Annotated in this window: 56 protein-coding genes (1 of these 56 cut by a window edge); 21 read left to right on the forward strand and 35 right to left on the reverse strand. The window is 66.0% G+C overall.

Features of this window, described 5'->3' with window-relative positions:
- The 3 genes from M2334_RS03195 to M2334_RS03205 all read left to right on the forward strand — a co-directional run.
- Positions 1 to 431, forward strand: partial view of a hypothetical protein gene (locus M2334_RS03195; RefSeq protein ID WP_264604759.1) — the 3' portion only. 400 nt of this gene lie to the left of the window's left edge; only the last 431 of its 831 coding nucleotides appear in the window; its start codon lies beyond the left edge, outside the window; its stop codon occupies positions 429 to 431.
- A 48-nt stretch (positions 432 to 479) separates the two neighbouring features.
- Complete coding sequence (locus M2334_RS03200; protein WP_264604760.1) at positions 480 to 1,133, forward strand: YceI family protein; 654 nt, start codon at positions 480 to 482, stop codon at positions 1,131 to 1,133.
- 119 nt (positions 1,134 to 1,252) lie between these two features.
- Complete coding sequence (locus M2334_RS03205; RefSeq protein WP_264604761.1) at positions 1,253 to 3,340, forward strand: AsmA family protein; 2,088 nt, start codon at positions 1,253 to 1,255, stop codon at positions 3,338 to 3,340.
- On the opposite strand, the gene M2334_RS03210 is transcribed toward M2334_RS03205, so the two are convergent.
- Positions 3,337 to 3,801, reverse strand: coding sequence for a hypothetical protein (locus M2334_RS03210; protein ID WP_264593845.1), 465 nt, complete (start codon positions 3,799 to 3,801; stop codon positions 3,337 to 3,339). The two genes, M2334_RS03205 and M2334_RS03210, sit on opposite strands and share 4 nt — an antisense overlap.
- A gap of 98 nt (positions 3,802 to 3,899) precedes the next feature.
- On the opposite strand from M2334_RS03210, the gene M2334_RS03215 reads away from it, so the two are divergent.
- Positions 3,900 to 4,430, forward strand: a complete 531-nt coding sequence (locus tag M2334_RS03215; protein ID WP_264593846.1) for a nuclear transport factor 2 family protein — start codon at positions 3,900 to 3,902, stop codon at positions 4,428 to 4,430.
- Positions 4,431 to 4,451: 21 nt separating this feature from the next.
- On the opposite strand, the gene M2334_RS03220 is transcribed toward M2334_RS03215, so the two are convergent.
- From M2334_RS03220 to M2334_RS03250, 7 genes are all read right to left on the reverse strand, one after another.
- The gene (locus M2334_RS03220) at positions 4,452 to 5,336 is read right to left on the reverse strand and encodes an FAD:protein FMN transferase (protein ID WP_264595351.1); all 885 of its coding nucleotides are present in this window, start codon (positions 5,334 to 5,336) and stop codon (positions 4,452 to 4,454) included.
- 104 nt (positions 5,337 to 5,440) lie between these two features.
- Positions 5,441 to 6,289, reverse strand: coding sequence for a DUF4198 domain-containing protein (locus tag M2334_RS03225; RefSeq protein WP_264573630.1), 849 nt, complete (start codon positions 6,287 to 6,289; stop codon positions 5,441 to 5,443).
- A gap of 30 nt (positions 6,290 to 6,319) precedes the next feature.
- Entirely contained in the window at positions 6,320 to 6,796 is a 477-nt protein-coding gene (locus M2334_RS03230) for a DUF2271 domain-containing protein (RefSeq protein WP_264577339.1), read from the reverse strand.
- A 14-nt stretch (positions 6,797 to 6,810) separates the two neighbouring features.
- Positions 6,811 to 7,473, reverse strand: coding sequence for a PepSY-associated TM helix domain-containing protein (locus M2334_RS03235; RefSeq protein WP_264586058.1), 663 nt, complete (start codon positions 7,471 to 7,473; stop codon positions 6,811 to 6,813).
- 250 nt (positions 7,474 to 7,723) lie between these two features.
- On the reverse strand, positions 7,724 to 9,667 hold the full coding sequence (locus M2334_RS03240; protein WP_319801334.1) for a glycoside hydrolase family 127 protein: 1,944 nt from the start codon (positions 9,665 to 9,667) through the stop codon (positions 7,724 to 7,726).
- Positions 9,668 to 9,867: 200 nt separating this feature from the next.
- Positions 9,868 to 10,155, reverse strand: coding sequence for a DUF3297 family protein (locus M2334_RS03245; protein ID WP_264604762.1), 288 nt, complete (start codon positions 10,153 to 10,155; stop codon positions 9,868 to 9,870).
- Between the two features lie 118 nt (positions 10,156 to 10,273).
- A complete protein-coding gene (locus M2334_RS03250; RefSeq protein ID WP_264604763.1) occupies positions 10,274 to 10,594 on the reverse strand; it encodes a hypothetical protein in 321 nt (106 codons plus the stop codon).
- Positions 10,595 to 10,812: 218 nt separating this feature from the next.
- Here M2334_RS03250 and M2334_RS03255 point away from each other — a divergent pair, with 218 nt between their 5' ends.
- Positions 10,813 to 11,436 (forward strand): DUF4157 domain-containing protein, encoded by a 624-nt coding sequence (locus M2334_RS03255; RefSeq protein ID WP_264571313.1) that lies wholly within the window; start codon positions 10,813 to 10,815, stop codon positions 11,434 to 11,436.
- Between the two features lie 338 nt (positions 11,437 to 11,774).
- On the opposite strand, the gene typA is transcribed toward M2334_RS03255, so the two are convergent.
- Positions 11,775 to 13,607 carry a translational GTPase TypA gene (gene typA / locus M2334_RS03260; protein WP_264571312.1) on the reverse strand — a complete coding sequence of 611 codons (1,833 nt, stop codon included), beginning with the start codon at positions 13,605 to 13,607 and terminating at the stop codon, positions 11,775 to 11,777.
- Positions 13,608 to 13,914: 307 nt separating this feature from the next.
- On the opposite strand from typA, the gene ybaL reads away from it, so the two are divergent.
- The gene (gene ybaL / locus M2334_RS03265) at positions 13,915 to 15,567 is read left to right on the forward strand and encodes a YbaL family putative K(+) efflux transporter (protein ID WP_264604764.1); all 1,653 of its coding nucleotides are present in this window, start codon (positions 13,915 to 13,917) and stop codon (positions 15,565 to 15,567) included.
- A gap of 113 nt (positions 15,568 to 15,680) precedes the next feature.
- Entirely contained in the window at positions 15,681 to 16,547 is an 867-nt protein-coding gene (locus tag M2334_RS03270; protein WP_264604765.1) for a class I SAM-dependent methyltransferase, read from the forward strand.
- 92 nt (positions 16,548 to 16,639) lie between these two features.
- Here the strand turns inward: M2334_RS03270 and M2334_RS03275 are convergent, their stop codons facing one another.
- The 7 genes from M2334_RS03275 to mbhE all read right to left on the reverse strand — a co-directional run bounded on the left by M2334_RS03275 (position 16,640) and on the right by mbhE (position 22,977).
- Positions 16,640 to 17,248, reverse strand: a complete 609-nt coding sequence (locus M2334_RS03275) for an outer membrane protein (RefSeq protein WP_264604766.1) — start codon at positions 17,246 to 17,248, stop codon at positions 16,640 to 16,642.
- Positions 17,249 to 17,433: 185 nt separating this feature from the next.
- Positions 17,434 to 17,793 (reverse strand): monovalent cation/H(+) antiporter subunit G, encoded by a 360-nt coding sequence (gene mnhG, locus M2334_RS03280; protein ID WP_264604767.1) that lies wholly within the window; start codon positions 17,791 to 17,793, stop codon positions 17,434 to 17,436.
- Positions 17,790 to 18,065, reverse strand: a complete 276-nt coding sequence (locus tag M2334_RS03285) for a monovalent cation/H+ antiporter complex subunit F (protein ID WP_181560637.1) — start codon at positions 18,063 to 18,065, stop codon at positions 17,790 to 17,792. Before M2334_RS03285 ends, mnhG begins: the two co-directional genes overlap by 4 nt.
- Entirely contained in the window at positions 18,062 to 18,397 is a 336-nt protein-coding gene (locus M2334_RS03290; protein ID WP_264604768.1) for a Na+/H+ antiporter subunit E, read from the reverse strand. Before M2334_RS03290 ends, M2334_RS03285 begins: the two co-directional genes overlap by 4 nt.
- Positions 18,394 to 19,878 carry a complex I subunit 5 family protein gene (locus M2334_RS03295; RefSeq protein WP_264604769.1) on the reverse strand — a complete coding sequence of 495 codons (1,485 nt, stop codon included), beginning with the start codon at positions 19,876 to 19,878 and terminating at the stop codon, positions 18,394 to 18,396. The genes M2334_RS03290 and M2334_RS03295 overlap by 4 nt, the downstream gene beginning before the upstream one ends.
- Positions 19,871 to 20,251 (reverse strand): sodium:proton antiporter, encoded by a 381-nt coding sequence (locus M2334_RS03300; RefSeq protein ID WP_264604770.1) that lies wholly within the window; start codon positions 20,249 to 20,251, stop codon positions 19,871 to 19,873. The genes M2334_RS03295 and M2334_RS03300 overlap by 8 nt, the downstream gene beginning before the upstream one ends.
- The gene (gene mbhE, locus M2334_RS03305; RefSeq protein WP_264585769.1) at positions 20,248 to 22,977 is read right to left on the reverse strand and encodes a hydrogen gas-evolving membrane-bound hydrogenase subunit E; all 2,730 of its coding nucleotides are present in this window, start codon (positions 22,975 to 22,977) and stop codon (positions 20,248 to 20,250) included. Before mbhE ends, M2334_RS03300 begins: the two co-directional genes overlap by 4 nt.
- A 145-nt stretch (positions 22,978 to 23,122) precedes the next feature.
- On the opposite strand from mbhE, the gene bla reads away from it, so the two are divergent.
- The gene (bla, locus tag M2334_RS03310; RefSeq protein ID WP_264571304.1) at positions 23,123 to 24,019 is read left to right on the forward strand and encodes a class A beta-lactamase; all 897 of its coding nucleotides are present in this window, start codon (positions 23,123 to 23,125) and stop codon (positions 24,017 to 24,019) included.
- 151 nt (positions 24,020 to 24,170) lie between these two features.
- On the opposite strand, the gene M2334_RS03315 is transcribed toward bla, so the two are convergent.
- On the reverse strand, positions 24,171 to 24,986 hold the full coding sequence (locus M2334_RS03315; RefSeq protein ID WP_264593854.1) for a ferredoxin--NADP reductase: 816 nt from the start codon (positions 24,984 to 24,986) through the stop codon (positions 24,171 to 24,173).
- Positions 24,979 to 25,437 carry a hypothetical protein gene (locus M2334_RS03320; RefSeq protein ID WP_264571302.1) on the reverse strand — a complete coding sequence of 153 codons (459 nt, stop codon included), beginning with the start codon at positions 25,435 to 25,437 and terminating at the stop codon, positions 24,979 to 24,981. The genes M2334_RS03315 and M2334_RS03320 overlap by 8 nt, the downstream gene beginning before the upstream one ends.
- A 410-nt stretch (positions 25,438 to 25,847) precedes the next feature.
- On the opposite strand from M2334_RS03320, the gene M2334_RS03325 reads away from it, so the two are divergent.
- Entirely contained in the window at positions 25,848 to 26,978 is a 1,131-nt protein-coding gene (locus M2334_RS03325) for an aminotransferase class V-fold PLP-dependent enzyme (protein ID WP_264604771.1), read from the forward strand.
- A gap of 93 nt (positions 26,979 to 27,071) precedes the next feature.
- Here the strand turns inward: M2334_RS03325 and M2334_RS03330 are convergent, their stop codons facing one another.
- The 4 genes from M2334_RS03330 to M2334_RS03345 form a co-directional block, all read right to left on the reverse strand.
- Positions 27,072 to 27,413 (reverse strand): hypothetical protein, encoded by a 342-nt coding sequence (locus M2334_RS03330; RefSeq protein ID WP_264604772.1) that lies wholly within the window; start codon positions 27,411 to 27,413, stop codon positions 27,072 to 27,074.
- A 142-nt stretch (positions 27,414 to 27,555) separates the two neighbouring features.
- Entirely contained in the window at positions 27,556 to 28,146 is a 591-nt protein-coding gene (locus tag M2334_RS03335; RefSeq protein ID WP_264604773.1) for a JAB domain-containing protein, read from the reverse strand.
- A gap of 140 nt (positions 28,147 to 28,286) precedes the next feature.
- Positions 28,287 to 30,809 (reverse strand): ABC transporter permease, encoded by a 2,523-nt coding sequence (locus M2334_RS03340; protein ID WP_264606026.1) that lies wholly within the window; start codon positions 30,807 to 30,809, stop codon positions 28,287 to 28,289.
- 8 nt (positions 30,810 to 30,817) lie between these two features.
- Positions 30,818 to 31,519, reverse strand: a complete 702-nt coding sequence (locus M2334_RS03345; protein ID WP_264604774.1) for an ABC transporter ATP-binding protein — start codon at positions 31,517 to 31,519, stop codon at positions 30,818 to 30,820.
- Between M2334_RS03345 and M2334_RS03350 the strand changes: the two genes are divergently transcribed.
- Complete coding sequence (locus M2334_RS03350) at positions 31,518 to 32,276, forward strand: arylesterase (RefSeq protein WP_264577359.1); 759 nt, start codon at positions 31,518 to 31,520, stop codon at positions 32,274 to 32,276. The two genes, M2334_RS03345 and M2334_RS03350, sit on opposite strands and share 2 nt — an antisense overlap.
- A gap of 664 nt (positions 32,277 to 32,940) precedes the next feature.
- Here the strand turns inward: M2334_RS03350 and M2334_RS03355 are convergent.
- The gene (locus tag M2334_RS03355) at positions 32,941 to 33,837 is read right to left on the reverse strand and encodes a hypothetical protein (RefSeq protein WP_264593860.1); all 897 of its coding nucleotides are present in this window, start codon (positions 33,835 to 33,837) and stop codon (positions 32,941 to 32,943) included.
- Between the two features lie 144 nt (positions 33,838 to 33,981).
- Between M2334_RS03355 and M2334_RS03360 the strand changes: the two genes are divergently transcribed.
- Positions 33,982 to 35,607, forward strand: a complete 1,626-nt coding sequence (locus tag M2334_RS03360; protein WP_264604775.1) for an NAD(P)/FAD-dependent oxidoreductase — start codon at positions 33,982 to 33,984, stop codon at positions 35,605 to 35,607.
- 176 nt (positions 35,608 to 35,783) lie between these two features.
- On the opposite strand, the gene M2334_RS03365 is transcribed toward M2334_RS03360, so the two are convergent.
- Positions 35,784 to 36,224 (reverse strand): aconitase X swivel domain-containing protein, encoded by a 441-nt coding sequence (locus tag M2334_RS03365; RefSeq protein WP_264604776.1) that lies wholly within the window; start codon positions 36,222 to 36,224, stop codon positions 35,784 to 35,786.
- Positions 36,221 to 37,510: an aconitase X catalytic domain-containing protein gene (locus tag M2334_RS03370; RefSeq protein WP_264604777.1), complete on the reverse strand. Its 1,290-nt coding sequence runs from the start codon at positions 37,508 to 37,510 to the stop codon at positions 36,221 to 36,223. Before M2334_RS03370 ends, M2334_RS03365 begins: the two co-directional genes overlap by 4 nt.
- Positions 37,511 to 37,711: 201 nt before the next feature.
- Here M2334_RS03370 and M2334_RS03375 point away from each other — a divergent pair, with 201 nt between their 5' ends.
- Entirely contained in the window at positions 37,712 to 38,527 is an 816-nt protein-coding gene (locus tag M2334_RS03375; protein ID WP_264585756.1) for an arginyltransferase, read from the forward strand.
- Between the two features lie 545 nt (positions 38,528 to 39,072).
- Here the strand turns inward: M2334_RS03375 and M2334_RS03380 are convergent.
- Positions 39,073 to 39,561: a GAF domain-containing protein gene (locus tag M2334_RS03380; RefSeq protein WP_264595354.1), complete on the reverse strand. Its 489-nt coding sequence runs from the start codon at positions 39,559 to 39,561 to the stop codon at positions 39,073 to 39,075.
- A 118-nt stretch (positions 39,562 to 39,679) separates the two neighbouring features.
- On the opposite strand from M2334_RS03380, the gene M2334_RS03385 reads away from it, so the two are divergent.
- Both M2334_RS03385 and arfB read left to right on the forward strand, forming a co-directional pair.
- Complete coding sequence (locus tag M2334_RS03385) at positions 39,680 to 40,561, forward strand: hypothetical protein (protein ID WP_264593864.1); 882 nt, start codon at positions 39,680 to 39,682, stop codon at positions 40,559 to 40,561.
- Between the two features lie 61 nt (positions 40,562 to 40,622).
- Entirely contained in the window at positions 40,623 to 41,045 is a 423-nt protein-coding gene (gene arfB / locus M2334_RS03390; protein WP_264604778.1) for an alternative ribosome rescue aminoacyl-tRNA hydrolase ArfB, read from the forward strand.
- Positions 41,046 to 41,075: 30 nt separating this feature from the next.
- On the opposite strand, the gene M2334_RS03395 is transcribed toward arfB, so the two are convergent.
- Entirely contained in the window at positions 41,076 to 42,407 is a 1,332-nt protein-coding gene (locus tag M2334_RS03395; RefSeq protein ID WP_264604779.1) for a hypothetical protein, read from the reverse strand.
- A gap of 125 nt (positions 42,408 to 42,532) precedes the next feature.
- Positions 42,533 to 43,684: a radical SAM family heme chaperone HemW gene (hemW, locus tag M2334_RS03400; RefSeq protein WP_264606027.1), complete on the reverse strand. Its 1,152-nt coding sequence runs from the start codon at positions 43,682 to 43,684 to the stop codon at positions 42,533 to 42,535.
- 178 nt (positions 43,685 to 43,862) lie between these two features.
- On the opposite strand from hemW, the gene M2334_RS03405 reads away from it, so the two are divergent.
- Positions 43,863 to 44,459, forward strand: a complete 597-nt coding sequence (locus M2334_RS03405) for a CAP domain-containing protein (protein ID WP_264604780.1) — start codon at positions 43,863 to 43,865, stop codon at positions 44,457 to 44,459.
- Positions 44,460 to 44,474: 15 nt separating this feature from the next.
- Here the strand turns inward: M2334_RS03405 and rdgB are convergent, their stop codons facing one another.
- Positions 44,475 to 45,098, reverse strand: coding sequence for an RdgB/HAM1 family non-canonical purine NTP pyrophosphatase (gene rdgB, locus M2334_RS03410; RefSeq protein WP_264593869.1), 624 nt, complete (start codon positions 45,096 to 45,098; stop codon positions 44,475 to 44,477).
- A 96-nt stretch (positions 45,099 to 45,194) separates the two neighbouring features.
- Positions 45,195 to 45,911, reverse strand: a complete 717-nt coding sequence (gene rph / locus M2334_RS03415; RefSeq protein ID WP_264593870.1) for a ribonuclease PH — start codon at positions 45,909 to 45,911, stop codon at positions 45,195 to 45,197.
- 92 nt (positions 45,912 to 46,003) lie between these two features.
- Between rph and hrcA the strand changes: the two genes are divergently transcribed.
- From hrcA to M2334_RS03430, 3 genes are read left to right on the forward strand one after another with little or no spacing between them, the layout of a single operon-like run.
- Complete coding sequence (gene hrcA / locus M2334_RS03420; RefSeq protein ID WP_264572305.1) at positions 46,004 to 47,047, forward strand: heat-inducible transcriptional repressor HrcA; 1,044 nt, start codon at positions 46,004 to 46,006, stop codon at positions 47,045 to 47,047.
- An 8-nt stretch (positions 47,048 to 47,055) separates the two neighbouring features.
- The gene (gene grpE / locus M2334_RS03425) at positions 47,056 to 47,616 is read left to right on the forward strand and encodes a nucleotide exchange factor GrpE (RefSeq protein ID WP_413715579.1); all 561 of its coding nucleotides are present in this window, start codon (positions 47,056 to 47,058) and stop codon (positions 47,614 to 47,616) included.
- Between the two features lie 23 nt (positions 47,617 to 47,639).
- Entirely contained in the window at positions 47,640 to 47,993 is a 354-nt protein-coding gene (locus M2334_RS03430) for a hypothetical protein (protein WP_264593871.1), read from the forward strand.
- A gap of 26 nt (positions 47,994 to 48,019) precedes the next feature.
- Here the strand turns inward: M2334_RS03430 and M2334_RS03435 are convergent, their stop codons facing one another.
- Both M2334_RS03435 and M2334_RS03440 read right to left on the reverse strand, forming a co-directional pair.
- Positions 48,020 to 48,349: a heavy metal-binding domain-containing protein gene (locus tag M2334_RS03435; protein WP_264595355.1), complete on the reverse strand. Its 330-nt coding sequence runs from the start codon at positions 48,347 to 48,349 to the stop codon at positions 48,020 to 48,022.
- Between the two features lie 65 nt (positions 48,350 to 48,414).
- A complete protein-coding gene (locus M2334_RS03440; protein ID WP_181560613.1) occupies positions 48,415 to 48,654 on the reverse strand; it encodes a DUF2312 domain-containing protein in 240 nt (79 codons plus the stop codon).
- 198 nt (positions 48,655 to 48,852) lie between these two features.
- Between M2334_RS03440 and M2334_RS03445 the strand changes: the two genes are divergently transcribed.
- A complete protein-coding gene (locus M2334_RS03445) occupies positions 48,853 to 49,317 on the forward strand; it encodes a carboxymuconolactone decarboxylase family protein (protein WP_264577375.1) in 465 nt (154 codons plus the stop codon).
- Between the two features lie 17 nt (positions 49,318 to 49,334).
- Positions 49,335 to 50,195: a sigma-70 family RNA polymerase sigma factor gene (locus M2334_RS03450; protein WP_264604781.1), complete on the forward strand. Its 861-nt coding sequence runs from the start codon at positions 49,335 to 49,337 to the stop codon at positions 50,193 to 50,195.
- Positions 50,196 to 50,262: 67 nt separating this feature from the next.
- Here M2334_RS03450 and M2334_RS03455 read toward each other — a convergent pair whose 3' ends face one another.
- Entirely contained in the window at positions 50,263 to 52,080 is a 1,818-nt protein-coding gene (locus tag M2334_RS03455) for a DEAD/DEAH box helicase (protein WP_264593873.1), read from the reverse strand.
- 325 nt (positions 52,081 to 52,405) lie between these two features.
- Between M2334_RS03455 and M2334_RS03460 the strand changes: the two genes are divergently transcribed.
- Entirely contained in the window at positions 52,406 to 52,825 is a 420-nt protein-coding gene (locus M2334_RS03460) for a GNAT family N-acetyltransferase (RefSeq protein ID WP_264595356.1), read from the forward strand.
- Between the two features lie 54 nt (positions 52,826 to 52,879).
- Here the strand turns inward: M2334_RS03460 and M2334_RS03465 are convergent, their stop codons facing one another.
- Together M2334_RS03465 and M2334_RS03470 are read right to left on the reverse strand one after the other, a co-directional pair.
- Positions 52,880 to 53,923 (reverse strand): aspartate-semialdehyde dehydrogenase, encoded by a 1,044-nt coding sequence (locus M2334_RS03465; RefSeq protein WP_181560608.1) that lies wholly within the window; start codon positions 53,921 to 53,923, stop codon positions 52,880 to 52,882.
- A 282-nt stretch (positions 53,924 to 54,205) separates the two neighbouring features.
- Positions 54,206 to 54,553, reverse strand: coding sequence for a glycine zipper 2TM domain-containing protein (locus tag M2334_RS03470; protein WP_181560607.1), 348 nt, complete (start codon positions 54,551 to 54,553; stop codon positions 54,206 to 54,208).
- Between the last annotated feature and the right edge of the window lie 35 nt (positions 54,554 to 54,588).

Here is a 54,588-nt window from a genome sequence, read left to right on the forward strand (position 1 = left end):
TCCATGACCTGTCGATGGCGATGATGCGCGCGAATCATGGCTTCTGGAGTGCGCAACTCTTCGAGCCCTATGTCTCCGAGAAGGTCGCCTTCGCCATCCGGCACCATGCCGCGCTGCGCTTCTTCCCAGATGAGGAGACGGGCTACACCTATCCCGATATCTACCGCGAGATGTTCGGCGAGGATTATGTCCCGCCGCCGCATGTGCAGCGGGAGTTCGCGATGGTCCGCAAGCACCGCTGGTACATGGCGGCCCGCCTTGTGACCGTGAACGATCTCTACGCCTTCGATCCCAGTGCGCAGGTCTCGCTCGATCCGTTCGAGGATGTGATCGGCCGCCACTTCCGTCAGCCCGCGGAGGGCCTCGGATTCGATAGCAGCCCGAGCGCCCATATGTGGCGGACCTTGTTCAATCCGGATTCGCCGCTCTGAGCGCCCGATATCCGCACGCCTTTTCTTGACTGGTTGGAGGACCGTGGAATGATGAAAAGAACGAAGATCGCTCTGGCGACCGCATTGGTGGCCCTGCCGGCCATTCTCGTGGTGGCGCCGCTGGCCGCGCAGAATGAGGCGCAACTGCCCGGGCAGAAGGATGTCAGCCGGGTCGCGGCCGGCACCTACAAGGCCGATGCGGGCCATACGCTCGTCGGCTGGCGCGCCAACCATTTCGGCTTCAACGACTATTTCGGCATTTTCGGGGACATCACCGGCACGCTGGAGATCGATCCGGCCAAGCTCTCAGCCGCGAAGGTGGATGTGTCCATTCCGGTCGCGCGCGTGGTGACGGCCAGCGCCGGCCTCAACGGCCATTTGCTGCGCGCCGGCAAGGATGGCGGCAAGCCCGACTTTTTTGGCCCCGATCCGGCGCCGGCCCGCTTCGTCTCCACCAGCGTTGTCGCGACGAGCGCCACGGCCGCGAAGATCACCGGCGACTTGACGCTCAACGGCTTGACCAAGCCGGTGGTGCTTGAAGCGGAGTTCACCGGGGCCGGCAAGCATCCCTATAACGGCAAGGCGACGCTCGGCTTCGAGGCGACGGCGGCGATCAAGCGGTCGGACTTCGGCATGACCTATGCGATCCCCATCGTCTCCGACGAAGTCAAGCTGACGATCAGCGCGGCCTTCGAGAAGTAAGTCGCGCCAGCGCTCAGCGGCGGTTCAGCTTGCCGGCGCTAGTGCGGCGGCATGAACTCCGGGGATGAGCGTGGGGCGGCGGCAGCGCTGACGATCCGGCGTGCCAGTACAGGCGCGCCGTGACCGTACCCCCGCACCTGCCGCCCTCTGGCGATCCTCACCCTGCCACGCCTCGGGCCGCCCGCCGTCGCCGTCCGCTGCTCTGGACGGCGCTGGCCGTGCCGCTGCTCGGCTGGGCGGGGCTGGCCGCCGGTCTTGGCACCTCGCTGCTGCGCGAACCGATCGAGCGCCGGGCGAGCGCCGCGCTGGGCCGTGCCGTCGCGATTGAGGGCGATGTCCGCCTGCTGGTGACGCCTTTCTCCCTGCAACTGGCTGCGGACGATGTGCGCATCGCCAATGCCGGCTGGGCGCAGGCGCCCGATCTGCTCAATGTCCGCGCTCTCACCGCGCGCTTCTCCACATTCGATCTGCTGATCGGGCGCTCTGGCCCGCGTGCGCTCGGGTTGCGCGGCGGCACGCTTGATCTGGAGCGGCAGGCGAGCACGGGCGCGGCCAACTGGAAACTCGGTGGCAGGGACGGTCCGTTTGCCGTCGCCGGAGTGCAGAGGGTGGACGCGGACGATGTCGTGCTGCGTTACCGGGACGAGCGTGACGGGATCGAGAGCTGGCTCAAGCTGGTCGGCAGCGGTCCGGGCGCGGTGCGTTTCGCCGGGCGAGCCAGCCTTGCCGGCGATGCCTTCCGCATGAGTGGCTCCAGCAACTCGGCCGAAGGGCAACCGTTCCGCTTTGCCCTGCGTGCGGGCGCAGAGACACTGGACCTGCGGCTGGAAGGGGAAAGCGACAGCCCGTTCCGGCTGGCCGGGGCGGACCTGCGTGTGGCAGCGCGCGGCCCCGACCTTGCGGCGCTGGCGGCACTGGCGCGCATCGATCTTCCGGCGGGGCCCTCCTTTTCGCTGACGGCCCGGCTCGCGCAACGGCGTGGCGGCTGGCATTTCAGCCGCATCGCAGGGCAGATTGGCGAGACCGATCTCAGCGGCAGCCTCACGCTCGATCAACGCGGCGCCCGTCCGCGCGTGGTGGCGTCTCTGGCGTCCGAGGCCCTGCATCTGGCGGACGGCATGGCTGTGCTGGGGTTGCGCACTGCGACGTCCCCATCCGATGGCGAAGGTCCTCAACCCGTCGCCTCATTGCTGCCGGATGCCACCCTGTCTCCCGGGGCGCTGCGCAGTTTCGATGCTGTGGTCGACTACAAGGCCGAGCAGATCGAGGGCGTCGGGGACGCGGGCTCCGCGCTCAAGGCCGCGCATCTCGCCATGCGGCTCGCGCTGATCGATGGGCGGTTCATGCTGTCGCCGGCCAGTGTCGATCTGGCGGGCGGCTTCGTCTCATCGGATATCTACATCGATGCGCGGCAAGGCCCGGCGCTTGCCCGCTACGATATCCGCCTCTCGCCGACGCCGATGGGGCCGCTGCTGGCCGGCTGGGGCCTCGCCCCGCGCGAGACAACGGCGCTGGCGCGCGGGCGCATCCAGCTGAGCGGGCGCGGCGAGACCCTGCGCGAGACGCTCGGTCATGCCGATGGCCGCATCGCCCTGGTGCTGCCGGCCGGGCGCGTGGGCATGGCGCGGGCAAGCGCCTCGGAGCTGGATATGACCAATCTGCGTGCTGCGATGTTCGGCACGCGCAGCGGCAACGGGGTGGATTCGGCGGGAGGCATATTCTGGCGCCTCGGCCAGCGCCTAGGGATCGGCGGCGATGGCGAGGCTGCCGACAATGCGACCCGCCTCAATTGCGGGCTGATCGCCTTTTCGGTCCGCGACGGGCTGGCGACGGCAGACCCGATCCTGATCGATACCGATGGTCATGTCCTCACCGGGCGCGGCGAGTTCGATCTGCGCGGCGAACGGCTCGATCTGCGCTTGCAGGCGCAGGGCAAGAGCCGCGAATGGTTCGGTCGTCCCTCGCCGATCCTGATCGGCGGCACGCTGGCCGCGCCGACCGTGCTGCGCGAGCCGGTCGATCTGTTCCGGCCCCAGCGCCTGTTTGGCTTGTCCATGATGCTGCCGGATGTGCGGGCCATCTTCGGCTTTGTCGACCCGGACGAAGCGCAGGCGCCGGCTTGCGGGACGCTGCTGCGCGGCGGGGCGACGGCCGACGCGGCGGCGGCTGGCCCGGCGCCGAAGCCTGCGGAACTGGCCTTGCGCTAAGCGGGCGGGGCGGCTGCGGCGTGGCGCCGGTCTGCCAGCCAGAGCGACAGGCCGGTCAGGCCATGGAGCAGCACGATCATCGTGAGCAGGAAGAAGGTGGCGCTGACAAAGCGCGGGAGGAGCAAGAACTCGACCGCGCATAAAAGGAACACCGCCATGGTTAGCAGCAGATTGGCGATGGAGGATGGCCCGCGCCGCGTCGATCGCACCACCTCGACCAGCAGGAAGACGATGGTGAGCAGCAACAACATGTCACCCCAGCTCAGCATCAGCACTACGCCTGAGAGCATGGGCAGCGTGAAGGCCTCGCCCCGCATCACGGCGGCCAGCGCCGGCTCGGTCTGATCCGGCTGCGGCGCGCCGGCGAACAGCGCGACCAGATTGTAGATCAGCACCGGAATGAGCAGCAACGGGAAGCTGTTGAGCAGGTCTACGGCCCGGCGATTGTTGCGGTCGTCCATGCGGTCTCTCCCTCAGGCTCGCCAGCATGAGACTTTTGCGGCACAAAGGCCAGAGCCGCTGGCACTGATGGACGGGCGGAACGGAGAGGGGAGAGAGCATGAGGATTTTTGCGCGTATTCCGGCCATCGCGGCGCTGTTGGTTGCCATGACCATGGTCACCAGCTTGGGGCATGCGCAGGTCGCGGCCTCGGCCGAGGCGCAGCAGGCGATGCTCGCCAGCCCGGACCCAAAGCTCGCCGCCAACAAGAAGCTCGTTTACGACATGTATCGCCATATCGTGCAGGGCGGCCATGCCGATCTGGTCGAGCGCTTCTTCACGCCGGAATATATCCAGCACAATCCCAATGTCGCCTCGGGCCGGGATGCGCTGGCGGCCTTCCTGCGCGGCTCGCGCCCCGCCCGCCCGATTTTGCCGATCATCACGCTGCCGATCATCAGGATCGTGGCGGAGGGCGATTATGTGCTGGTGATGAGCGAGCGCCCGATGAAGGACGAGGCGGGCAAGCCCTATGTCACCAGCTGGTTCGATGTGTACCGGATCGAAAACGGCCTGATCGCCGAACATTGGGACCCGGCGCTCAAAAGTGCGGCGATGCTGAAATTTGACCCGAATGAAATGGGGAAATGAAGGCGAAGTAACTGGCGGGGCTCAATTGCCCAGCATCTCTGCCAGCGCAGGGCTGATCCACTCGCGGGTCGTCGCGCCGTCCTGGGCGAGCATGTGGACGGCCAGTCCCTCGCGGATCGCCAGTGCGGCGCCGGCGTGCAGTCCGAGCACGGTGAGCGCGCTGGCCCAGGCGTCGGCATCCATGGCGCGGGCGTGGAGGACGCTGACCGAGGCGACGCCGTTCTCCACCCGCCGCCCGGTGCGCGGATCGAGCGTGTGGGCGCCGCGCACATAATTGCCGGAGGTCGCAACGGCCAGTTGATGCAGGGCGATGCGGATCGGCCGGGCGCGCATGGACGGCGGAATTTCAAGGTCGACCCACCACGGGTCGCCATCCGGGCGCATCCCGCGGCCCACCAATTCGCCGCCCACCTCGACAAGGCAATGCGCCACGCCGCGCTCGGCCAGCAGGTCCGCCACGGCATCGACGGCATAGCCCTTGGCGATGCCGGAGAGGTCCAGCCAGAGGCCGCCCGGCTGACGCAACCGGCGGGTCGTTGGCTCGAACGCGAGGCGTCGCCAGCCCGATTGCGTCAGCGCCTGCGCAAGCGCTTCCTCCGTCGGCTCGCTTTGCATGGGGTTGGGGCCCAGCCCATAGAGATCCGTCAAACGCCCGATGGCCGGATCGAACGCGCCATCGGTGCGCTCGGCAAGAGCGAGGCCGGTCTCCATCACGGCGGCAAAGTCGGCGGACAAGGTGGTCCAGTGCCCAGCCGGCGCCGCGCCGAAGCGGCTGAGGGCGGAATCCGGCGCCCAATGGCTCATATCCGCCACGATGGCATCGAGCCGTGCCTGCACATCCTGCTTGAGCCCTTCGGCATCCACATCCGGCGGGGCGCAGAAGCGCGCCCGCCAGATGGTGCCCATGGTTTCACCGCCAATCTCCCGCACCGGCGCGCCCGGGTCGATCCCGGCGAGGGCGCCGGACTGGATCGGGGGCACGACGATGCGCGGGACGGCGCCGAACACGCTCAGGGTGCCATCACTTCCAGCGTGGCGGTGTAGCTCATCCGCCGGGCCGTGACGCGCGGGGTTGCCGGCTTGTCGTCGCTCAGCGAGGCGTTGAGCCAGATCATGCCCGCCATCGGCCAGTTCACCGTGGCCACGCCGTCGGCATCGGTCGTTACCTCGAACACGCCCTCATTGTCGCGATAGCGCTTGCCGCCCGGCACCAGCGTGACCTTGAGGCCGGCCGCCGGTTGACCATCGACCAGGAAGCGCAGCTTGGCCGGCTCGTCCTGCACCAGCTCGGCCGGATGAGTGATCGGCACCATTTCGAGGCCCTTGCCCAGCGGCTTGATGGCGCTCGGCTCGCCCTTGGTGGCGAAGAACTCGTTGCGGCCGCTGGTTTCGGTCAGCTTGAGGTCAGTCGCATTGGCCGGAATCTCTGCGACGCTGCTCACCTGATTGGCGGGCGCCTGTGCGCCCGGTGCCGGCGGCGGTCCGCGCCGTCCACCCAGGCGCCACTCCACGCCATCGACCTTGAACGTGCCCATCACGCCCGATTGCGCGCTGCCGATGCGCCAGGTGCCCGGCTGGTCGAGCTGCACGTCGAACACGGAGCGATAGCGCCCGGTTGCGGCATTCTTGATCTCCGCCTCGCTGCCGTCCGGCCGCCAGGCTTTCACGCTGTCGAGCCGCATGGCATTATGATCGGCATAAAAGAGGTCGTTGGAGCTGGCCGCATCCACCGTCACCCACGGGTCTTCGCCCGAGAAGATGGTGCCGGAGGGGAGCAGCCACTGGCGGTGAGCATTGGCGGGCATCGCCGTGGCAGCGATCAACGCGGCGGCGGCAAGCAGAGCGGTCTTGATGCGCATGGGGTCGTGGCCTTTCGGGTCTTGGAAAGCTCAGCGAGCGGAAATGGTGATGGCGCCCAATTCGGACTTGCCGGTGGCGGAACCGCCCTTGGCGGGCACCTGCAGCGGAATGGAGACGATCTCGCGGCCGCCGGTCTCGCGCGCGGCTTCCACGTAGAGCGTATACTGGCCCGGCTTGAGCGTGGCGGGCAGGGCGATCCTGTGCGTGCCCGGTGCGCGGGTGGCGCTGCTCACGCCATCGGCGGGCAGCTTGAGGCTGCGGCCGCCCTTGCGCCACCAGGTGCGCAGATCGGAGAGCCACTTGGTGCCGGGCTCGCGGCCCTGCAGCTTGACGTCATACCAGACGAAGATGGTCTGCGCCGCGCCGCCGCCGGTCGGCTCCACCCATGCCGCGACATAGGGGCGGTGATATTCGGCGACATTGAGGCGGGGAATGGTCACGCTGATCGTGCCGGCCGTGGCAGGCGTGGCGACGAGACCGGCAAGGACGAGGGAAGTCTTCTTCATGGGAGAGCGGGTCCTCAGTGAATGAACAGCAGGGCGATGACGAGCGGGATGAGCAGCCCCAGCCCGACCAGCGGCCAGGTGGAGGGGCGATGCCGGGCGTGAAGCTGGAGCAGCAGCAGGCCGGTGAGGGTGAAGACGATGCAGGCGACAGCGAAGATGTCGATGAACCAGCTCCACGTGCCGCCAGTGTTGCGGCCCTTGTGCAGATCGTTGAAGTAGGAAATCCAGCCGCGATCGGTGCGCTCGGCCGTCACGGCGCCGGTCGCGCGATCGATGGTGATCCACGCATCGCTGCCTGGGCCGGGCAGGGCGACATAGACCTCCTCGTCCGACCATTCCGCCGCGCGCCCGGTTGCGTCGAGTGAGACTGCCTGACGCAGATGCGCGGCGACCGGGGCGGGCAGCGGCGCATCGGCTGAAGCAGGCGCCGCCTCGATCTGGGCGAGCAGGGCGGACGGCAGGGTCGCGGTTCGCTCCTCGACCTTCGGCGCGGCACCGATGGAATCGGCGTGGTTGAGCGTGATGCCGGTGATCGCGAACAACATCATGCCGATCAGCGAGATCGCCGCGCTGATCCAGTGCCAGCTGTGCAATTGCTTGAGCCAGAAGGCGCGTGCCTTGCGCTTGCCCGGGGCCTTCTGCGCGGGCCGAGCGGCACTGGAGGGAGATGCCGACACGGACGCCCCGCGCGCGATGGCTGCCGCGCCGCCGCTTGCCGCTACCGGCTCATCCGCCCGCTGCCTGTCCACCCGCTGTCCGTCCACATGCCCCCCGACGATGATTGGCGACGCGCAGCGATCAGCCTGCGCGAATCATGTTCGAGCGCCTCCATTGCATATATTGAGAAGCATTCGCAAGACGAGATGGCGGTACGGGACCGCTAAGCCGCATCGAAAGAGCGGGCCGACCAGGGAGGGGGGCTGGCCCTCAATTGCTGGCAGGATGCAGCGGCCAGTAGGTCGCGTAGCGTTCGTGACGGATCTGATAATAAGGGATCAGCCGCACGGGGCGGCCCTCCCGGTCGGGGATCATGAACTCCAGCGGGGCGGTGCCGGGGCGGAGCTGCCCCGCAATCGTCTCGGCATCGCCCGCCAGTTGGGGCGGGGAGAAGGGCGTATCGTTATATTGGCCATAAAGGCGCTCGTTGACGACCACATCCGATCCCGGTGCCAGCCCCTCCGTCCCGAGTGCGCCAGCGAGCACGACCGGCCCATAAGTGAATGCCACGATTCCCGGCGCCGCGGGCGATGCCTCGACGCGCACCTGCATGTCCAGTTGGAGCGTCAGTATGTCGCCATCCCGCCAGCTGCGGTCCAGCTCCAGATAGCTGCCCGGCTTCGTCGATTGCGCCAGCGGCGCGCCATTCAGGCTGACGCGCGCTGTCCGGCTCCAGCGCGCGTGGCGCAGGCGCAGGGTCGCGCGGATGGGGCGGGCCAGAGACCAGCGCAGGGTGGTGGACGGTTCTTCGGGGAAGCGCGTGGTTTGGGTCAGTACCGCGCCCTTATCCCGCCAGCGCACCGATGAGGGGATGAACAGGTTGACGACCAGCGCCTCGGCGTCATGAAAATAGATCGAATCCCGATACTTCGCATGGTTCTCCATGCCGGATCCGGCGCAGCACCAGAAGGAATCGATCGGGGTGCAATAGAGCTTCATGTAGCCCGGCCGCGCGCCCTGAAAATAGGTGACGAGGCCGGTCTCCGGGTCCTGTGACGCCAGAATGCCATTGTAGAGCGCGCGCTCGTAAAAGTCGGCCAGCTCCACCTGCGGATCGTGCAGGAACAGCGCGCGGGTGAGCTTGAGCATATTATGCTGGCCGCAGGTTTCAGAGCCCTTGGCCGAGAAGACATGCGCGGCGAAGTCGGCGGGCGGATAGAAGAACTCGGCATCGCCATGGCCGCCCGTCGCATAGGAGCGGGTGCGGGCGACTGTGCGCCAGAAGAAGGCTGCGGCATCGCCATAGGCCTTCTCACCATTCACCTCGTAGACGCGCTGGAAGCCGACGAACTTGGGCACCTGCGTATTAGCGTGCATGCCATCCAGCAAGTCCCGCCCCTTAGCGGCCGGCTCCATTACCGCCTTCTGGGAGAATCGCTCGGCCAAGGTGCGGTAATCGGCCTTTCCGGTCAGTACATAGAGATCGGCGATCACCTCGTTCATGCCACCATGCTCGGTGGCGAGCATCGCCTCGAAGGCGGCGGCGTCGAGCGGCCGGGTGGCGACCACCGCCCAATCGGCCATGCGCAGCAGCACAAGGCGAGCAGTGTCACTGCCGGCAAGCTGCCACGCATCGCGCAAACCGGCAAAAATCTTGTGCAGTGTGTACCAGGGGACGCCGGTGATCGGCTCGCCCCGGATATGCGCGGCGACGAGCGCGGCGCCTTCAGGAAAGGCGCAGACCAGCCCCACGCCGGATGCGCGCTGGCAGGCATCCAACTCGTCGGCGATATAATCGATGCGCTGCTTGAATCGCCCATCGCCGGTGGACCGGAACATCAGTGCGCAGGCGGAGAGATAATGGCCGAGCGTGTGGCCGTGGCAGTGGATGTCTGCCCAGGTCGCCTCGGATTCCCAACCGCCATAGACCGGTGCCTTGGGAGCGAGCCCGGCATTTGTGCGGAAATTGGCCAGCATCCGGTCCGGCTCGAGCGAAAGCAGATAGGCTTCCGTGCCTCGTTGCGCGGCGAGAAACGGACTTTCCAGTAGCGTCACATCCGCCATGTCGAAGGGCTGAAGGCGCGGCGCCACGCTGAGCGCGCCCTTAGACTGAGCTGATGGCAAGGCTGCACGCGCGGTAACTGGCGCGAGAATCCCGCTCACCAGCGTGGCCGAGGCGACGGAAGCCAGCAACTCACGGCGAGACGCCGACACGCCTCTCGCATGCGTATGACAGGACATAGCCGCCATCTAATCCTCCCCAATCGCGTTCAACTTCGCGTCTTGATAACGCTACCATAAACGAGGTGGGCGGGAAGGCAATTCTTTCGATCGGATGGCGATCATCCGCCACTATCGGCGCGGCCATCAACGCAGATGGTTTGGCCCGCGCGCCTGTCGCGGGCCATCAGGGCTCAGTCCTGCTTGGCGTCCTCGAACCAGGCCTCGACCGGGCCGGAGAGCTTGATGGTCAGCGGCTGGCCATGGCGGTCGCGGGTCTTGCCGGCGGCGACGCGGATCCAGCCTTCGGAGATGCAATATTCTTCCACATCGGTGCGCACCCGGTCCTTGAAGCGGATGCCGATGCCCCGCTGCAGCGTCTCCACGTCGAAATGCGGGCTGCGCGGATTGGTGGAGAGGCGGTCGGGCGGCGTCTCGCTCTGCGGTGCGGCGGGCGTGTCGGATGCGTGAGTATCAACCATGGCTCGTCCTTGCCGAAGAGCTTTCGGCCAGTCAACGCTTCTCAGGAGCGCGCATGGGGCAGTCCGCGAGGGCGGCCGGGCCGGAGACTGTCCGGCCCCGGTCGTGCGGTTGGCATGATCAGCGGCAGATGCGCACGCGATACCGCTCGCCGCGCCAGCGGTCCCAGCGGGTTTCGGTCCAGCAGCGGCGACGGTCGTTATAGCCGTAGCCGCTACGATAGCCGCGGTCGTGACGTCGCCAGTCCCGGCGGTCGCTGCGATAAGACCGTTCGCGATAATGGCGGTCGCGGCGGACGTCGCGGTAGCCATCACGATCATAATCCCGATAGCTGATCGACAGGCTGCTCTGGGCCTGAGCCGGTGTCGCGGCGAGCGGCATGAGGCCGAATGTGGCCGCAACGGCGAAGGCGACCGAAGCGAGGCGGGGGGTAAGAGGCATGTCATTCTCCTGTGTCCAATGTCGGCGTTGCGCGCGGCCTTCGCTCGTCCGATCCATCCTCTCTGCCAGACCGGCCTGAACGCCCGCGAAACAGGCCGTTCATCTGCCCATGGGGCGTGCCCTGGATGCGGTGATATGTGGAAGGACGGTCGCGGATCGCGTGGGACACGTAAGGCGTTAAAAGCCGGTTCAGCCGCGACGACCTAGAGGTCTGCTCTATGCCCCGTTTCTCCTTTCCCTCCTTGCTGGTCGTGCCGCTTGCTGCGGTGGGGCTTCTGATTCCCGCTTCCGGTTTCACCGTTCCCGCGCGGGCTCAGGACGCCGCCCGCCAGGTCGTACCGGCATTTGACGAGGCCGGCCGGCGCTTGCTGACTGATCTGCAGGGTGCGGGGCAATTGTTCGCGGCGCAGGCGCTGGCGAGCTGGATCACCGCCTCGCGGAACGATGCGGTGGCCGCCGGCGTCGAGCCGATCCCGCCCGCCATTCGCGCCCGGCTGCGCGGCCATATGCCGGACGCCCTGCTGGACCGCGTGCGCTATCGCGTTGGCCAAGGTCACGAGTTCAGCCTGCAGACCAATACCTTCAACCGCAGCAACGCCGCGGCGATCACGCTGGACGATGTGGTGCTCTTCCGCTCCGCCGAGGATGCCGCCTCGGATGTCGGCCTCTGGGCGCATGAGCTGCATCATGTGCACCAGTATCGCCAATGGGGCGTCCAGGGCTTCGCCCAGCGCTACACGCGCGATTATCAGGGTGTCGAGGCGGAGGCCCATGCCGAGGCGGACCGGGTGGTCGCCGCGATGCGAACGACTGGGACAGCAACGCCCACGCCTGCGCGCTAGGTTGCAGGGACGAAGTGGCGCGGGTCAAATTCAACCTTCTCCCCTTGAGGGAGGAGGATACGGCGCCTTGTCGCCATCTGGCGGTTAGGCGGAGTTGGATGAGGGGTGGCGGATCTTTGATCCGCGCGATCCTTTGGATCGCTTACCCCTCTCCCAGCTTCGACTAAGGCCGCAGGCTGCCAAGTCTGCGCAACCCTCTCCCTCAAGGGGAGAGGGTTGGGAGCTTGTCCCTCGCGCGCAACGCCCTTGAGCGGGACTGGGAATGGGGTCGTTCGGCGCACGCCGCCTCTTCCCCAAAAGAAAAGGGCGCTCGTCCGGTTGGACAAGCGCCCCTTGGCTCAAGCGGCCTTGGACCGCGAGGCGCGCTTGCGCTCGTTGGGGTCGAGGTAGCGCTTGCGCAGGCGGATGGTCTTGGGTGTCACCTCGACCAGCTCGTCATCGTCAATATAGGCGATGGCCTGCTCCAGCGTCAGCTTCCACGGCGGCGTAAGGCGGACGGCGTCGTCCTTGCCGCTGGCGCGGAAGTTGGTGAGCGCCTTGGACTTCATCGGGTTGACCTCAAGGTCTTCCGGCTTGGCGTTCTCGCCGATGATCATGCCTTCGTAGAGCGCTTCGCCCACGCCGACCATCAACACACCGCGCTCCTCAAGGGGCCCGAGCGCATAGGCATTGGCCTCGCCGGCGCCGTTGGAGATCAGCACGCCGTTCTTGCGGCCTTCGATCTTGCCCTTGTGGGGACCGTATTTCTCGAACAGCCGGTTCATGATGCCGGTCCCGCGCGTGTCGGAGAGGAACTCGCCATGATAGCCGATGAGGCCGCGCGAAGGCGCCGAGAAGGTGATGCGGGTCTTGCCGCCACCCGAGGGCCGCATGTCGGTCATCTCGGCCTTGCGCTGGTTCATCTTGTCGACAACCGTGCCCGAGAATTCATCGTCCACGTCGATGACGACCGTCTCATAAGGTTCGGTGCGGTTGCCGTTCTCGTCCTCGCCGAACAGCACGCGCGGGCGCGAAATGCCGAGCTCGAAGCCTTCACGGCGCATCGTCTCGATCAGCACGCCCAGCTGAAGCTCGCCGCGACCGGCGACCTCGAAGCTGTCCTTGTCGGCACTCTCGGTGACCTTGATCGCGACATTGCTCTCGGCTTCGCGGAACAGGCGGTCGCGGATCATGCGGCTGGTCACCTTGTCGCCCTCGCGGCCCGCCATCGGCGAATCGTTGACCGCAAAGCGCATGGAGAGCGTCGGCGGATCGATCGGCTGCGCCTTGATCGGCTCGGAGACCGAGGTGTCGGCAATGGTGTTGGCCACCGTGGCGACGGTCAGGCCGGCGAGGCTGATGATGTCGCCAGCGCGCGCTTCATCGACCGGCACGCGGTCGAGGCCCTGGAACGTCATGATCTTGGAGGCGCGGCCGGTCTCGATGATCTTGCCGTCCATGTCCAGCGCATGGATGGGCTGATTGATCTTCACGGTGCCGGAGGTCACGCGGCCGGTGAGGATACGACCGAGGAAGTTGTCGCGGTCCAGCAGCGTCACCAGGAAGGTGAACGGCGCGTCGATGTCCAGCGCCGGCGGCGGCACATGGTTGACGATCGTCTCGAACAGCGGCGTCAGCGTGCCTTCGCGCTTGGTCGGGTCGGTGCTGGCATAGCCGTTGCGGCCGGAAGCATAGAGCACGGGGAAGTCGAGCTGCTCGTCGGTCGCGTCGAGGCTCACGAACAGGTCGAACACCTCGTCCAGCACTTCCTGGATGCGCTGGTCGGGCCGATCGACCTTGTTGACGACGACGATGGGACGCAGGCCGAGGGCCAGCGCCTTGCCGGTCACGAACTTGGTCTGCGGCATCGCGCCTTCGGAGCTGTCCACCAGCAGCACCACGCCATCGACCATCGAGAGGATGCGCTCCACCTCGCCGCCGAAGTCGGCGTGGCCGGGCGTGTCGACGATGTTGATGCGCGTGCCTTCCCACTCGATGGAGGTGGGCTTGGCGAGAATCGTGATCCCCCGCTCCTTCTCCAGATCGTTGGAGTCCATCGCCCGCTCATCGACGCGCTGATTGTCTCGAAAAGTGCCGGACTGGCGGAAAAGCTGGTCGACGAGGGTGGTCTTGCCATGATCGACGTGCGCGATGATGGCAACGTTCCGCAGAGCGTTGGGACGGGGGCTCATGATAATCTCTCTGGGCTTGTGGACGGCCGACACGGGTCATCCGGCCGGAATTTCTCGCGGCCCTTAGCGGAAAGCGGCGCTCGGCGCAACGGCCAGCAACGCGGATGGTCCGCGGCCTCGTCATAGTCGGTGCGGCCAGCCTAAGTGCTTGAAGGCAATGACCATCGTTGCGCATGGCCGTCAAGCCATTAAAGTCCTTGCGACGAAGCGATGGTTGCGGCGTCGTGCGATGCCTTTCTGGCAGAGACGCTGCAACATTCGCGTTCCGCACCATAGGATTTCGCCTCAACAGGAGCTGCCATACAGGATGCCGCATTACACGCCGCTTATTGCCACGGTCGTTGCCGGCCTCGTCGCTGCCTTTTTCATGGGCGCGCTGGCGATGCGGCTGCGGGTCTCGCCCATCGCCGGCTATCTCGTCGCCGGCGTGATGGTGGGACCGTTCACACCGGGCTTCGTCGCTGACCCCAACCTCGCCAATGAACTTGCCGAAATCGGCGTCATCCTCCTGATGTTCGGCGTCGGCCTTCATTTTTCGGTGAAGGATCTGATGGCGGTGCGCCGCATCGCCGTGCCCGGCGCGATTGTACAGATCGCGACGGCCACTGTGCTTGGTATGGGACTCGCCTGGCTGATGGGCTGGGGCGTGCTTTCCGGCTTCATCTTCGGCCTGGCTTTGTCGGTCGCCAGTACCGTCGTGCTGCTGCGGGCCTTGCAGGTACGCGATCTGGTCGAGACGGAGCGCGGGCGCATCGCCGTGGGCTGGCTGATCGTCGAGGATCTGGTGATGGTCCTGGCGCTGGTGCTGCTGCCGGTGCTGGCCGGCATCGCGCTCGATCCGCAGAGCGAGGGCCTCTCGGCGATGGGTTGGCCGGTGCTGATGACCATCATCAAGGTGAGCGGCTTTGTCGCGGTGATGTTGCTGGTCGGGCGCCGGATCATTCCCTGGGCGCTACACTGGGTGGTGCATACCGGCTCACGCGAGCTGTTCCGCCTCGCGGTGCTGGCGATTGCGCTGGGCGTGGCAGCGGGATCGGCCTTCATCTTCGATGTGTCCTTCGCGCTCGGGGCCTTCTTTGCGGGCATGATCCTCGGCGAAACCCCGCTCAGCCGGCGCGCGGCTGAAGAGACGTTGCCGTTGCGCGATGCGTTCGCGGTGCTGTTCTTCGTCTCGGTCGGCATGCTGTTCGATCCGATGGTCATCCTTCGCCAGCCCTTGCCGCTGCTCGCCACGGTGCTGATCATTACGGTCGGCAAATCGCTCGCTGCCTATGCCATCGTCCGCGTCTCCGGCTATCCGCGCGAGACGGCGATGACGGTTGCAGCCAGCCTCGCGCAGATCGGCGAATTCTCGTTCATTCTCGTCACGCTGGGTTTTGGCCTCGGCGTGCTTCCGTCCGAAGCGCGCGATCTGATCCTGGCCGGCGCGATCATCTCGATCTTCCTGCATCCGTTTCTGTTTTCCTACATCACCCATCGCGCGAGCGAGGCGGCCAAGGTCGATGCGCCGCCGGTGGCAGCCCCGTCCGCCACGCTCGTGCATGTCGTGCTGGTCGGTTATGGCCGCGTCGGGCGGCTGATCGCCAAGGCGCTGCGCGAGCGGAACAAGCCGCTGGTGGTCATTGAGAGCAATGCCGAACTGACCGATGCCGCGCGGCGCGACGGTCATGAGGCCGTGACCGGCAACGCGCTGGACCGGCGGGTGCTGGAGGCGGCCGGCATCGACCGCGCGACCAGCCTGCTCATTGCGATTCCCGAGGGGTTCGACGCCGGGGCCATCGCCCAGAAGGCGCGCGCGCTGCGCCCCGGGATCGGCATTGTCGCGCGGGCCCATTCGGACGGCGAGGTGGATCATCTGATCAAGCTGGGGATCGGTGACGTCGTGATGGGCGAGCGCGAACTGGCGGCGCGGATGCTGGAGCTTGCGCTGCGTGGAAACATGCAAGCGCAAAGCATTTGATGTCGCGCGCATCACCGCTCGACAGAGGGACGGGACATTGTCATCTATTGAGCAAGCGGCCTGCCGGACAGTCATGACGGCAGGGGCCGCATCATGGGTCGGGAGACAAAGGCATGGGTGCCGATAACAGCGGGGTGGGGATCAGCAAAACTGCTGAAGGCTGGGCAGGCGACATGGGGCGCAACTGGCTCGCCAATCTGGATCGGCTCGAGGGGATGATTGACCCGATCGGCGTGGTGGCGCTGGCTCGGGCGGACTTCCAGCCGGGCGAGCGCGTGATCGATGTCGGCTGCGGCGGTGGTGGCACCAGCCTTGCGATTGCCCGGGCAGTGGCGCCGGAGGGGCATGTCACCGGCGTCGACATCTCGTCCGACCTCATCCTGTCCTGCGGCGCGCGTGCAACGCTCAGTGGCCTGCAGAATGTCAGCTTCGTCTGTGCCGACGCCGGTGCCGCGCCGATCAACGGCGCGCCATTCGACCGGCTGTTTTCGCGCTTCGGGTCGATGTTCTTTGCCGAGCCCAAGGCGGCGTTTCGCAATCTGCGCAGGCAGGTCCGCGACGGCAGCCGTATCGATCTCGCGGTCTGGGCGGCGCCACCGGAAAATCCCTGGATGCAGCTGATGCAGCAGGCGCTGAAGGATCTGCTGCCGGCGCCGGATGGACGGCCGGACCCCAGAGCGCCCGGCCCGTTCGCCTTTGCCGATACGGCATGGCTGGGAGAGGTGCTGGCGCACGCAGGGTTCGCAAACATGGACGTGGCGCCGTGCCTGCGCGATCTGCCGGTCGGCGGACCCGGCGCGAGCGCGCAGGATGCCGCGACCTTCGTGCTGTCGGCCATGCACATCGGCAATCAGGTCGCGCCTGACCGGATGCCGGAGGCGCAGGCCCGCCTTGCGGCCGCCTTTGTGCCGCATCATGTGCCCGGACAGGGCGTCATGCTCGCCGGCAAGGCTTTATTGGTGAGCGCCGTCGCCGCCTAGTTCGGAACCGGCGCGCCTGGCTTGGCTATGTCGCGCACAGAAAAGAAGGGCCGGCGCAAGGCCAGCCCTTCCCGTTTAGCGAAAACGCTGGATCAGAACTTGCCGACGAGGCCGACCATGACCTGATGACGCTGCATGCTGATGCCGGTGTCGACATCGTCGAACTTCAGCTTGCCATAGTCGGAGAAGCGGTACTCGCCACGGATGCCGAAGCGGCCGAAGCTGTACTCAACGCCGGCACCGAGACGATAGCCGTCGAGGTTGTCGCCGTCGCTGATGGAGTCGACGCCGTCGGTGTAGCTCACCTTGAGGCGGGCGTTGGTGTAGCCGGCCTTCGCGTAGATCAGCGCGTTGGGGGCGAGCTTGGCGCCAGCGCGGACGCCGACGTACAGATCGCGCGCTGCTGACAGGGACAGCTCATCGCCCGTCACGAACTGGTCCGTGACCGATTCCTTGACGTCGGAGTCAGCGACTTCCGCTTCGACGCCAACCACGGCGGAACCGAGATCGGCATTGTAGCTGAGGCTCACGCCATAAGCGAAATCATCGCTGCTTCCATTGTCGACGCCGTCGCTCAGCCGCACCGAGTCATAGCCGCCGAGGACCGCGAGGCTCAGGCCGGAGAAGGTGGGGCCTTCCTGCGCAGCGGCAGGGGTGGCAACGATCACGGCGGCTGCGGAAGCCAGAACAGCAAGTTTCATTGTATTTTCCTTGTTTTAATCTCGCCTTCTGCACGGGGCGGACGGGCCGCTTATGGAGCCCGGTTAACGGGGTCAACCATCTCGTGGTTGCGATGCATCACTAGTGAGGCCGGATTGTTGCAAATAGGCAACATATCCGGACGAGCGAACTTGGGGTTTTCGTCCGTCCTCGGGGACGCTGAGGCCTAGCTGTCCCGCGTCAGCTCATCAGGCTTGCCGGGATGGCGCTCCAGCTCGTCGCTGAGCGGATCATGCGCCAGCCCTTCCAGCCGCGTACCGGAAACATAGGCAGCGCGGCCGAGCAACTGCGCGCCGATGGGCAGGGTGATGAGCAGGAACAGGATCGTCAGCCCGCTGGTCCAGTTCAGCTCCGCGATGTCGGCCGCCAGCACGACGCCGAGCAGCATCAGCGTTGCCCCCAGTGTGCCAGCCTTGGTGGCGCTGTGCATCCGCTGCAGTGGATCGCGCAGTCGTACGATGCCAATGGCGGCGATGAGCAGAAAGGCGGTACCTGTAATCAGCAGGGCCATGGCGAGGATCATCATTGCCGCCTCCGCTTGCGTTCCAGAAACACGGCGAAGGCTGCCGTGGCGACGAAGTTGATCAACGAGATGCCGAGCGCAATGTCCAGAAAGGCGCCGCGCCCGGTCGCGAGCGTGGTCAGCGCCGCGAACCCGACGGCGATGGCGGTGAGCATATCGAGCGCGACGAACCGGTCGGCAAAGCTCGGCCCGGTCACCATGCGCCAGCCGGCGAGCAGGAAGGCGAGCGCCAGCGGCACGGCGAGAACAGTGGTGAGCGTCGCCATATCGATCATCGCTCCAACTCCATAATCCAGCGCTCGTAGATCCGCTTGAACCGGGCGATGGTGGTCGCGGCATCGGCGGTGTTGAGCACATGCACGTAGAGGCTGCGCTGGTCCTCGGAGACATGCAGGCAGGTCGATCCGGGCGTGAGCGACATGAAATAGGCGAATAGGGCAACCGCCCAAGGCCGCTGCAAGTCCGTCTCCACGCGGATGATCGCCGGGGCGGTGCGGATGCGGGGTGACAGGACTATCCTGGCGACGGCCAGGGACGCGACGAGGAGATCCCACAGGAACATCGCGACCAGCGTCAGGCTGGCCCGCAGGCGGCGGGCGGGCCTCATAAGCCGCCTCCGCTGACGGCGGCCAGCGCGCGGCTGGAGAGGAGCGAGAGCGTCCACAGGCTTTGTGGCAGCAGGCCGATGGCGATGGTCGCGCCGGAGAGGATCGCCATGGCGATCAACCCCGCCAGCGGCACCTTGCGCACCGGCTTGCCGCGCGGTTCCTTCCAGCAGGCATCGGACCAGAAGATGGACATGGAGACGATCGTCATCAGCCCGCCGATCAGCGCGATAATGCCCAGCCAAGCCATGCCGGCATCGAAGCTCTCGCGAATGACGATGAACTTGGCCCAGAAGCCGGACAGGGGCGGGATGCCCGCCAGCGACAGCACCGGCACTGCGAGCACCAGCGAAAAGAGCGGGTTCGTCCGCGCCATGCCCCCAGCGCGGGTGAGATCCCAGCTGCCGCTCGCCCGGCGAATCAGGCCTGCGCCGAGGAACAGATTGGCCTGCACGATGATCGAGTGGACCATGTAGAACACCGCGCCGGCAATCCCCTCGCGTGTGGCGATCGCGAGTCCGATGGTGATGTAGCCCACCTGCGCGACGATATGGTAGGCGAGGATGCGGCGCATATCGGTGTGCGCCAGCGCGCCCGCGCAGCAGATGAGGATGGTGGCCGCGGCGATCCAGCCGAACACCGGCACCATCTGCGCGGCGCCGATGCCGCCCGCGCCCACGCCGAACACCCCGGCGAAGACCAGCAGCAGCGCATAAAAGCCCATCTTAGTGAGCAGGCCGGCGAACACGGCGACCGCGGTGATCGGCCCGGTATGATAGGAAGCCGGCAGCCAGAGGTGGAAGGGAAACAGCCCAGCCTTGAGCGCGAAACCGGCCATCAACAGAGCGGTCGCAGTGGCGGAGGCGAAGCTGGGCGGGCGGCTGGCGAGCGCAGTGGCGGCCGCGCCGACGTCCAGCGTGCCTGTGATCCCGTAGATCATACCGACGCCGAGCAGGATGAAGGTCGCCGCGAGCATGGAGAAGCTGGCATAACGGATGGCGCCGTCGATCTGCGCCGGGCGGCGGTCCAGCGTTAGCAGGCCCAGCGCCGCGATCAGCGCCAGCTCGAACCAGACGTAGAGGTTGAACAGATCGCGCGTCAGGAACGCGCCGTTCACCGCGCCGGTCATCGCCAGCATCAGCGCGTCATAGCCGGCGCGGCGGCGGCGCGGACCGACGTCGACCAGCGCGTAGATCGCTGCGGCAAAGGCGATGAGCGCCGTGACGACCACCAGCACCAGCCCCGGCATCGTCGCCGAGAAGCTGATCGAGATGCCGTGCGGCCAGCCGCCGAAGACGGTGAGCGGGACGAGGTTGCCGCCATTGGCCTGCACGAACAGCAGCAGCGAGACGACCAATAGCAGGCCGTTCGTAATCAGGCCGATGGCGCGGGTGAGCGCGATGCGCGCGCGCAGGATGAGCACCAGGGCCGCACCGATGAAGGGCAGGATGACGGGCGCGGGCAGCAGCAGCGCATCAGTCATCGGTCAGCTCCCGCTCCTGCGGTGTGCCCAGTGCTTCGGCGGAATCGACGTTGCGCGCATCGATGCTGTGGCTGTGACGCCAAGCACGCAGCACCAAAACGGCGAGCATCACCGTGAGCGCGAAGCCGATGACGATGGCCGTGAGGATCAGTGCCTGCGTGATCGGATCGGCAGACTCGCCCAGCGCGTGCTGGCCTTCGCCCACAATGGGCGGCTGCCGGCTCTGAATGCGCCCGGCGAGGAAGATCAGGATGTTGACCCCCGTCGCCAGCATCGAAAAGCCGAGCAGCATCTTCACCAGATTGCGCGAGAGGATCATGTAGAGCGCGCAGGCGATGATGCCTGCGCCGACAGCGCCGTAGAGCAGGGTCATCGCGTCGCCTCCCGCTGGAGGCCGAAGTGGAAGGCCAGCACCGCGCCGAGCACCACGAGATAGACGCCCAGATCAAAGATCAACGTGGTCGAGAGGGCCGGGATGAGGCCGCCCGGCTCCCACCAGAGATGCGTCAGGAATGGCTCGCCGGTTATCAGGCCGGGCAGGCCAGCGAGCAGCACGCATAGCATGCCCAGGCCCACCAGCGTCAGGGTGCGCAGGCGCAGCACGCGCTGGGCGTGATTGACGCCATAAGCCAGTGCCAGCAGCGCAAAGCTGAGAGCCGCGACCAGCCCGCCGACGAAGCCGCCGCCTGGCTGGTTATGACCGCGGAACAGAATGACCAGCGAGGCGAGCAGCAGCAGCAGGCTGATCCAGCGCCCGGCAACCTGCAGCGAGAAGTGGACCGGCTCGGGACCGGGCACCGGCCCTTCACTGCCCCGGCTGCGCAGCAGCGAGCGCGCCATGACGGCCGCAATGGCAATCACGATTGTCTCGCCCAGCGTATCGATGGCGCGGAAATCCACGAGGATGACGTTGACGACATTATGGCCGTGCGCCGCCGCGAGGCTCATCTGACCAAAGAAGTGGCTGGCGGCGGACACATGTTCGCGCGCGGCCATGTCCATCACCGCCAGGAACAGCAGCGCGCTGATGCTGGTTGCGAGCAGGGCATCGCGCTTGCGCATGGCGCGGGTGCGGGTCGCCGGGCTGGCGAGCGGTACGGCCAGTAACAGGGCGGAGAGCAGCACGACGAGCAGCGCTTCGACGGTGAACTGGGTGAGCGCAAGATCGGGCGCGCCGTTCATCAAAAAGGTAATCGCGGCGGCAAAGCCGGCAAGGCCGGTGGCGATCATGCCGCTGAGCAACGTATTGGCGCGAGCAGCGGCAATGGCTCCGCCGAGCCCGATGAGCGCGACCAGCGCCTCGCCCGGCCGGAAATCGCCGGGGAATGGGATGTCAGGCGCGACACCGGCCTTCGCTACCGACCAGGCGATCAGCAAGCCGGCACCGCCGACCACGGCCAGCAGATAGCGCCGCAGATCGCCATGCTGGAGCGCATCCGTCAGTTTGCGGGAGGAGAGGATCAGGTTGCGCAGGCTGATTTCCCACAGCGGCTCGATCTCATAGGTGTTGAACTGCTTGGTCTGCCGCAGCCAGATGTGGATCTTGCGCCAGAAGGCCACGATCAGCGCGCCGATGGAGACCACGACAAAGCTCAGCAGCAGCATCGGCGTGAGGCCGTGCCACACCGTCAGGTCCACCTCCACGGCCCGACCGTAGACCGAGGCGACCGCCGGGCGGATGGCGACGCGCGTGATCCAGTCCGGCGCGAGGCTCATGAACAGGCCGGCGGCAGAGAGAAGCAGCGGGGGCATCACGAGCGAGAAGGTCTCGCCATGCTGCACCTTGTTCACCTTGCCGCGGCCCATGAAGAACGGCCGCAGCGTCACCACTCCGGCCACGCCGACCATGACGGCGTTGACCATCACGGCGATGGCCAGCGGGATGACTTCCCAACTGCTCTCCAACTGCGCCTGGAACAGGAATTCCTTGGAGATGAAGCCGATGAACGGCGGGATGCCAGCCATGGAGAGGCTGGCACCGAGGCAGGCCAGCGCCGTCAGCGGCAGATGTCGGGCAAGCCCGCCCATAGCGCGCAAGCTGTAGAGGCCCGTCGCGTGCAGCACAGATCCCGCGCAGAAGAACAATGCCGCCTTGTAGAGCGCGTGCGCGAACAGGAAGCCGATCATCGCCACCGATGCCGCCGGCCCGTCCAACCCGACGAGCAGCACGAGAATGCCGAGTGATGCGACCGTGGAATAAGCCAGCGCGGACTTGAAGTTCTCCGCCCGCAGGGCCTGCAACGCGGCGACGAGCATGGTGACGCAGGCCACGGTGATCAGCGCGCCCCGTCCCCAGCTTTCCGCGCCGATCACCGGCTCGAACCGCGCGAGCAGATAGATGCCCAGCTTCACCATCGTCGCCGAGTGCAGATAGGCCGAGGCGGGCGTCGGCGCCTGCATGGCGTTGGGCAGCCAGAAATGGAACGGGAATTGCGCGGACTTGGTGAAACCCGCGATCAGGATGCACACGACGATCGCCGTGCCCCACGGGCTGTCATGCAATTCGCCAACCCGCGCCACCGCCTGCGCCATGGAATAGGTGCCGAGCACATGGCCGATCATCGCGACGGCCATCAGCAATGCGAGACCGCCGAACGCCGTCACCTGCAGCGACATCAGGGCCGCCCGGCGGGCGCGGGCGCTGCGTCCCTCAAAGCCGATGAGGAGGAAGGAGAGAATGCTCGTCGCTTCCCAGAAGACGAGGAAGACGAGCAGGTTCTCGGCCAGCACCGCCCCCAGCATCGCGCTGAGAAAGAGCAGGATGTAGCAGAAGAAACGGGCGCGTTCGGCCGGCGACTTGTTGGTGAGATAGCCGCCGGCATAAATCGTCACCAACCCGCCCAGCCCGGTGATGAGCAGGCAGAGCAGGAAAGAAAAGCCATCGAGCCGAAGCGTGAAATCAAGGCCGAGCCAGGGTGCCCATTCGGCTGCTTCCCCCTTCACCCAGCCCCGTTCCACGAACTGCGCCATGTTTACGAACGCCGCGAGCAGGCCGAAGGGGAAGAGGGCGATCACCATGCCCGCACCACGCCCAATGACGTAGGCCAGCAGCGGCATCAGGCAGGCGCCGAGGAAGGAAATCAGCAATATCGTCAGCATCTGACAAACCTAATGCACAGTTTTGCCTGATGATGCAGCACCCAATGGCCGCGCGGGGGCGTTTTCTCGCTCAGAATGCAGAGGCAATGCGCGGCGCAGTCAGGAAGGGTTGGCGAAACCGGTTCGTCCCGCTTATCAAAGCCGGATGATCGATCGTCGCGATTTTGCCCTGGCTATGGGCGCGAGTGTTCTGCTGGCCGGCTGTGCCGACAAGCGGGAGGGGATGAATGACCCGGTGGCCCGCCTGCAGGCGATGGAGCGCGCGATCGGCGGCAGGCTGGGCGCGCTCGTGCTCGATACCGGCAGCGGACGCAGCTTCGGCTGGCGGACCGACGAGCGCTTCTGTCACTGCTCGACCTTCAAATTGTCCTTGGCGGCGATGGCCCTGCGCGAAAGCGACGCCGGGCGCCTCGATCTGGCGGAAGAGCTGAGCTTCAGTCAGGCGGACCTCGTCGCCTACGCGCCCGTGGTGGAAGAAAATCTCGCCAAAGGGCGCTTGCCGATCCTCAGCTTGGCCCAGGCGATCCAGATCACCAGCGACAATGCCGCCGCCAACATCCTCATGCGCCGGCTCGGCGGCCCCGAGGCGTTGACGCGCTTCTGGCGGGAGATTGGCGACAACACGAGCCGGCTGGATGGCTATGAGCCGGAGATCAATGTGATCCCGCCTAGCACAGAGCAGAACAGCACCACGCCAGAGGCGATGGCGCAAACGGTGCGCAAGATCGTGCTTGGCGATGTGCTCAGCGCGGCCAGTCGCGACCGGCTGAGGGAGTGGATGGTGCAGACCCAGAGCGGGCGCAATCGCATCAGGGCCGGCATTCCCACCGATTGGCAGGGCATGGACAAGACGGGCACCGGGATGCGCCGAGGCGTCGGCAACAAGACCAACGATCTGGCGGTGTTGGTTCCGCCGGGCGGACGCAGTCCGCTGATTGTGATCGGTTATGTCGAGACGCCGACCTTCGCCGAAGATGTCCGCCCGCAAGACGAAGCCGCGCTCAAGGCGCTGGGCGCGCTTGCAGTCAGTTGGAGCGCCTGATCGCCGTGGGCGACCAGGATTTCGTTATTCCCGCGCTCGCGGAAATCCAGTTCCACGCCTGCGCCGGGAGGTAACGTCCGAGCTGGATTCCCGCGTTCGCGGGAATGACGAAGGTGAAGCGCCTTCGCGATTAACCCTCTGCACCTAAAACCTAATCCACGAACGCCCGCTCGATCACATAATCCCCCGGCTTGGCGTTCGAGCCCTCCTCAAAGCCGAGCGCGTCGAGGCGGGCGGAAAAGTCGCGGATCATCGCCATCGATCCGCACATCATCACCCGGTCTGTTTCCGGGTCCAGGCGCGCGGGGCCGCTCAGGCCGCGGAACAGCGTGCCATCGTCGATCAGGGCATCGATCCGCCCCGTGGTGCGGAAGGGTTCGCGCGTCACCGTGGGGCAATAATGGAACTGCAGCAGGGCCTGATCCTGCACCAGCGGATCGCCGGCGAGCTGGCTTTCCAGATCGGTGCGGCATGCCAGATCGGCGACCGTGCGCACGCTGTGCGCGAGCATGACCTGGCCGAAATACTCATAGACATCCGGATCACGCACGAGGCTGAGGAAGGGCGCGAGGCCCGTGCCGGTGGAGAGCAGGAACAGGCGGCTGCCGGGCCGCAGGGCGTCCATCACCAGCGTGCCGGTGGGCTTGCGGCCAAGATAGAGACTGTCGCCGGGCTGGATCTTGCACAGGCGCGAGGTGAGCGGGCCATCCTCGACGCGGATCGAGAGAAATTCCAGTTCCTCGGCATAAGCGGGGCTGGCGATGGAATAGGCGCGCAGCAGCGGCCGCCCATTCTCACCCGGCAGGCCGAGCATCACGAACTCGCCGGAGCGGAAGCGGAAGCTCGCCGGCCGCGTGATCGCGAAGCTGAAGAGATGGTCGTTCCAGTGCTTCACCCAGCGAACGGATTCCACGCTGAGTGCGCCGGTCGGCTCGAGCTCGAAGCCGTGATGGGTCATGTCATTCATTGGGGAACCTTACAGTGGCAGGATCGAACATGGGCAGCGCGGGCCAGAGTTCAACCGTCCGTAGCGCCGCGCCGAGCGAATCCAGCGCCATACGCAGCGCCGGGGCGCCCTCGGGCTGCACGACAAGCGCGACCGTCGCGGGCGTTTGATCCGCGTGTGCCCCGCCGGGCAGGCGGATCAGGCTGAGCAGAAGCGCCTCGCCATCGCTGAGCCGGGGGCAATCGACGTCGGCAAAGGACAGCTTCTCGCGCGCGTGGCGGTTGACCACGGCCATCATCATGTGGAAATGCGGGAAGCCGGCCATGAGATCCGCCTTGTGAAAGGCCGGGCCGACATCGCCGCACGGGCAACGCCCGCAAGAGACCGCCTTTGCCCAGTGCCGCATGGCCCAGACGAGCAAACGGCCGCCACGATCGAGCAACGAAAGCGGGCAATCCAGAAACGCATACATGGGCAATCTCTCCCGTGGCAGTCAGGGGCGATGGCAGGCGGCGCTGGCGCCGGCAAGGCAAGCGCGCATATCGCCGGTGGAAGGACGTCCCCGGCCGGCTGCACCTGCAGGCCGGGAACGTCCGCGCCGCGCGAAGAGGGGTTCGCGCGGGTGAAGGCGTTGCGACTGCACTGATCTGCTAATGACAATGAATCGCATTAACAGCGTCATGCCGATCCCTGTGGACTTCGTCAAGCGCGATCTGCATCTTTCGCTTCATCCAAGCACCGAACGGTGATGCGAAGGATCAACTGGCATCCCGCACCATGCCCCGCTATGCGCGGCCAGCGGCGATTGCGTGGCATCGAGTCAGCGCCGTCGCACGAACGGGCAGCATCAGGATGCGCTGCCTGAAGCAAGGAGAACCATCTATGCCCGCCCTGCGCCCCGATATCGATCCCGATGGCCTGCTCGAATATTCGGTGGTCTTCACGGATCGCTCGCTCAATCACATGAGCCAGGCTTTCCAGGGCGTGATGCGCGATATCCACGCCACCTTGTGCGAAGTCTACAACGCCGAGCGCGCGGTGGTCGTCCCTGGCGGCGGCACCTATGCGATGGAGGCGGTCGCCCGCCAATTCGCCACCGGCGAAAAGGTGATGGTCATCCGCAATGGCTTCTTCTCCTATCGCTGGACGCAGATTTTCGAGGCGGGATCGATCCCCGCGTCGGAAACGGTCATGAAGGCCCGCCGCATCGGCAATGGCGGCGCGGACCAGCCTTTCGCGCCCGCGCCCATCGATGAGGTCGTCGCCGCCATCCGTGCCGAGCGGCCCGCCGTCGTCTTCGCCCCGCATGTCGAGACCGCCTCGGGCATGATCCTGCCGGACGATTATATTCGCGCCGTCGCGGACGCGGTGCATGAGGTCGGCGGCCTCTTCGTGCTGGACTGCATCGCCTCGGGCTGCATCTGGGTGGACATGGTCGCGACCGGTGTCGACATCCTCATTTCCGCCCCGCAAAAGGGCTGGTCCGCGCCGCCATCGGCTGGGCTGGTGATGATGAATGCCGCCGCGCTGGAGCGCTGCCGCGCCCGCCAGTCGACCAGCTTCGCGATCGATCTCGCCAAGTGGAACAGCATCATGGAAGCCTATCTGAATGGCGGCCATGCCTATCATGCCACCATGCCCACCGATGCGCTGCGCACCTTCCACAAGGCGATGATGGAGACCAAGCAGATCGGCTTCGAAACGCTGCGCGCCGCGCAGTGGGAGCAGGGCAATGCCGTGCGGGCGATGCTGGCGGAGCGCGGCGTGCGGTCGGTCGCCGCCGATGGCTTTGCCGCGCCGGGCGTGGTCGTGGTGTTCACGGAGGATGCCGCGATGCAGACCGGCAAGCCCTTCGCCGCGCTCGGCCTGCAGGTCGCCGGCGGCGTGCCACTGATGGTGGATGAAGGCCCGGATTATCGCAGCTTCCGCATCGGCCTCTTCGGCCTCGACAAGCTCAAGGACGTGCCTGCCAGCCTCAAGCGGCTGGAAACGGCGTTCGATCAGCTGTTCTGAGCTGGTCCGTCAGCCCTCTCCTGCCAGCAGGAGAGGGTTGGACTGGGCTGGAAATCAATGCTGCTCTTCAACGGAGTGAGAGCGAAAGGGGGCCTATTTGGAACCCACGCCATTGCGGACGATCAGCTTTCCATTGTCTTCCGCGATCAGAGCTCTGTCGCCGTTATAGCGAATATGGCTGCGCGCCATTTTTGCACATTCGGCGTCATGATTGATTTGGCGCGCGACCCATCGTTTCCAGGCAGGCTGCTGCAAAGCCCGGCACTCGGCTTCATAAATGCCGCAACTATGGGCGGCCCGCATTTCTTTGATTAACAGCAGCCAACGACTTCGATCTTTCGGAATGCCCTCCTCTGGAGGCTGGCGGTCATAGCCCACACGTTCTTCTGGGCTTTCCATAAGCCGATCATAGCGATCACTATGTTCACTGCCCATGCCTTTTCTGAGATATTGCTGTGGGCCACAGAGCATCAAAGTGGACTGACTGCATCCCCAGCAGGTTCTGCCAGCCGACATGGCCTGAAGCCGCTTCCTTCAGCCGTGCCAGGCCTGCGAGCCATTGCCGCAACCCCGCCCGCTACAACAGGCCGTGTCCGGCGAAGCTGAAGACGGCCTGACCGGCAAAAACCCAGTGGTCTGCGACATGAATGTCCAAGGGGCGCGCCGCTTTGCAGATTTGGTCCGTCATGATCCGGTCGGCCTTGCTGGGTTCGGCGATGCCGGAGGGGTGGTTGTGGGCAAGAATGATGTGCGCCGCCCCGAGGATGATCGCGGTCATGACGATTTCGCGGACATAGACCGGGGTGCTGTCATATCCCCCGGACCAATGAGTACGGCTCTCGATGACGTGTTTGAGCTGGCTCAGATAGACCACATGGAAGTGCTCGATCCGGCAATGCCCGATTTCCGCAGCAAGGTGACGCTTCAACTTTTCGACATCGAGGGGCTGCGTGGTCTTCAACGCTTCGGATGCCAGCACGCTGAGATGAAGGCTCCGAAAGTCCTTGATCGCGCGTATCTGCGCCTCCGAAGCGCCCCGCAATTTGAGGACGTCCGGTGGAGCGTGGACCAACTCAGCCAGCGAGGCGAATTGCCTCGAAAGCTGCTTTGCGATCGCCCATGGCCTGGGCAAGCCATAGAGCGCAAAAAGACCTGTCAAATGGCTCAAGGAATGCTTCATCGGCCGTTTGATGATCCGTTAAATGGTCATGCTTCTGAGATGCATTAACCATAATTTGGACCATAGGTGCCTGTAAAGCGGACTTGTGTCTACAAGTCTACATAAGTTGTGGACAAAATTCCGGACTCTTACAATTCCCGCAGGGCCCGCGAGGGCCGCAGCGACATCAGTGGGATCGATCCGGCCAGCCCGATGCCCAGCGTGATGATCGCGCCGCCCGCCAGTGTCGCCAGCACCACGCCCCAGTCCGGTGCCCAGCCGAATTCGAAGACCTGCACGATAACATACCAGGCCGCGCCCATGCCCAGCGCCAGCGAAACCAGCGCCAGCGTGGCGGCGAGCAGGGCATATTCCATGGCCTGCGTGCCGAGGATCTGCCAGCGCGTCGCGCCCAGCGTCTTGAGAATCACGCTGTCATAGCTGCGCGCTTGCCGCGAGGCAGCGATGGCGCCGATCAGCACCGCAACGCCCGCGAAGATGGCGATGGAGGCCGCCGCCACGATGGCGCCGGACATCTGCTCCAGCAGCCCGCTGATCTGCTCGACCACTTCGGCCACCGCGATCACCGAGACGCCCGGGAAGGCGGCGAGCAGCGCGCGCGTCACGCCCGCGCCTTGCGCCTCGTCCATGGTAATGGTGGCGGTGAGGCTGTGCGGCGCGCTTGCCAGAGCGCTGGGCGAGAAGACCATGACATAGTTGAACCCCATGCTGTCCCAGTTCACCTTGCGCAGCGAGGCGATTTTGGCTTCGATCTCGCGGCCGAGCACGCTCACCGTCATGCTGTCGCCGATCTTGAGGTTGAGCGTCTTCGCCGCTTCCTCGTCCAGCGAGATGAGCGGCGGACCGGCATAATCGGGCGTCCACCACTGGCCCGCGACCAGATCGCTTCCCTCCGGCAGCGTCGCGCTATAGGTCACGCCGCGCTCGCCGCGCAGGAACCAGGCGCCTTCGGGCAGCGTCTCCATGTCGGCGACGCGCTGCCCGGCATAAGCGACGATGCGCCCGCGCAGCGCCGGGACGACGTTCAGCTCCGCCGCCGGCGCCTCTTGCGCCACGATCTGCCGGAAGCGCGCTTCCTGATCGGACGGGATATCGAGCACGAACTGGTTGGGCGCCTTCTTGGGCACCGTCCGGTCGATCTCGGCGGTGAGGCTGGTCTGCACGCCCGCCAGCGTGACGAACAAGGTGAGCGCAAGGCCGAGGGCGATCACCAGCGCGCTGGTCTGCGCGCCGGGGCGATAGAGATTGGCGATGGCGAGGCGCCACAGCGGCCGACGCGGGCGCGGCACGCGGCGGGCAATCGCGCTGATGCCCCAGCCGAGCAGCAGCAGCAGGCCGAGCACCGCCGCCGTCGCCCCCAGCACTGCAGCCGAGAACAAGGGCTCGCGCGCCGTGCCGAGCGCTATCGCCAGCACCGCCAGCACGCCCAGCACCACGCCCGCGACGCTGCGCCGGTCCAGCCGGCTGCGCGGCTCGACATGCGCGCGCAGGATCGCGGCGACCGGCAGCGTCCGCGCGCGGTCCAGCGGCGGCAGGGTGAAGATGTAGGCGATCAGCAGGCCATAAGCCGCGCTGGTGATGAGCGGCAGCGGATGGATACGGAAGCCCGGCTGCACCGGCAGAACATCGCCCAGCACGGCAATCAGCGCCGGCGGCAGCAGCGCGCCCGCGATCAACCCGCAGGCAATGGCGATCGCCGCCACGGTGCCGATCTGCATCAGGTAGATGCGCTCGATATCCGCAGACGTCGCCCCCAGCACCTTGAAGGTCGCGATGCCGCCGCGCTTGATCGCAAGGTAAGAGGAGACGCCATTGCTCACCCCGATGCCCGCGATCACCAGCGCCGTGAGGCCGATGAGCGAGAGGAACTGCCCCATCCGCTCGATGAACCGGCTGGTGCCCGGCGCCGCATTCTCCCGGTCACGGAACGACCAGCCTGCCTCGGCCTGCTCGTCCTCCAGCCGCTTGCGCAGCGCCTCGACATCGGTGCCCGGCGCAACGCGGACGCGATATTTGCTCTCATAGAGGCTGCCCGGCTGGATCAGCCCGGTGCGCCGCAGACCTTCTAGCGAGACGATGGCGACCGGCCCGAGCGTAAAGCCTTCGCCCACCCGGTCCGGCTCGTCGGCGATGATGCCGGCGATAGTGAAGGTCGCGGTACCATAGCGCAGCGCGCCGCCGGGCCGCACCTGCAAGCGCTCCGCCAGCGCCTCGCCGATCATGATGCGGTCGGCGGCAAGCGGGGCATAAGTCCCTTCGCGCAGCAGCAGGTCGCCATAGAGCGGATAGGCGCCATCGACGCCCTTGAGTTCGGTCAGCACCGCCGCGGGGCCATCGGTATCGCCGGCCCCCACTGCATTCGCCATCGCCCGCAGCCGGATCGTCTCGCTCATCGTTCCCAGCGCGCGCAGCGTCTGCTTCTCGGCTTCGCTCGCCTCGCGCTGGCTCATCCGCGCCTCGATATCGCCGCCCAGGATCGTCTGCCCCCGTGCGGAAATCTCGCTGGTGATCGAGGTCGTCAGGCTGCCGATCGCCGCCAGCGTCGCCACGCCCAGGAACAGGCAGACGAACAGCAGCCGCAGCCCTCGCAGGCCTGCATTCAGGTCGCGCCGGGCAATCGACCAGCTTGCCTGCAGGCCCAAAGCCCTCATGCGCGTCGTCATGCGGGCGCACCCTCCACGATCAGCCCGTCGCGCATTTCCACGATGCGGTCGCAGCGCTGCGCAAGATCGGGATCATGGGTGATGATGATCAGCGTCGCCCCGCTCGCCTGCTGGCGGGTGAAGAGCAGGTCGATGATCGCCGCGCCGGTGTGCCCGTCCAGATTGCCCGTCGGCTCATCGGCAAAGATGATCTGCGGCCCCGGCGCCACCGCGCGCGCAATCGCCACGCGCTGCTGCTCCCCGCCGGAAAGCTGGGCGGGATAATGGTCGACGCGATGCCCGAGACCCACCGCCGTCAGTTCCGCGCGCGCTCGCGCAAAGGCGTCCTCAAGCCCCGCCAGCTCCAGCGGCACGGCGACATTCTCCACCGCCGTCATCGTCGGCAGCAGGTGGAATGCCTGCAGCACGATGCCGATCTGGCCCCGTCTCGCCCGCGCCAGCCCGTCCTCATCCAGCGTGCTGAAATCCGTGCCTGCCACGCTCACGCTACCGCTGCTCGCCTGCTCCAGGCCGGAGAGCACCGCCATCAGCGAGGACTTGCCCGATCCCGAGGCGCCGAGGATCGCAATGCTCTCCCCGCGCATTATGTCCAGGTCCACGCCCTTGAGGATATCCACCTTCGCCTCGCCCGTGCCGAGCGAGAGGGTGACATTGCGGGCGCGGATGGCGATATGGGAGGCATCGATGGGTGCATGCATGCGGAAAGGGCCTCGCGTGGCAAAGACGTTTACTCGTTATGGTGTCTCACTGCTGCTTGTCCAAGCACTGCTCGCCTGTTCTCCACAAACTCCCGACACTCAGGGGGGTGCTGGTGCCGGCAATAACGCCGCCGCAGCCCTCTCCAATACGGCAAATGGCCCTGACGCCCGCAGCGCCCCGGTCGCGGACCGCAAGCTGGTCGTGGTGTTCGGGGATAGCCTCTACGCCGGCTATAATCTTGGGCCACGCGAGGGCTTTGCCCCGGTGCTGGAGCGCGCGCTGGGGGGGCAGGGCGTGCCCGCGCAGGTGGTCAATGCCGGCGTCTCGGGCGATACCACCGCAGCCGGCCGCCAGCGCCTCGCCTTCACGCTCGACGGGCTGGAGCGCAAGCCGGATCTCGTGATCGTCGGCCTCGGCGGCAACGACATGCTGCGCGGCCTGGAGCCAAAGGAAACCCGCGCCAATCTCGATGCGATCCTCGCCGAGCTGCAAAAGCGCGGCATCCCCATCATGCTCACCGGCATGGTCTCCGCCCCCAATATGGGCGCGGACTACGCCAAGGCCTTCGATCCGATCTTCACCGATCTCGCGAAGAAGTACGACGCGCCGCTCTACCCCTTCTTCCTCGATGGCGTGATCGGCAACCGCACCCTCATGCTCCCCGACGGCATCCACCCCAATCCGCAAGGCGTGGAGACGATTGTGGGGCGGGTTGGGCCGCTGGTGGCGGGGGTGTTGAAGGGGGAGGGGGAGTAGAGCGCACCCGCGCGACGGTTCCGCCACTCCACGCGCGGCATCCCCATAATCCCATGCGCGTCATGCTGAACTTGTTTCAGCATCCATGGCACGAGACTGAATTGATCTCGACTGCAAGATGATCCGCAGCGTCATTTCTCGACCGATAGACGTGAGGCGAGGGCGCAGGCTAACAAGGGCCTAAGCGGCGTCCAGTGAAGGTCCTTATTATTTCGTACCCATATAGCCGCATGGTTTCGGTGACTGTGACGCTGCTATCACCGTAGTGGCCATTTACTTCTACGGGGATTCCCTTGATCTCACGTTCTGGTGTGTCAACTCGTGTAAATCCGGTAATACGACCTTTCTCCATTACAGCGCTATCAAAGTGTTTTGGTGCGGCAGGGTAGCGATGGAATAGAAGAGATTTTACAGTAATCGACTCCGCCTCCTTCTTTGTAATGCAAAAAGAATGAGTGGCAATATCTGGAGGCGCACCTTTTACGTTCAGTCTCGCAACTGTTATTTCCCATTTCCCGTCCCGGATTCCCTCAGCAGACGCACTATCGCACGCGGTCAACGGGAGAATGGCACTGATCAACAGTGCTAAGGCAGTTCGTCTCTCTTTCATGGTTCTGGTTCTCTGCCGAACTTGTTACCGAAATACATATGAGCGTGCCGGAGATCAGTGATCAATTGGTCGCAGAAATTCTACGATCTGAATACGAGTTACCCGCCCGGCTTTGCGACCTAATCGCCCCGTTACCTCAACTGCGCCGCGCTTGCCGGCAGCTACAGTGTAGGGATTGGATTCATTCTCAAAAACTGGGTCAAGTACCTCCGCCATAAGGAAGCCTCCATCCGGATTTTCTACGCTTAGGCCGTTTGTGTGGAAACGAAAGCCGTCCGTGCGGAGTGTTAGGTCACCCAGAGGAGTCCAGTCGAGCTTTTGAGATTCTCTTATCGCCTCGGCATCATCTGCGTTCACGATGAGTGGCTTGGCGTCGCCGGATACGAAGCTTGCCGTGCTGACAGACCGGCCCACGGGAGCTACATAATCGGTCGCTGCTTGTCCACTGCCTGAGATCGCTGCGCGAAGAACATCATGTAAGCTTATTATTTCACGGTGACGCCGCTCGTCAGAACGATCTACACTCTCGTGTGCCATCCGCTGGGATTTGCTCATGGCGCCCAAAGCCGCCTTGTGCATCTCTGCCATTTTTTGAATCGCAAATTCCACGGTGTCATCCTTTCCACGGAACTTGTCGATTATCGCAGTGACGTAGTGGGTGAGGATATCAGGACCAATTGCAGCGATAATTGGTATGCCATAACTCAGGGCTGTAGACACTTCGCCGAACAGGCCATCCATGCCATATGAACCTCTTTTAGGCTCGTGGACTTTCAGAAGAAGGGGCACCTTCTCGTTTCGGTTAGGCAATCTCTCGAAGGCAAAAATAAAGAGGCAGTCTGAAACCATCCTCCCGATCCCTTGGAGGGATTTTCCAAGTAGCCGAGCGTCGATCGTATGGTTAGCGGCATCGCCGCCATCATAGACGATATGGATTGCACTTTCAGACACTACTAGTTCCCCCAGTTCTAGGTAGGTCTAGCGACAAACCGTGCATATTTTGAGTCCCGAAATACTGTAAGAATTGAGGGTTGGAATAAGGGTAAATCCCCGTCCCCCATTCCCCTCCCGCGCCACACGCGCTAGGGCCGGGCCATGATCCGCCTGACCGGTCTCACCCTGCCCCTCGATCACCCGGACGATGCACTCGCGCCCGCCATTGCAGCGCGCCTTGGCATTTCGCAGGGCGATCTGCTCGGCCATGAGGTCGTGCGGCGCGGCAATGATGCGCGGCGCAAGAGTGCGATCCTGCTCGTCTATTCCGTGGATGTCGCCCTGCGCGACGAAGCCGCCGTGCTGGCGCGGTTCGTGGGCGACAAGGATGTGCGCCCGCGCCCGGACACGGATTATCATTTCGTCGCCCGTGCACCGGAGGGCTGGTCCGGCCTGCGTCCGGTGGTCATTGGCGCCGGGCCGTGCGGGCTGTTCGCGGGGCTGATCCTCGCGCAGATGGGCTTTCGCCCGATCATCGTGGATCGCGGCAAGGTGGTGCGGGAGCGGACCAAGGATACCTGGGGCCTCTGGCGCCGCTCACAGCTGAACCCGGACAGCAATGTCCAGTTCGGCGAGGGCGGGGCGGGCACATTTTCGGACGGCAAGCTCTATTGCCGGGTGAAGGACCCGCGCTTCCTCGGTCGCAAGGTGCTGGAGGAGTTCGTCCGCGCCGGCGCGCCGGAGGATATTCTCACCGAGGCGCATCCGCACATCGGCACCTTCCGCCTCGTCACCATGGTGGAGAGCATGCGCCGCACCATCGAGGGGCTTGGCGGCGAATATCGCTGGCAGACGCGGGTGGACGGGCTGGAGCTGGATCGCAGCGCGGATGGCAACATGGCCCTGCGCGGGCTCCATTTGCACGATGGCAGCTTTCTGGAGGCCGATCATGTCGTCCTCGCCGTGGGCCACAGCGCCCGGCCGACCTTCGAGATGCTGCACGAGCGCGGCGTCTTCATCGAGCCCAAACCTTTCTCGCTCGGCGTGCGTATCGAACATCCGCAGGCCTGGGTGGATGAGGCGCGCTACGGGCGATACGCCAAGCATCCGGTGCTGGGCGCGGCCGCCTATAGCCTCAGCCATCACTGCGCCAACGGGCGCACCGTCTACAGCTTCTGCATGTGCCCCGGTGGCCGGGTGGTCGCGGCGACCTCCGAAGAAGGGCGCGTCGTCACCAATGGCATGAGCCAATATTCCCGCGCCGAGTTCAATGCCAATTCGGGCCTCGTGGTGGGCATCGATCCCGCCCGCGATTATCCCGATGGGCCGCTGGCGGGCATCGCGCTGCAGCGGCATTGGGAATCGCTGGCCTTTGTCGCGGGCGGCTCCAACTATTGCGCGCCGGGGCAGAAGGTGGGCGATTTCCTGGCCGGGCGCGCCTCCACGGAACTGGGCAGCATTACCCCCTCCTACAAGCCGGGCGTCAAGATGACGGACCTCGCCACCTGCCTGCCGGAGTTCGTGCTGGAGTCCTTCCACGAGGCGATCCCCGCCTTCGGCCGCCAGATCGCGCGCTACGATCACCCGGACGTGGTGATGACCGGCGTGGAAACGCGCACCTCCTCGCCGATCCGCATCACCCGCGGCAAGGATTATCAGAGCCTCAACGTCGCGCGGCTGTTCCCCGCCGGCGAGGGCGCTGGCTATGCCGGCGGCATCCTCTCGGCGGCGATGGACGGCATCAAGGTCGCCGAGGCCGTGGCGCAGAGCATCACGGCGCGGCGGTGAGGTGGCGAGCCGAAGCCTGCGCGGATAACTTCACGCCCGGTTCCTCTTCGTCATTCCCGCGAACGCGGGAATCCAGGTCAGCGCTTGCGCTATGGGGCAGTGTCGAAGCTGGATTCCCGCGTTCGCGGGAATGACCAAGGATGAGGATCACGGGAAGGCCGATCCGCACCCGCCGTTCACCCCGGCCTGCGATCCCAAACCATAATCGTCCCGGCATCGCCATCCACCCGCACCCAGTCGCCGGTGCGGATGGCGTCGAGCGGGTCCTGGTCGCACTCGGTGACCGTCGGCGTACGCATCACCACGGCGCCGAGCGCGGCTTTGGTGGTCATGATGTTGAATACCATCGCCACCGGCGAGGCGCCGCGCAGCTTGGACATGTGGAAGATGCTCGACCAGCCCGAGGAGCCCTTGGCGCCGGGGAAGACCAGCACCTTGCCGGTAAAACTCTGGCCCTTCAGCTCGTGGCGGCTCTCGATCACCGTGCCGCTCATCGGGTTGACGCCGCCCCAGCCGGAGATCGTCTCGCGCGTCACCAGCGCCTCGCCCTCGGCGACGCCGGGCACGACAGAGCGACCGCGGATGATGAGGCGGGGCTTGTCCAGAACGTCGCTCATGCCAGGGCTCCTTTCCACTTGCCGGTACAGGCCGCATCCACACAGTCGGCGGTGGTGCCATACCAGCCCTCGATGCCCATCATCGCGGGTAGATAATGCACCTGCTTGGCGCTATCGAGCGCCGCGACCTTCGTGCCCTTGGGCACCGCCTGGCTGATCGCCGAGCAGGTGTCGGTCATGAGGTAGGCGCCGGCATCGCGCAGCATCTTGGAATAGCCGTTGGCATCCGCCGTCGCCTTCACCGCGCGGCTGGTGAACACCCACAAGGCGCTGTTGGCGCTCACCTTGCGCCCCTCGATCAGAGCGCAGACCTGCGCAATCTGCTCGATGGAATAATGCGGGCAGCCGAGCATGACATAATCGACATCCTCGCTGGAGCCGACGCTGTTCAGCGTCTCGTAGATGCGCCGCCGCGCCGCCGCGTCATAGACGAAGCGCTCGCCTTTCGCCGCGCCGCCGAAGGCCGTCTCCACGCTCGGCGCCTCGGGGGTGATGCCGACCATGTGATACATCTCGACGCCGCCGGACGAGGCCGCGGCCGCGCCGAAATGCTTGTGGCGGATGAGGCTCGCCTCACTGATGTCGCCAGTGATGACGGGGATGGTATCCTGCACGGCATCGCCGACGAAATAGCCGAGCATTCCCCATTCGAAGATGCTGTCGACCGGCACCTGCACGTCCACGCTATGCTGCCCCTTGCGGAAGTCGTCGCGGTGGAAGCCCCAGTCGGGAATGCGCTTGGCCAGCATCGCGGCGCTGGTGGATTCGCGTCCCTCGCAATTGGTCCGCGCGCCGATGACGGAGTTGGCGAACACCACCGCGCTCGATTCCATCCACGCGCAGTGCTCGCCCATCACCGGCACGTTGCCGGCGAGATAGGGCGTGCAGGTCTTGAGGATCTGGATACCGTGGGCGGCGACTTCCGCCTCGTCAGAGACGAAATTGTCGTGCGCCTCCGTCGTCATGCCCTGCTCCTGCCAGAGCGTGGGGTCCATGCCGCCCTGCAGATGGCACGAAAAGGCGTTCATGCGCGGCACTTCCACAACTTCGTCGCTGTCGAGATCGAAGCGGGAAAAAACGGCGCGATAATCTCCGCCATCTGCGGCATAATAATCCTTCACCCATTGCGGGGCGGAGCCGGGCACGCCGGCAACGTTGTTTGTCTCGACGAAACGCTCCGCGCCGAGCGCGTCGGCATAGCGGATCAGCAGTTCCATGGCCTTTTGCGTCGCGGCGCCGGACTCTCCGTCCAGCATGGCTTGTTCGGCATCGGTCAGCATAACCATGGCAGGCTCTCCATTATTCGTTACCTTACTATCGATCAGGATGGCGCGAGAAGCAAGGCTCGTGATTGTCGCGCAACGCGAAGCCTGCCCCTTCGGGCACCGAAAAATCCGTGGTAAATGCTCTTTTCACACTGGGGGGATAGAGGCATAGTCTCCTGAGCCATTGAATCACGGGCCTTTGCCGGGCCGCTGGGAGTTGATGTGAGCGCTGCTTTCCGCTTTCCGCGGTTCTTCATGACCAATGCCGGACCGTGCCCCTATCTGCCTGGGCGCACGGAGCGGAAGGTGTTTACCGAACTGACCGGCGAGCACGCGTCCGAGCTCAATGACGCGCTGGGCCGCATCGGCTTTCGCCGCAGCCAGAACGTCGCCTATCGCCCGAGCTGCGCGGATTGCACCGCCTGCGTCTCGGTGCGGATCGTGGCGAACGAATTCAAGCCCAACGCCACCCAACGCCGCCTCGTGCGCCGCAATAGCGACCTGGTGGTGCGGGCGTGCAAGCCTTGGTCCACCGACGAGCAATTCTCGCTGCTCCAGCGCTATCTCGCCGCCCGCCACCCGACTGGCGGAATGACTGAGATGGACGAGATCGATTTTGCCGACATGGTCGAGCAGACGCCGGTCGAGACCTATCTTATCGAATATCGCGAACCGGGGGAAGACGGCCGCCCCGGTCGGCTGATCGGCGCCTGCCTAACCGACAAGCAGGGCGACGGGCTGTCGATGATCTACAGCTTCTTCGAGCCGGAGCTGGAAGGCCGCAATGGCCTCGGCAGCTACATCATCGTCGACCACATCCTGCGCGCCCAACGCGCCGGCCTACCCTATGTGTACCTCGGCTACTGGGTCGAAGGCTCGGACCGGATGAATTACAAGGTCCGCTATCAGCCGATGGAAAAGCTCGGCCGTGCCGGCTGGGAGCGGCTGGTGCTGCCGGCTGGCCAGTCCGATGCCCCGAATGCCGGCCGCCCGGAACAGAGCCTGACTCGCGACCATGAGGGGCGCGTGCTTAAGTAATCGGCCTGCGGCCGTCTGGAGGGGCTTGTCGAGGGTGCGCGGCGACTTGCGCTGGGAGGGCGCCAATGGGGAGCAGGTAGGCATCTCCGACCTTCACCGTTCGTGCTGAGTAGGGTCTGAGTAGCGCCGCAGGCGCAATCGAAGAGCCGTATCGAAGTATCCCCGCGCACGGGCAGTCCTTCGATACGCCGCTTCGACAAGCTCAGCGGCTACTCAGGACGAACGGAGGTTCGGGCTGCATTGGCGTCGTGTCAGCAAGGGCAGCTTTCGCATTTACAATCGAAAAGCCGCCCTTTCGTGCAAGAGCGCCTTGTGCACGCCACCCGTCCATAAACGCTAAGGGTCCGGCCGCTCGAAAGCTGCCGGACCCCTGCTGGAAAGCCCCCCGGTTCCAGTTCGCTCTTGGCGTTTGGCCGCGATGTTGCGCCTTGCGGCCATGCGCCTTGGTGCGAGCGATAAGGGGAGGCTATCAATGCCTTAGCGGCTTGGCGAGTCCGCTCGCCCCGTCGCGCGTCCCAAAGTGGATCAGCCGAAAGGCCCGTGCGTCAGCCTGCCAGAGCGGGGGCGATTGCCGCGCAGAGCGCGCCCAGCCCGGCGGCGTCGGCCTCGTCGAAGCGGGCGGGGCGGGGACTGTCGAGATCGAGCACGCCGATCAGCGCGCCCTCGTGGATCACCGGCACGACCAGTTCCGATGCGGAGGCGGCATCGCATGCGATGTGGCCAGGGAAGGCGTGGACATCCTCGACGCGCTGGATCTGCCGGGTCGCCGCAGCCGTACCGCACACGCCGCTGCCCAGCGCGATGCGGATGCAGGCTGGCTTGCCTTGAAACGGGCCGAGCAACAGCACGTCATCCACCAGCCGGTAGAAGCCGGCCCAGTTGAGGTCCGGGACATATTGCCAGATCAGCGCCGCGACATTCGCCATATTGGCGATGGCGTCCGGCTCGCCCTCGGTCAGCGCGCGCGCCGCAGCGAGGAGATCGGCATAAAGAGCGGGCTTGTCGCTGCCCGTCGCGGGAGAAAAATCGTACATGCCTGCCATTTAGGTGCCGCTTGTCCCCCGCGCCAGCCTCTTGGCTCTTGCGGATCGGGCCGCCGCATGGTCTTCAGGCGCTGGATTATCGGGCGGTTAACGAAACGGGGAAGCAGCCATGGAGCCGATCGGGCAGACAGGCGTGAGCGAAGTGGAGGAGATGCGGGCGCTGGGCCGGGACGTCGGGCGCCGTGGCGTCGAGCGGCTTGGCACCGGCATGACGCGCTTGGTGGAGGAGACCTCCGCGCTCTATCGCTGGGCGCTCACGATGCTGGTTCTGCTGAATGCAGGCGGCCTGTGCCTGAGCCTGCTCGCGCGGGACAGCCTCGGGCCGGATGCCCTCCCGCAAGTGGCGCTCACCTTCTTCGGCGGCATGATGATGGCGCTGCTGGCGGCGCTCGTCGGCCTTGCGCTCACGGTCCCACTGGCTGGAGCGATGCGGCGTGCAATGACGGATTGGACCGAGGTTTCTCTCTCCGGCGAGCTGAGCGATGCGGCGATGACCTCCGCCCGCCACGTCCGCCGGATGGGGACGGTGTGGATCGCCGCAATGGGCCTGGTCGGGCTGATTGCGCTGGCGTTGTTTGCGGCGGGGGCGCTCATGCTCGGCGAGCGGCTGGGCGCCTTCGGTCCCTCGAGCGAGCCCGCCGCTGCGGTGGAGGGCGCGGCGCCCGAGGCCGCCGCGAACAGCACTGCGCCCGCCAGTTCTCTGCCTGACGCCGCCGCGCCCCGGGCGTCGGCGGTTGCGCCGGCGCCTAGTCCTGCCGCGCGCCCGGCCCAAATTCGAACACAGGCGCAGCCACGCGCCGCGACAGCCGCACCTGGGCCCGCAGCGCGGAGCGAGCGGCAGGCCTCACCGCCGCCGGTCCGATCCGCGCCTGCACGCACCACATCGCAGCCCGCGTCTGCGAATCCGGCCCCGCCTCCCGCCGCGTCCTCGCCTTCGGTGCCGAGTGAGGCGCCGCTGCTGTCTCCCGGCGCCCCCACCACCGGAAACTGATCGTCAGGCCCGGCGGCGATTGGGTCTTGCGACAGTGCCCCGCGCCGGGTGATGAGGGGCCATGCCGCGCATCCAGATCACGCGATCGATCAGCATCGATGAGGACGAGCTTCTCGAGAGCGCCACGCGCGCGTCTGGGGCTGGCGGTCAGCATGTGAACACAACCGACAGTGCGGTCATTCTCCGCTTCGATGTCGCCGGTTCGCCCTCCCTGCCGGAGGCGGTCAAGACGCGCCTTTCCGTGCTGGCCGGCGCGCGGATGACCGGGGAGGGCGTGCTCATCCTGCGCAGCGAGGGCTCGCGCTCGCAGTTCGAGAACCGCCGCGAGGTGCGCCAGCGGCTGTGCGATCTGATCGCGCAGGCCACCATCGTGCCCAAGAAACGCAAGCCGACCAAGCCCACCAAGGCCTCGCAAGTGCGCCGCGTCGAGGGCAAGACCAAGCGCGCGTCGGTAAAAGCCGGGCGGGGGAAGTGGCGGGAGTGATGGCCTGCGAGGCCATCCGCCCCTGCCGGATCACATCTTCACGCAGCCCCGCAAGGCCGCGCGCAGCGCCATCGTCGCATTGCTGAGCGATGCCTCGCCCTCCAGCCTGCCGTTGATCCGCAGCATCGCCGTTCCTTTCTGCTGGGTCAGCAGCGGCACCAAAGGTGTGCCGGTGATGCCGCCGATCCAGTGGGTGCCGTTGGCGCTGCCACGCTGGACGGGAATGTTGACCAGACGGCCGGCGAAATTCCAGGTCATCGTCAAGGCGTTGCCGGCGGTCGGCTTGTTGAGCAGCATCGCCATATAAGGCTTCCCGCCCTCGCAATAGAGGCTGAGGGCTTCGATGTTGGGGGATGCTGCGGCGCTGACATAGGCCATGGGCGCGCGCCCGGCGACGGGCACGACTTCCCACGGCGTGCCGGGCAGGGCCACCGCCGTCTCGGGCGGACTGTTATCAAGCAGGGTCTTGATCTCGGGCGCGACGGGCAGCCGTGTACCGGTGGCGGGGGCGTAAACGCTCAGCTTGCCGCGTTCCCACAGGCCCACCTGCACCGCCCGCCGGGCGGGGTCGATCATGATATAGGCCTGCTCCTCGCCGCCCTTGTGCTGGGCGTTGCCGGAGAGATAATAATAATTCCCGACGCGCTTGAGCGGGGTGACGACCGAGAGATTGGTCCGCAGCACGTCCATCTTCGGCCCTAGCCGGGACTTGAGCGCCGTCGCGACGGCGCCGCGATCCAGCAGATCGATATTATCTTTGGCGTAGCTGCCCGGATATTTGCCCACGAGGCTGGCGAGGTTCGTCCATTCCGCCGGGATGCCCTGTACGGCGGCGGCCGGTGTTGCCGCTGGTCGGGGCGGCGTCGGGGCTGGCGTGCCGACGGCCGCGCTGCCCTTGCAGAGCATGAACAATCCGCCTGCCGTAAAGGCGGCATGAAAAGGGTCAGGTCTCTGACCGCGCATCAGATTGTCCTCGAACCGGATGACCCCGGCCTTTTCGTCATCATTGACGTACATATAGACGCGCCCGGAATCGCTGGGGCTGATCGGGAACGGCATGAACACGGCCGTGATCCCCTCATAGCTCGGCCCCATGAAGCTCACTGCATATTCGACGCGCGGCGGCGTGACGGTGCGGCCATGGGCGCGGAAGGTCATGCCCTTGTCGTCGATGGTGACGCGGGGCTCCGCGCTGCAATCGCCGCGCGGCGCGTAGCTGCCATAGATGTGATCGAGGCCCTGGCCCTTAAGACTGGCGATTGTCAGGGCCTGCGTAGCGCTCCCTTGCAGCGCCAGCGCACAAGCAGCGATGATCACGCCGGACCGGCGCGATGCGATTTCGGAAATGGTTGGAAAGGCCATGTCTACTCCCCCACGAAGTTGACGCCTTCCCTCAGATGAGCTGACTCGGGTGGGAAGGACTGTGGCCATTATTCACGAGTTAACCCAAATGGTCGAATGGTTAATGAGGGCGGCGGGTGGTCGCCTCAGCCTGCGATTACGATCTCCGCCAGAATGGCATCGAGCAGCAGCATTCCGGCCGGGGTGACGCGTAGGCGCTCACCGGTTTGCTCCAGCAAGCCATGGCCGGCCAGCTTTGCAATGGCGTGCTCGTCCACTAGCGACGGGCGGTCCAACCCGGTGCGCTGGCTGAGCGCGGCCAGATCGATCCCCTCGGCAAGGCGCAGGCCCATCATCAGCGCTTCGGCCGCCTGTTCGCCGGCGGGGAGCACCCGCTCCTCGGCGAGACCATGGCCGTTGCGGTGCAGCGCGGCCATCCAGTTCTCGGGCTTGCGATGACGCACGGTGGCCATGCCGCCGCGCCGACCATGCGCGCCGGGGCCAACGCCGGCATAATCGGCATAACGCCAGTAAGCGAAGTTGTGCCGGCTCTCCTGCCCCGGCGCGGCATGGTTGGAGACTTCATAGGCCGGGCGGCGGGCCGCCAATGTCATGGCCTGCGTCAACTCGAACAGCGTGGCGGCATGGTCCGCATCGGCGGGCACCAGCGTGCCCCGGCGCACGTCGGTTTCGAACCGCGTGCCGGGCTCGATGGTCAGTTGATAGAGCGAGAGATGATCGGTGCCGAAGCTGAGCGCGCGGGCCAGTTCGCGCTCCCAGTCCGCCTCGCTCTGGCCGGGGCGCGCATAGATGAGGTCGAGGCTGACGCGCGGCACGCAGGCCTGCGCGGCCGCCAGAGCCCTGAGGCCTTCGTCCACGCCGTGCGCCCGCCCGAGAAAGCGCAAGGCATGATCGTCCAGTGCCTGCAGGCCCAGCGAGAGGCGGTTGACGCCGGCAGAGGCCACCTGCGCGAAGCGCGCGGCCTCGGCGCTGTTCGGATTGGCCTCCATGGTGATCTCGATGTCGTCCGCGACCGCCCAGTGCCCGGTCGCCGCATCGATCAGGGCGGCCACCGTCTCGGGGGGCATCAGCGAGGGCGTGCCGCCGCCGAAGAAAATGCTGCCCAGCGTCCGCCCCGGCAGCAGCGCGGCTTCATGGGCCAGATCGGCGAGCAGCGCCGCGCGCCACGCTTCCTGATCCACCGTATCGCGGACATGGCTGTTGAAGTCGCAATAGGGGCATTTGGCCACGCAGAACGGCCAGTGGATATAGAGGGCAAGCGGCGCGGGAGAGGCCATGGCCGCCGCTATAGCGGACTGCGCGCCAAAGTCAGCCCATGGCGAATATGCCACGGTTCAGGGTTAAACATTAATTAACAATTATTTAACGCAATTTATTGGTGAAGAAAATGTTTTCCCAACCGTTCATACTGAGCTAGGTTCTACACCGGAACCGCAGGGGGAACGGCGGACGCACATGGACGCGGGCAAAGGGCGAGAAGTGGTGCGACGGCGTATGCGGGCGGCGATGGGCCTGCTCGTGCTCTGCACCCTGACGCCGGCGCCCGTGCTGGCTGGCGATGCGCCTTCTGCTGCCATGCCGCGCGATGCGGCGCATTTCCGCGATATCATGCTGGCTGCTCACAATGGCGAACGCGCCGCGCGGGGCGTGCCGAAGCTGGCGTGGAGCGATGAACTCGCGGCCGATGCGGCGCAGAGCGCTACCCGGCTGGCGCAGGAGCCGGACCCGATTGCGGCCCATCACAAATCCGGCGGCGCGGGCAACTATGGCGAAAATCTGTGGGCCGGCACCCGCGATGCCTATGCCTATGAGGAAATGGCGGCAAGCTGGCTGGAAGAGCGCGCGCTCTACCTAGATGCGCCGGTGCCGGACATTTCGCGCAGCGGCAATTGGGCGGATGTTGGCCATTATTCACAGATCATCTGGGCCGGTACGCGCCGCGTCGGCTGTGCGTTTCACCCCACGGCCACGCTAGACGTGCTGGTGTGCCGCTACGATCCGGCGGGCAATGTCTACGGGCACCGCGCGTCGGTCGATTACGCCGGGCGCTGAGCGCGCGGCGTCCTTTCAGAACAGCGCCGTGACCAGTTGCTCGAATGCGCGGGCGCGGTGGCTGACCGCCTGCTTCGCCTCGATGGGCATCTCGCCAAAGGTCTGCGTCGCTCCGGTCGGCAGGAACACCGGATCATAGCCAAAGCCCTGTGCGCCGCGCGGCGGCCAGACGAGACTGCCGGCGACGCGGCCCTCGAATAAAACGGTCTCGCCATCCGGCCAGGCGAGGCAGAGCGTGCAGACGAAGGCCGCGCTGCGGTCCACCTGCGGGCCTTGCGCGCAGAGCAGCCCCTCCACCTTGCCCATCGCCATATACCAGTCGCGCCCGGGCTCGCCCTCGAACCATTGCCGCTCTGCCCAATCGGCGGTGTAGACGCCGGGCCGTCCACCCAGCGCCGCCACATCGAGGCCGCTGTCATCGGCCAGCGCAGGCAGGCCGGAGGCGGTGGCGGAGGCGAGCGCCTTGAGTGCGGCGTTTTGCGCGAAGGTGGTGCCGGTCTCCTCCGGCTCGGGCAGGCCGAGCGATCCGGCAGACACCGGCGCCATGCCATAAGGCCCGAGCAGCGCGCTGATCTCGCGCACCTTGCCTTCATTGTGGCTCGCGATGACGAGCTTGCCGGGTGTGAGTTTGCGGGTCATTCAGCGCTCTCTTTCCGTTCGTGTCGAGCGAAGTCGAGACACGTCCAGCACAGTCCTTCCGTGTCTCGACTTCGCTCGACACGAACGGGAGGTAACTCACCGCCTCGTGGCGCGGTCCTGCGCGGCGAAGATCTGGGTGCAGCCGATACGTGCGAGGCGCAGCAGGCGCAGCAGCGCTTCCTCGTCATAGGTCGCGCCTTCCGCCGTCGCCTGCGCCTCGGCGATATTGCCGTTGGAAAGCAGCACGAAATTGGCGTCGGCATGGGCATTGCTGTCCTCGATATAATCGAGGTCGAGCACCGGATTGCCCTGATAGATGCCGCAGGAGACCGCCGCGACCTTGGCCTGGATCGGATCAGCGGTCAGCGCGCCGCTGGCGAGCAGCTTGTCCACTGCGATCCGCAGCGCCACCCAGGCGCCGGAGATGCTGGCGGTGCGGGTGCCGCCATCGGCCTGGATCACGTCGCAATCGAGCGTGATCTGCCGCTCACCGAGTGCCTTAAGGTCCACCACCGCGCGGAGCGAGCGGCCGATCAACCGCTGAATCTCCTGCGTGCGCCCAGACTGCTTGCCCTTGGCTGCCTCGCGTGACCCACGCGTGTGCGTGGCACGGGGGAGCATGCCATATTCCGCCGTCACCCAGCCTTCGCCCTTGCCGCGCAGAAACGGGGGCACCCGCTCTTCTACGCTCGCCGTGCAGAGCACCCGCGTGTCGCCAAAGGAGACGAGGCAGCTGCCTTCGGCATGAACGGTGAAGCCGGGTTCCATGGCGATCGTGCGCATTTCGTCGGGGGCGCGGCCGGATGGGCGCATGAGCATGTCCTTTTTGTCTGCTGAAATTTGCCCGCGCTCTAGCGCCCCTGTTGCGACTTGGCCAGCGCCGCGCGCCGTCCTACATACAGAGCATGTCCGGCCCGCCCATCAACCTTTTGAGCGATCGCGCGCGCGATATCTTTCGCGTCGTCGTGGAATCCTACATCGGCACCGGGGCGCCGGTCGGCTCGCGCACGATCAGCCGGTTGAGCGGGCTCAATCTCTCGCCGGCGTCGATCCGCAATGTGATGCAGGATCTCGAGGAAGCGGGGTTGCTCGCTGCGCCGCACACCTCGGCCGGGCGGATGCCGACCGAATCCGGCCTGCGTCTGTTCGTGGACGCCATGATGCAGGTCGCCGAGCCCTCCGAGGACGAGAAGCGCGCCATCGAGCGGCAGCTGACCGGGGAAGGGCCGATCGAGGAAGCACTCAACGCCGCCTCGGCTCTGCTCTCGGGCCTGTCTGCCTGCGCCGGGCTGGTGATGGTTCCGCGCCGCGAGACGCTGCTCAAGCAGTTCGGTTTTGCCTGGCTTTCGGACCGGCAGGCGCTGGCCGTGCTGGTCGGGCAGGATGGCACCGTCGAGAACCGCATTGTCGATCTGCCGCCGGGCACGACGCCATCGATGCTCGTGGAAGCGGCCAATTATCTCTCCGCCCACGCCACCGGCCGCACGCTGAGCGAGGTGCAGGCCTGGCTGAGCGGACAGATCGAAGCGGAGGAAACGGCGCTTGATGAGGCTTCGCGCCATTTGGTCGCGCGGGGCGTGGCAGCGTGGAGTCGCGATACCGAGGACCGGCCCGTGCTCATCGTGCGCGGCCAGGCCAATCTGCTCGACGAGCAATCCGCCGCCGATCTGGAGCGCGTGCGCCAGTTGCTGGACGAGCTGGAGGGCAAGAGCGAGATCGCCCGCCTGCTGGACAGCGCCCGCGCCGGTGCCGCGACCAAGATCTTCATCGGCTCGGAGAACAAGCTCTTTTCCCTGAGCGGCTCTTCGGTCATAGCAGCGCCATATCGCGGACCCGGCGGGCAGGTGGTCGGCGTGGTCGGTGTGATCGGCCCAACCCGGTTGAACTATGCCCGCGTCGTCCCCATGGTGGACTTCACCGCACAGACCCTCAGCAGATTGATGAAATGACGGAAGACATGACTGACCAGACCAACAATGAGAATGAGACCCTGGCCGCTGACATCGCCGAGGGCGCGGGCGAGACGCTGAGCCGCGAGGAGATCGCCGCCGCGCGTATCGCCGCGCTGGAGGAAGAGCTGGCCAACGCCAAGCAGGAGACGCTCTACGCCGTCGCGGATACCCAGAATGTCCGTCGCCGGCTGGAGAAGGAACTGGCCGATACCCGCGCCTATGCCGCGACCGCCTTCGCCCGCGACATTCTTTCCGTGGCCGACAATCTCAGCCGCGCGCTGGAGGCCATTCCGGCCGAGCTGCGCGCGGACGAGAAGGTGAAAGGGCTGATCGCCGGCCTCGATGCCACCGGCAAAGAGATGGAGAGCGCGCTGCGCAAGCACGGCGTGGAGAAGTTCACCTCGGTGGGCGAGCCGCTCGATCCCAACAAGCATCAGGCGATGATCGAGATGCCCTCGGCAGAGGCTGCGCCCGGCACCATAGTGCAGGAGATGCAGGCCGGCTACATGATCAAGGATCGCCTGCTGCGCCCGGCTCTGGTCGGCGTGGCCAAGGCGGCGGAGTAACAGGCGTCGTGCGCGGCGCGGCCATGGCGGTCCTGACCGGGCTGGTCGCGCTCGCCTTGCCGGTCGCGGCGCCGCTGGCGGCACAGGCACCTGCCGCGTCACCCGCACCAAGTCCGGACGCACTCTCGCATGCCTTGCGGGATCATGGCAGCGGAGAAGTGGATGCCGGTGATCTGCGCGCCGTGACCTGCGTGGAAACCAGCGAGGCGCCCGGCGCCTTCGATTGCCAGTGGGAACAGCGCCGGGACGGCAACTGGCATCCCTATACGAGCTGGCTGGCGCTGGTCGGCGCGCAGTGGACCATGCTCGATGCGCCCATTCCGGTGCCGGATTTCAATCGCGGAAAGCTCAAGCCGCTGGCGCCCACTGCGCCTTGAGCGGCGGCGCCTCGGCTGGCGTCAATTCAGGCCGGGTCCGTGAGCAGCACCGCCGTGCCGGTGGCCGAGACCATCAGCATCGATCCGCCCGAGCCGAGCACTTCATAGTCCAGGTCCACGCCGATGATCGCATTGCCACCGGCTGCGGCGGCGCGCTGGCGCATTTCCGCCATGGCGTCCTCGCGGGCGCGGCTCAGCACTTCTTCATAGGCGCCGGCCCGCCCGCCAACGATATCGCGCACGCTGGCAAAGAGATCGCGGAAGAGATTGGCACCCACGATCACCTCGCCGGTCACCACGCCGCAATAACGCTGCACCGTACGGCCATCGATATTGTTGGTGGTCGTGACGATCATCTCGGTCGGGGCATTGCCCCAGGGATTATCGGCCATCTCTCCGCTCCTCTCGCCGCGCGTGCGGCTTATTCCATGCCAAGGGCCGCCAGATAGGTCTGGAGGATTGCCTCCATCTCCTGGCGATCATGCGGCGGCAGCTTCCGCAGGCGGACGATCTGGCGCATGATCTTGACGTCATAGCCTGTTGCCTTGGCTTCGCCATAGACATCCTTGATGTCGTCCGAGATGCCCTTCTTTTCTTCTTCGAGGCGCTCGATGCGCTCGATGAGAAGGCGCAACTGGTCGGCGGCGATGTTGTCGCTCATGTCTGCAAGGTCTCCGGATGGAATGTGTCAGAATCGAATGCGCGGTCCTAGCCAGCCGCTGCCCTCCCTGTCTAGGCATCGATCGCACCGGACGGCGTAGCCATTGCGCCGGCGGCAGAAAAAATTTCCCGCCATGTCACAATCGCCGTCCGCCCACTCGTCATGCCTGTGCAAACCCGATGGACAGGAGACACGATCATGACCGCACGCCTCGATCCCTTCACCGCCGCGCCCGCGCTCATCAAGCAATGGATGGCGACCTCGCTCGCCATCAACGACAGCCTGGAGCCTGCGCTCGTGGAACTGGTGAAGGCCCGCGCTTCGCAGATCAACCAGTGCGCCAACTGCCTCAACATGCACACCGCCGAAGCCCGTGAAAAGGGCGAGAGCGAGCAGCGCCTCTACTTGCTCTCGGTCTGGCGCGAGGCGCCATGCTATAGCGCACGGGAGCGGGCCGCGCTCGCGTGGACCGAGGCGCTTACGCGTCTGTCGGAAGGGCATGGCGGAAAGGACGAAGCCTATGCACAGCTCGCGGCCCAGTTCAGCGAGGAAGAGCAGGTGAAGCTGACGCTGCTGATCAACATCATCAATGGCTGGAACCGCCTCGCGGTCGGCTTCGACTTGTGGATCGAAACGCCGGCGACCCGCAAGCTGGCTGCCTGATGCGCGCCGGGCATCCCATGTCCCCTCATCAGCGGGAGGATGCAGCGATCAGCTTCGATCCGCTGCGTCCCCGGCTGGTGCGGATCGCCTACCGAATGCTCGGTTCCGTCGCCGATGCCGAGGATGTGGTGCAGGAGGCATTCATTCGCTGGATGCGGGTCGACCGTGCCGAAGTGCGCGAGCCGGAGGCGTTCCTCCGCCGCACGGTCACGCGGCTTTGCCTGGATCATGCCAAGTCGGCGCGGGTCCAGCGGGAGCATTATGTCGGGCCATGGCTGCCCGAACCGGTCATCGAGGATGAGGAGGAGCAGGAGGATGTGACCCTGCCGCTGATGCTCGCACTGGAGCGGCTCTCACCTCTCGAGCGAGCGGCGTTCCTGCTGCATGATGTGTTCGGCGTCTCGTTCGAGGAAATCGCCGCCACCATCGATCGGGAGCCGGCGGCCTGTCGCCAGCTTGCCGCTCGGGCACGGGACCACGTGCGGCAGTCGCGGCCGCGCTTCGAGGTTGAGAAGCAGCGGGGTCTGGAGATCGCGAGCGCCTTCTTTGCGGCGTCGCGCACCGGCGACATGACCGCGCTCAGCGCGATGTTGGCTGCTGATGTCAGCATGCACGCAGATGGCGGGGGCAAGCGTTCGGCAGCGGTCGCCGAGGTTCTCGGGCGACGCAATGTGCTGCTGTTTCACAAGGCGCTGGCGGTGCTGTTTCGCAAGCATGGCTCGCAGCTTGTGCGCACAGCGCTCATCAGTGGCCTGCCGGGGTTCGTGACGCGCGAGGCCGATGGCGAGCTGCAGACCACGGCCTTCGAGATCGAGGCGGGGCGCATCATTGGCATCTATGTGGTGCGCAATCCCGATAAATTGCGGCACTTGCACTAGGCGGAATGCAGTGAGGGGGAAGCAGCGCTCCCCCCTCATCGGATCTCAAGGATATCGGCCTGACGGATCAGCCCGCGCGACCGGCGCCGCTGCGACGACCGCCACCGGGATTGCCTTGCGGACGTCCGCCGCCGAAGTGGCGCGGACGCTGACCGCCCGGCTTGCGGGAGCGGTCGCCCTCGGAGCGGGTGTCCGTCTGGCGCTGTTCGCCCGATGCGGCAGCATAGACCGGGCGCAGGCGCTTGGGCAGGCGCTCGGCATCCATGGTCGCGGCAGGTTCAGGGCGCTGGGCCAGCGGGTCGAAGCCGGGACGGTTCGGGGCGTGGCCATCATAATAGCGGCCGCCGGGATTGCGCTGGCCGCTGCGCTGGGCGTCCTGCCCATCGCGAGGCGCGCGCGCCGGGCGGGCGGTCTGGCCGTCCCGCTCGCCACGGAAGGGGCGTTCGCCGCGTTCACCGGCATTCCGGCGCTGGCCATCCTGACCGGGCGCGTGGTCGAAGCGGGCCGGGCGCTCGCCGCGTCCCTCACCCCGTCCATCATGGCGCGGTGCGCCGGCGCCGGCTTCGCGACGGTCGTCGGACCGGCCGCGTTCCGGGCGATCGCGGCGCTGCTGCGAGGCGGGGCGACGGCCCTGGCCCTGGTCTCGACCCTGGCCCCGTCCTTGCCGGCGCCCGTCGGCATCGCCGACGGCTTCGGCCACAGCTGCCTTGGAGGGCAGCGGCAGGCGGCGGGCTTCCACCACGAAGTCCTCGGGCAGCGGCATCACCGCCAGCTTGACGCGGGTCAGCTTCTCGATGTCGCGCAGATAGGGCTTCTCGTCCGGCGCGACGAAGCTCATCGCAATACCGTCGGCGCCGGCACGGGCCGTGCGGCCGATGCGGTGGACATATTGCTCGGCGACATTGGGCAGCTCGAAGTTGAAGACATGGCTCACGCCCGACACGTCGATGCCGCGCGCGGCAATGTCGGTCGCAACCAGTACCTGCACGCCCCCGGTACGGAAGCCCTGCAGGGCAGCGGTGCGCTGGCCCTGGCTCTTGTTGCCGTGAATGGCCGCCGCGCTGATCTTGGCAGCGACGAGGTGCCGCGCCACGCGGTCCGCACCATGCTTGGTGCGGGTGAAGACCAGTGCCCGGTCGAGCGCGCCGGAAGCGATGGCATCGCGCAGGCGCAGGGTGAGCAGCGCCTGCTTCTCCTTCTGGTCGATGAAGGTCGCATATTGCTCCACGCGCTCGGCGGTGGTGGATTGCGGCGCAACCTCGACCTTGACCGGATCGTTGATGAAGCGCTTGCCCAGCTCGGCGATCGCCTGCGGCATGGTCGCGGAGAAGAACAGGCTCTGGCGCTCGGCCGGCAGCATCTTGGCGATCTGCGTGAGCGGCTTGATGAAGCCCAGGTCCATCATCTGGTCGGCCTCGTCGAGCACGAAGATTTCGACATTGCGCAGCGTCAGCGCGCGCTGGTCGATCAGGTCGAGCAGGCGGCCCGGCGTCGCGACCAAAATGTCGGTGCCCGGCACCAGCGCGCGGGCCTGCTTGCCCACCGGCACGCCGCCGAAGACGACCTGCACGTTGAGGCTGAGATACTTGGCATAGCCGCGCATGTTCTCGGCGATCTGCGCCGCCAGCTCACGCGTGGGCGAGAGCACCAGCATCCGGCAGGAGGCTGGCTTGCGGGGCTGGGGATTGTTGAACAGCCGGTGCAGCGAGGGCAGCGAGAAGGCTGCGGTCTTGCCGGTGCCGGTCTGCGCGATGCCGAGCAGGTCGCGGCCCTGCATCAGCGCCGGAATGGCCTGCTGCTGGATCGGCGTGGGGTCCGCATAACCCTTGGTCTCAAGGGCGCGGAGGATAGGCTCGGCAAGGCCAAGCTCATTGAAAAAAGACATGAATAGACTTTCGATATGACATGCGTCGCCCTCGCGTCTGTCGCGAGCGGGCGCAGCAGTGGTCTCCAAACGGGCGACCCTGCGTGAATAAGGAAGCTTGAGCGATTCTCGCATCCGTCCGTCCCGGCGGCCCTTGTGCAAGATGCGGGGCCTCACGCTGCGCGGGATTGCGCCGGATCACTAGTCCTGGCGCCGAATGCTGCGATGCACATAGAGGGCGTTTGTGGAAAAAGCAAGTATGCTCGCGTGGGCATGCGATTTCGGGCGAGCCGCCGAGCCGGTCGTCAGCCTTGCCATGCCCAGCATTCGGCCTACTAATCAGCCTATGCCGCTTCATATCACCGTGCCTGAACAGCCCTCCGAGGCCGACCGCAATGCCGTGTTTGCACCCTTGCGGGCCTATAACATCGCGCAGGCAGGGGATCCGAACATCCGCCCCGTTGCCATTCTGCTGACCGATGAGCAGGGCGGGCGCGTGGGCGGCATCTGGGGCAAATGCTCCTATGACTGGATGTTCGTGGAGCTTCTCGCCATCGCGCCGGAGCATCGCGGCGGCGGCCATGGCAAAGCGCTGATGGCCGAGGCAGAGCGGGTGGCGCGGGCCCATGGCTGTGTCGGTATCTGGCTCGACACCTATGCCTTCCAGGCGCGCGGCTTTTACGAGAAGCTCGGCTTTAGCGTGTTCGGCACGCTGGACGATCATCCCGTCGGCCAGCAGCGCTTCTTCCTGAGCAAGCGCCTCTGAGAGCAGCGCTCTATGTCCTCCCCGACCAGCGGCCGGGGAGGCACGATGTGGGTTTTAGCGCCCGGCGAGCACTTCGCCGATCTGCACGGCATTCAGCGCGGCGCCCTTGCGGAGGTTGTCGCCGACGACGAACATGGCGAGGCCATGCTCAACCGTGCGGTCGGGGCGCACGCGGCCCACGAACACCGGGTCGGCCCCCGTCGCGTCGAGCGCGTTCGGCACATCGCTTACCACCACGCCCGGCGCCTTGCCGAGCAGCGCCAGCGCCGTCTCCGCATCGATCGGCCGCTCGAACTCGGCATTGATGGAGAGGCCGTGGCCGGTGAACACGGGCACGCGCACGCAGGTGCCGGAGACGGGCAGGCCGGGGATCTCGAGGATCTTGCGGCTCTCGTCGCGCAGCTTCAGCTCTTCCTCGGTATAGCCGTCCTCACCCAGCACATAATTGAGCGGCACGATGTTGTTGGTGATCGGCACCGCCCACTTCTCGGGCTGGGGTACGAAGTCGGCCTTGCCGTTGAAGGCGAGCGCGGCGCCCTTGTCGCCCACGGCGGCGATCTGGCGCGCCAGCACGTCGATGCCTTCCATGCCGCCACCGGAGACGGCCTGATAGGTGGCGACGATCAGGCGCTTGAGGCCGGCGGCTTCATGCAGCGGCTTGAGCACGGGCATCGCTGCCATGGTGGTGCAATTGGGGTTGGCGACGATACCCTTGGGCAGGTTTGCCAGCGCATGCGGGTTCACTTCGGAGACGACGAGCGGCACGTCCGGGTCGGAACGCCAGGCCGAGCTGTTGTCGACCACGATGGCGCCGGCTGCGGCAACCTTGGGCGCCAGCGCCTTGCTGGTGGAGCCGCCCGCGGAGAAGAACACAATGTCGAGCCCGGCGAAGTCGGCGGTCGCGGCATCTTCCACCGTCACTTGCTGGCCCTTGAACTCGACCTGCGAGCCGGCCGAGCGGGCCGAGGCGAACAGACGCAGCGTGCCGACCGGGAAATCGCGCTCGGCGAGCAACTGGCGCATCATCGAGCCGACGAGGCCGGTGGCGCCGACCACGCCGACATTCAGGCGGGCATCGGGGGAAAAGCGGGCAACCATCTATACGTTCCTTCCTGTTGATTGAAGGACGCGGCGGTCAGGCTTTCGTCTGGAAAGTCGGCCCCGCGCACTTCGCGGGGCTTCCTGTCCGGCTGATCGTGGCTCTTTAGGCCGCGCGCATCCGAACCGCCCCGCTGATGCGGGTCGGTTTGGTAATAATCGGCTGAACGATCATCATGGACATGGCGCGCGCCTCTAGCGAGCGTGGCGCCTGCTGTAAATGGCAAAGATGCCTGCTCTCGGGAGAAAGCAGGCATCCATGATCTTCAGATTTTCGGTGGATCAGCGGCAGCGCACTTCACCCCGGTCGATGGAGCGACCGAGAAGACCGCCCCCAACCGCGCCGAGCAAGGTCCCAACCGTGCGGTCGCCCTTCGTGTCGATCGCGCGGCCGGCGAGCGCGCCGACGCCGGCACCGATCAGCAGACCGGTCGTGCCGTCATTGCGCTTGCAGCGATACCGGCCATCGTCGCCGCGCCATATGCGGTCGTTATGGGAAAGGGCGCGGCCATTGTCCCGGTCTTTCGCGCGCTTCCCGTGCGCGGGCGCCCAGTGCGGCGGATCGGCCATGGCCGGTGCCATGGGCATCGCAAACGCCATCAGCGCCGTGGCGAGCAGGATCTTCTTCATCGGACTCATCCTCGTAATATCAAACAAGCGACCGG

The organism is Sphingobium sp. B11D3D (assembly GCF_025961755.1).
Classification (GTDB): domain Bacteria; phylum Pseudomonadota; class Alphaproteobacteria; order Sphingomonadales; family Sphingomonadaceae; genus Sphingobium.

What these genes read in the sequence shown, in the direction of transcription:
- M2334_RS03200 (WP_264604760.1), top strand. Translation starts at nt 480, where the DNA reads ATGATGAAAAGAACGAAGATCGCTCTGGCGACCGCATTGGTGGCCCTG.
- M2334_RS03210 (WP_264593845.1), bottom strand. Translation starts at nt 3,801, where the DNA reads ATGGACGACCGCAACAATCGCCGGGCCGTAGACCTGCTCAACAGCTTC.
- M2334_RS03215 (WP_264593846.1), top strand. Translation starts at nt 3,900, where the DNA reads ATGAGGATTTTTGCGCGTATTCCGGCCATCGCGGCGCTGTTGGTTGCC.
- M2334_RS03220 (WP_264595351.1), bottom strand. Translation starts at nt 5,336, where the DNA reads ATGGGCACCATCTGGCGGGCGCGCTTCTGCGCCCCGCCGGATGTGGAT.
- M2334_RS03225 (WP_264573630.1), bottom strand. Translation starts at nt 6,289, where the DNA reads ATGCGCATCAAGACCGCTCTGCTTGCCGCCGCCGCGTTGATCGCTGCC.
- M2334_RS03230 (WP_264577339.1), bottom strand. Translation starts at nt 6,796, where the DNA reads ATGAAGAAGACTTCCCTCGTCCTTGCCGGTCTCGTCGCCACGCCTGCC.
- M2334_RS03245 (WP_264604762.1), bottom strand. Translation starts at nt 10,155, where the DNA reads ATGGTTGATACTCACGCATCCGACACGCCCGCCGCACCGCAGAGCGAG.
- M2334_RS03250 (WP_264604763.1), bottom strand. Translation starts at nt 10,594, where the DNA reads ATGCCTCTTACCCCCCGCCTCGCTTCGGTCGCCTTCGCCGTTGCGGCC.
- M2334_RS03255 (WP_264571313.1), top strand. Translation starts at nt 10,813, where the DNA reads ATGCCCCGTTTCTCCTTTCCCTCCTTGCTGGTCGTGCCGCTTGCTGCG.
- typA (WP_264571312.1), bottom strand. Translation starts at nt 13,607, where the DNA reads ATGAGCCCCCGTCCCAACGCTCTGCGGAACGTTGCCATCATCGCGCAC.
- ybaL (WP_264604764.1), top strand. Translation starts at nt 13,915, where the DNA reads ATGCCGCATTACACGCCGCTTATTGCCACGGTCGTTGCCGGCCTCGTC.
- M2334_RS03270 (WP_264604765.1), top strand. Translation starts at nt 15,681, where the DNA reads ATGGGTGCCGATAACAGCGGGGTGGGGATCAGCAAAACTGCTGAAGGC.
- M2334_RS03275 (WP_264604766.1), bottom strand. Translation starts at nt 17,248, where the DNA reads ATGAAACTTGCTGTTCTGGCTTCCGCAGCCGCCGTGATCGTTGCCACC.
- mnhG (WP_264604767.1), bottom strand. Translation starts at nt 17,793, where the DNA reads ATGATGATCCTCGCCATGGCCCTGCTGATTACAGGTACCGCCTTTCTG.
- M2334_RS03285 (WP_181560637.1), bottom strand. Translation starts at nt 18,065, where the DNA reads ATGATCGATATGGCGACGCTCACCACTGTTCTCGCCGTGCCGCTGGCG.
- M2334_RS03290 (WP_264604768.1), bottom strand. Translation starts at nt 18,397, where the DNA reads ATGAGGCCCGCCCGCCGCCTGCGGGCCAGCCTGACGCTGGTCGCGATG.
- M2334_RS03295 (WP_264604769.1), bottom strand. Translation starts at nt 19,878, where the DNA reads ATGACTGATGCGCTGCTGCTGCCCGCGCCCGTCATCCTGCCCTTCATC.
- M2334_RS03300 (WP_264604770.1), bottom strand. Translation starts at nt 20,251, where the DNA reads ATGACCCTGCTCTACGGCGCTGTCGGCGCAGGCATCATCGCCTGCGCG.
- mbhE (WP_264585769.1), bottom strand. Translation starts at nt 22,977, where the DNA reads ATGCTGACGATATTGCTGATTTCCTTCCTCGGCGCCTGCCTGATGCCG.
- bla (WP_264571304.1), top strand. Translation starts at nt 23,123, where the DNA reads ATGATCGATCGTCGCGATTTTGCCCTGGCTATGGGCGCGAGTGTTCTG.
- M2334_RS03315 (WP_264593854.1), bottom strand. Translation starts at nt 24,986, where the DNA reads ATGAATGACATGACCCATCACGGCTTCGAGCTCGAGCCGACCGGCGCA.
- M2334_RS03320 (WP_264571302.1), bottom strand. Translation starts at nt 25,437, where the DNA reads ATGTATGCGTTTCTGGATTGCCCGCTTTCGTTGCTCGATCGTGGCGGC.
- M2334_RS03325 (WP_264604771.1), top strand. Translation starts at nt 25,848, where the DNA reads ATGCCCGCCCTGCGCCCCGATATCGATCCCGATGGCCTGCTCGAATAT.
- M2334_RS03330 (WP_264604772.1), bottom strand. Translation starts at nt 27,413, where the DNA reads ATGGGCAGTGAACATAGTGATCGCTATGATCGGCTTATGGAAAGCCCA.
- M2334_RS03340 (WP_264606026.1), bottom strand. Translation starts at nt 30,809, where the DNA reads ATGAGGGCTTTGGGCCTGCAGGCAAGCTGGTCGATTGCCCGGCGCGAC.
- M2334_RS03350 (WP_264577359.1), top strand. Translation starts at nt 31,518, where the DNA reads ATGCGGAAAGGGCCTCGCGTGGCAAAGACGTTTACTCGTTATGGTGTC.
- M2334_RS03345 (WP_264604774.1), bottom strand. Translation starts at nt 31,519, where the DNA reads ATGCATGCACCCATCGATGCCTCCCATATCGCCATCCGCGCCCGCAAT.
- M2334_RS03360 (WP_264604775.1), top strand. Translation starts at nt 33,982, where the DNA reads ATGATCCGCCTGACCGGTCTCACCCTGCCCCTCGATCACCCGGACGAT.
- M2334_RS03365 (WP_264604776.1), bottom strand. Translation starts at nt 36,224, where the DNA reads ATGAGCGACGTTCTGGACAAGCCCCGCCTCATCATCCGCGGTCGCTCT.
- M2334_RS03370 (WP_264604777.1), bottom strand. Translation starts at nt 37,510, where the DNA reads ATGGTTATGCTGACCGATGCCGAACAAGCCATGCTGGACGGAGAGTCC.
- M2334_RS03380 (WP_264595354.1), bottom strand. Translation starts at nt 39,561, where the DNA reads ATGTACGATTTTTCTCCCGCGACGGGCAGCGACAAGCCCGCTCTTTAT.
- M2334_RS03385 (WP_264593864.1), top strand. Translation starts at nt 39,680, where the DNA reads ATGGAGCCGATCGGGCAGACAGGCGTGAGCGAAGTGGAGGAGATGCGG.
- arfB (WP_264604778.1), top strand. Translation starts at nt 40,623, where the DNA reads ATGCCGCGCATCCAGATCACGCGATCGATCAGCATCGATGAGGACGAG.
- M2334_RS03395 (WP_264604779.1), bottom strand. Translation starts at nt 42,407, where the DNA reads ATGGCCTTTCCAACCATTTCCGAAATCGCATCGCGCCGGTCCGGCGTG.
- hemW (WP_264606027.1), bottom strand. Translation starts at nt 43,684, where the DNA reads ATGGCCTCTCCCGCGCCGCTTGCCCTCTATATCCACTGGCCGTTCTGC.
- M2334_RS03405 (WP_264604780.1), top strand. Translation starts at nt 43,863, where the DNA reads ATGGACGCGGGCAAAGGGCGAGAAGTGGTGCGACGGCGTATGCGGGCG.
- rdgB (WP_264593869.1), bottom strand. Translation starts at nt 45,098, where the DNA reads ATGACCCGCAAACTCACACCCGGCAAGCTCGTCATCGCGAGCCACAAT.
- rph (WP_264593870.1), bottom strand. Translation starts at nt 45,911, where the DNA reads ATGCGCCCATCCGGCCGCGCCCCCGACGAAATGCGCACGATCGCCATG.
- hrcA (WP_264572305.1), top strand. Translation starts at nt 46,004, where the DNA reads ATGTCCGGCCCGCCCATCAACCTTTTGAGCGATCGCGCGCGCGATATC.
- grpE (WP_413715579.1), top strand. Translation starts at nt 47,056, where the DNA reads ATGACTGACCAGACCAACAATGAGAATGAGACCCTGGCCGCTGACATC.
- M2334_RS03430 (WP_264593871.1), top strand. Translation starts at nt 47,640, where the DNA reads ATGGCGGTCCTGACCGGGCTGGTCGCGCTCGCCTTGCCGGTCGCGGCG.
- M2334_RS03435 (WP_264595355.1), bottom strand. Translation starts at nt 48,349, where the DNA reads ATGATCGTCACGACCACCAACAATATCGATGGCCGTACGGTGCAGCGT.
- M2334_RS03440 (WP_181560613.1), bottom strand. Translation starts at nt 48,654, where the DNA reads ATGAGCGACAACATCGCCGCCGACCAGTTGCGCCTTCTCATCGAGCGC.
- M2334_RS03445 (WP_264577375.1), top strand. Translation starts at nt 48,853, where the DNA reads ATGACCGCACGCCTCGATCCCTTCACCGCCGCGCCCGCGCTCATCAAG.
- M2334_RS03450 (WP_264604781.1), top strand. Translation starts at nt 49,335, where the DNA reads ATGTCCCCTCATCAGCGGGAGGATGCAGCGATCAGCTTCGATCCGCTG.
- M2334_RS03455 (WP_264593873.1), bottom strand. Translation starts at nt 52,080, where the DNA reads ATGTCTTTTTTCAATGAGCTTGGCCTTGCCGAGCCTATCCTCCGCGCC.
- M2334_RS03460 (WP_264595356.1), top strand. Translation starts at nt 52,406, where the DNA reads ATGCCGCTTCATATCACCGTGCCTGAACAGCCCTCCGAGGCCGACCGC.
- M2334_RS03465 (WP_181560608.1), bottom strand. Translation starts at nt 53,923, where the DNA reads ATGGTTGCCCGCTTTTCCCCCGATGCCCGCCTGAATGTCGGCGTGGTC.
- M2334_RS03470 (WP_181560607.1), bottom strand. Translation starts at nt 54,553, where the DNA reads ATGAAGAAGATCCTGCTCGCCACGGCGCTGATGGCGTTTGCGATGCCC.